At 63.9% G+C, this 46,801-nt stretch carries 39 protein-coding genes, 2 tRNA genes, 1 pseudogene and 1 riboswitch; of the genes and pseudogenes, 26 read left to right on the top strand and 16 right to left on the bottom strand.

Annotated features, from left to right (window positions below):
• The first annotated feature begins 181 nt into the window (after positions 1-181).
• The 3 genes from AC4HIX_RS08355 to AC4HIX_RS08345 all read left to right on the top strand — a co-directional run bounded on the left by AC4HIX_RS08355 (position 182) and on the right by AC4HIX_RS08345 (position 3,279).
• Complete coding sequence (locus AC4HIX_RS08355) at positions 182-505, top strand: 2Fe-2S iron-sulfur cluster-binding protein (protein ID WP_475050891.1); 324 nt, start codon at positions 182-184, stop codon at positions 503-505.
• Positions 505-1,347 (top strand): FG-GAP repeat domain-containing protein, encoded by an 843-nt coding sequence (locus AC4HIX_RS08350; RefSeq protein ID WP_490398633.1) that lies wholly within the window; start codon positions 505-507, stop codon positions 1,345-1,347. Before AC4HIX_RS08355 ends, AC4HIX_RS08350 begins: the two co-directional genes overlap by 1 nt.
• 207 nt (positions 1,348-1,554) lie before the next feature.
• Positions 1,555-3,279, top strand: a complete 1,725-nt coding sequence (locus AC4HIX_RS08345; RefSeq protein WP_490398632.1) for a DUF1217 domain-containing protein — start codon at positions 1,555-1,557, stop codon at positions 3,277-3,279.
• A 101-nt stretch (positions 3,280-3,380) separates the two neighbouring features.
• On the opposite strand, the gene purD is transcribed toward AC4HIX_RS08345, so the two are convergent.
• On the bottom strand, positions 3,381-4,646 hold the full coding sequence (purD, locus tag AC4HIX_RS08340) for a phosphoribosylamine--glycine ligase (protein WP_490398631.1): 1,266 nt from the start codon (positions 4,644-4,646) through the stop codon (positions 3,381-3,383).
• 134 nt (positions 4,647-4,780) lie between these two features.
• Between purD and xseA the strand changes: the two genes are divergently transcribed.
• Positions 4,781-6,295, top strand: coding sequence for an exodeoxyribonuclease VII large subunit (gene xseA, locus AC4HIX_RS08335; protein ID WP_490398630.1), 1,515 nt, complete (start codon positions 4,781-4,783; stop codon positions 6,293-6,295).
• Between the two features lie 41 nt (positions 6,296-6,336).
• On the opposite strand, the gene AC4HIX_RS08330 is transcribed toward xseA, so the two are convergent.
• Positions 6,337-6,732 (bottom strand): hypothetical protein, encoded by a 396-nt coding sequence (locus tag AC4HIX_RS08330; RefSeq protein WP_475050896.1) that lies wholly within the window; start codon positions 6,730-6,732, stop codon positions 6,337-6,339.
• 145 nt (positions 6,733-6,877) lie between these two features.
• Here AC4HIX_RS08330 and AC4HIX_RS08325 point away from each other — a divergent pair, with 145 nt between their 5' ends.
• The 4 genes from AC4HIX_RS08325 (at position 6,878) to AC4HIX_RS08310 (ending at position 10,432) form a co-directional block, all read left to right on the top strand.
• Positions 6,878-7,519 carry a lysoplasmalogenase gene (locus AC4HIX_RS08325; RefSeq protein WP_490398629.1) on the top strand — a complete coding sequence of 214 codons (642 nt, stop codon included), beginning with the start codon at positions 6,878-6,880 and terminating at the stop codon, positions 7,517-7,519.
• A 77-nt stretch (positions 7,520-7,596) separates the two neighbouring features.
• Positions 7,597-8,769 (top strand): signal recognition particle-docking protein FtsY, encoded by a 1,173-nt coding sequence (gene ftsY, locus AC4HIX_RS08320; RefSeq protein ID WP_490398628.1) that lies wholly within the window; start codon positions 7,597-7,599, stop codon positions 8,767-8,769.
• A gap of 119 nt (positions 8,770-8,888) precedes the next feature.
• On the top strand, positions 8,889-9,791 hold the full coding sequence (locus AC4HIX_RS08315) for a DMT family transporter (RefSeq protein ID WP_475050900.1): 903 nt from the start codon (positions 8,889-8,891) through the stop codon (positions 9,789-9,791).
• A 29-nt stretch (positions 9,792-9,820) separates the two neighbouring features.
• A complete protein-coding gene (locus AC4HIX_RS08310; RefSeq protein ID WP_475050901.1) occupies positions 9,821-10,432 on the top strand; it encodes an inner membrane-spanning protein YciB in 612 nt (203 codons plus the stop codon).
• 105 nt (positions 10,433-10,537) lie between these two features.
• Here the strand turns inward: AC4HIX_RS08310 and AC4HIX_RS08305 are convergent, their stop codons facing one another.
• Positions 10,538-11,227 (bottom strand): glutathione S-transferase N-terminal domain-containing protein, encoded by a 690-nt coding sequence (locus tag AC4HIX_RS08305; protein WP_490398627.1) that lies wholly within the window; start codon positions 11,225-11,227, stop codon positions 10,538-10,540.
• A gap of 135 nt (positions 11,228-11,362) precedes the next feature.
• Positions 11,363-11,441: riboswitch (SAM riboswitch) on the top strand.
• A 59-nt stretch (positions 11,442-11,500) separates the two neighbouring features.
• Here AC4HIX_RS08305 and metZ point away from each other — a divergent pair.
• From metZ to AC4HIX_RS08240, 13 genes are all read left to right on the top strand, one after another.
• The gene (gene metZ, locus AC4HIX_RS08300) at positions 11,501-12,691 is read left to right on the top strand and encodes an O-succinylhomoserine sulfhydrylase (RefSeq protein ID WP_490398626.1); all 1,191 of its coding nucleotides are present in this window, start codon (positions 11,501-11,503) and stop codon (positions 12,689-12,691) included.
• An 83-nt stretch (positions 12,692-12,774) separates the two neighbouring features.
• Entirely contained in the window at positions 12,775-14,388 is a 1,614-nt protein-coding gene (locus tag AC4HIX_RS08295; protein ID WP_490398625.1) for a GMC family oxidoreductase, read from the top strand.
• Positions 14,389-14,549: 161 nt separating this feature from the next.
• Complete coding sequence (folE2, locus tag AC4HIX_RS08290; RefSeq protein WP_475050906.1) at positions 14,550-15,653, top strand: GTP cyclohydrolase FolE2; 1,104 nt, start codon at positions 14,550-14,552, stop codon at positions 15,651-15,653.
• Between the two features lie 293 nt (positions 15,654-15,946).
• Complete coding sequence (locus tag AC4HIX_RS08285) at positions 15,947-16,858, top strand: hypothetical protein (protein ID WP_490398624.1); 912 nt, start codon at positions 15,947-15,949, stop codon at positions 16,856-16,858.
• 47 nt (positions 16,859-16,905) lie between these two features.
• Positions 16,906-18,354: a TrkH family potassium uptake protein gene (locus AC4HIX_RS08280; protein ID WP_475050909.1), complete on the top strand. Its 1,449-nt coding sequence runs from the start codon at positions 16,906-16,908 to the stop codon at positions 18,352-18,354.
• Between the two features lie 178 nt (positions 18,355-18,532).
• The gene (locus AC4HIX_RS08275) at positions 18,533-19,771 is read left to right on the top strand and encodes an aspartate kinase (RefSeq protein WP_490398623.1); all 1,239 of its coding nucleotides are present in this window, start codon (positions 18,533-18,535) and stop codon (positions 19,769-19,771) included.
• A 271-nt stretch (positions 19,772-20,042) separates the two neighbouring features.
• Positions 20,043-22,283 carry a phosphoenolpyruvate--protein phosphotransferase gene (gene ptsP / locus AC4HIX_RS08270; RefSeq protein WP_475050912.1) on the top strand — a complete coding sequence of 747 codons (2,241 nt, stop codon included), beginning with the start codon at positions 20,043-20,045 and terminating at the stop codon, positions 22,281-22,283.
• A gap of 193 nt (positions 22,284-22,476) precedes the next feature.
• Positions 22,477-24,771: a bifunctional salicylyl-CoA 5-hydroxylase/oxidoreductase gene (locus AC4HIX_RS08265; protein ID WP_490398622.1), complete on the top strand. Its 2,295-nt coding sequence runs from the start codon at positions 22,477-22,479 to the stop codon at positions 24,769-24,771.
• Positions 24,768-25,523: an SDR family NAD(P)-dependent oxidoreductase gene (locus AC4HIX_RS08260; protein ID WP_490398621.1), complete on the top strand. Its 756-nt coding sequence runs from the start codon at positions 24,768-24,770 to the stop codon at positions 25,521-25,523. The genes AC4HIX_RS08265 and AC4HIX_RS08260 overlap by 4 nt, the downstream gene beginning before the upstream one ends.
• Positions 25,520-25,972 (top strand): MarR family winged helix-turn-helix transcriptional regulator, encoded by a 453-nt coding sequence (locus AC4HIX_RS08255; RefSeq protein WP_490398620.1) that lies wholly within the window; start codon positions 25,520-25,522, stop codon positions 25,970-25,972. Before AC4HIX_RS08260 ends, AC4HIX_RS08255 begins: the two co-directional genes overlap by 4 nt.
• Positions 25,972-26,775: an enoyl-CoA hydratase family protein gene (locus tag AC4HIX_RS08250; RefSeq protein WP_490398637.1), complete on the top strand. Its 804-nt coding sequence runs from the start codon at positions 25,972-25,974 to the stop codon at positions 26,773-26,775. The genes AC4HIX_RS08255 and AC4HIX_RS08250 overlap by 1 nt, the downstream gene beginning before the upstream one ends.
• A gap of 110 nt (positions 26,776-26,885) precedes the next feature.
• Entirely contained in the window at positions 26,886-28,046 is a 1,161-nt protein-coding gene (locus AC4HIX_RS08245) for an acyl-CoA dehydrogenase family protein (RefSeq protein WP_490398619.1), read from the top strand.
• A 1-nt stretch (position 28,047) separates the two neighbouring features.
• Positions 28,048-29,661 (top strand): AMP-binding protein, encoded by a 1,614-nt coding sequence (locus AC4HIX_RS08240; RefSeq protein ID WP_490398618.1) that lies wholly within the window; start codon positions 28,048-28,050, stop codon positions 29,659-29,661.
• 123 nt (positions 29,662-29,784) lie between these two features.
• Here the strand turns inward: AC4HIX_RS08240 and AC4HIX_RS08235 are convergent.
• Positions 29,785-29,858: transfer RNA gene (locus AC4HIX_RS08235), tRNA-Cys, on the bottom strand.
• Positions 29,859-29,996: 138 nt separating this feature from the next.
• On the bottom strand, positions 29,997-30,689 hold the full coding sequence (locus AC4HIX_RS08230) for a CbiX/SirB N-terminal domain-containing protein (RefSeq protein ID WP_490398617.1): 693 nt from the start codon (positions 30,687-30,689) through the stop codon (positions 29,997-29,999).
• Positions 30,690-30,863: 174 nt separating this feature from the next.
• Here AC4HIX_RS08230 and AC4HIX_RS08225 point away from each other — a divergent pair.
• The 4 genes from AC4HIX_RS08225 (at position 30,864) to AC4HIX_RS08210 (ending at position 36,102) form a co-directional block, all read left to right on the top strand.
• Positions 30,864-30,937: transfer RNA gene (locus AC4HIX_RS08225), tRNA-Gly, on the top strand.
• 213 nt (positions 30,938-31,150) lie between these two features.
• Complete coding sequence (locus tag AC4HIX_RS08220; RefSeq protein ID WP_490398616.1) at positions 31,151-32,950, top strand: ABC transporter transmembrane domain-containing protein; 1,800 nt, start codon at positions 31,151-31,153, stop codon at positions 32,948-32,950.
• Positions 32,951-33,160: 210 nt separating this feature from the next.
• A complete protein-coding gene (locus AC4HIX_RS08215) occupies positions 33,161-35,056 on the top strand; it encodes an acyl-CoA synthetase (protein WP_490398615.1) in 1,896 nt (631 codons plus the stop codon).
• A gap of 119 nt (positions 35,057-35,175) precedes the next feature.
• The gene (locus AC4HIX_RS08210; protein ID WP_475050926.1) at positions 35,176-36,102 is read left to right on the top strand and encodes an alpha/beta hydrolase; all 927 of its coding nucleotides are present in this window, start codon (positions 35,176-35,178) and stop codon (positions 36,100-36,102) included.
• A 6-nt stretch (positions 36,103-36,108) separates the two neighbouring features.
• Here the strand turns inward: AC4HIX_RS08210 and AC4HIX_RS08205 are convergent, their stop codons facing one another.
• The 10 genes from AC4HIX_RS08205 to AC4HIX_RS08160 all read right to left on the bottom strand — a co-directional run bounded on the left by AC4HIX_RS08205 (position 36,109) and on the right by AC4HIX_RS08160 (position 45,979).
• On the bottom strand, positions 36,109-36,666 hold the full coding sequence (locus AC4HIX_RS08205) for a DUF4453 domain-containing protein (RefSeq protein ID WP_490398614.1): 558 nt from the start codon (positions 36,664-36,666) through the stop codon (positions 36,109-36,111).
• Positions 36,667-36,734: 68 nt separating this feature from the next.
• Positions 36,735-37,571, bottom strand: coding sequence for an alkaline phosphatase family protein (locus tag AC4HIX_RS08200; protein WP_490398613.1), 837 nt, complete (start codon positions 37,569-37,571; stop codon positions 36,735-36,737).
• 132 nt (positions 37,572-37,703) lie between these two features.
• A complete protein-coding gene (locus AC4HIX_RS08195) occupies positions 37,704-38,522 on the bottom strand; it encodes a DUF2182 domain-containing protein (RefSeq protein ID WP_490398612.1) in 819 nt (272 codons plus the stop codon).
• Between the two features lie 12 nt (positions 38,523-38,534).
• Positions 38,535-39,176: a DUF1326 domain-containing protein gene (locus AC4HIX_RS08190; RefSeq protein WP_490398611.1), complete on the bottom strand. Its 642-nt coding sequence runs from the start codon at positions 39,174-39,176 to the stop codon at positions 38,535-38,537.
• A 215-nt stretch (positions 39,177-39,391) separates the two neighbouring features.
• Positions 39,392-41,029, bottom strand: coding sequence for an ABC transporter ATP-binding protein (locus tag AC4HIX_RS08185; RefSeq protein WP_475050932.1), 1,638 nt, complete (start codon positions 41,027-41,029; stop codon positions 39,392-39,394).
• Positions 41,026-41,841 (bottom strand): ABC transporter permease, encoded by an 816-nt coding sequence (locus tag AC4HIX_RS08180; protein WP_475050933.1) that lies wholly within the window; start codon positions 41,839-41,841, stop codon positions 41,026-41,028. Before AC4HIX_RS08180 ends, AC4HIX_RS08185 begins: the two co-directional genes overlap by 4 nt.
• The gene (locus AC4HIX_RS08175; protein ID WP_475050934.1) at positions 41,838-42,794 is read right to left on the bottom strand and encodes an ABC transporter permease; all 957 of its coding nucleotides are present in this window, start codon (positions 42,792-42,794) and stop codon (positions 41,838-41,840) included. Before AC4HIX_RS08175 ends, AC4HIX_RS08180 begins: the two co-directional genes overlap by 4 nt.
• Entirely contained in the window at positions 42,795-44,378 is a 1,584-nt protein-coding gene (locus AC4HIX_RS08170) for an ABC transporter substrate-binding protein (RefSeq protein WP_490398610.1), read from the bottom strand.
• A gap of 427 nt (positions 44,379-44,805) precedes the next feature.
• Positions 44,806-45,252 (bottom strand): D-aminoacyl-tRNA deacylase, encoded by a 447-nt coding sequence (gene dtd / locus AC4HIX_RS08165; RefSeq protein ID WP_490398609.1) that lies wholly within the window; start codon positions 45,250-45,252, stop codon positions 44,806-44,808.
• Between the two features lie 22 nt (positions 45,253-45,274).
• The gene (locus AC4HIX_RS08160) at positions 45,275-45,979 is read right to left on the bottom strand and encodes a nitroreductase (protein WP_490398608.1); all 705 of its coding nucleotides are present in this window, start codon (positions 45,977-45,979) and stop codon (positions 45,275-45,277) included.
• Positions 45,980-46,085: 106 nt separating this feature from the next.
• Here AC4HIX_RS08160 and AC4HIX_RS08155 point away from each other — a divergent pair, with 106 nt between their 5' ends.
• Positions 46,086-46,505 carry an Hsp20/alpha crystallin family protein gene (locus AC4HIX_RS08155; protein WP_490398607.1) on the top strand — a complete coding sequence of 140 codons (420 nt, stop codon included), beginning with the start codon at positions 46,086-46,088 and terminating at the stop codon, positions 46,503-46,505.
• A gap of 93 nt (positions 46,506-46,598) precedes the next feature.
• Here the strand turns inward: AC4HIX_RS08155 and AC4HIX_RS08150 are convergent.
• Positions 46,599-46,801, bottom strand: a pseudogene (locus AC4HIX_RS08150) (primosomal protein N' (replication factor Y) - superfamily II helicase); the annotation flags it as partial.

Genomic DNA, 46,801 nt, shown 5'->3' with positions numbered 1-46,801 from the left:
AGAAGGGGCTGGCATGAGGCAAACAGGCTCCGCGGTTGAGAAATTTCCGGAGTGAACAAATATAGAACATCCGCCCCGGAAGTCCAGCAGCGGCAGGGCAGGGTCGCAATTGGGGCTGGCACCGGCGCAGGGGCTTGGCTACACAGTCGTCCAAGTACCGGAAAAGGGAAGAGAGCTGACAATGGCAAAGATCACTTACATCGAGCACAACGGCACCGAGCACGTCGTGGATGTCGCCAGCGGGCTGACCGTGATGGAAGGCGCGCGCGACAACAATATTCCGGGCATCGAGGCCGACTGCGGCGGCGCCTGCGCTTGCTCGACCTGCCATGTGTATATCGCGCCGGACTGGGTCGAGAAGCTGCCCGCAAAGGACGACATGGAAGAGGACATGCTGGATTTTGCCTATGAGCCCGATCCGGCCCGCTCGCGCCTGACCTGCCAGATCAAGGTGACCGACGCGCTGGACGGTCTGGTGGTGCATATGCCCGAAAAGCAGATCTGATGATCGCCGGGCCGGCAGCGCGGCGTCTGCGGATGCGCGCCCGGCCCGGTTCCGCCCGCCGCGCATGGGCAGCGCTGTGCCTGGGGCTGGCCCTGGCGGGTTCTGCGGCGCAGGCGGGTGAACGCTGCGGGACCGATCCGTCTGCGCGGCCGGGCATTGCGGAGGGATCCCTGGTCCGGCTGGGCGAAGCCGCCGCCGCCTATGAGGATCTGACAGCCCGTTACGGGCATGGGGTTCTGGGCGATGCGCTGGAGCCGGAGACGCTGCGGGTCTGGTCTCCTGAACTGCCGGACCGCTGCGGAACCGCCGTGACCCTGGACCCGCTGCATGTGTTCGAGGACCTGGCGCCGCGGCTGGCGGATCTCGACGGCGACAACCGCCCTGAAGCCATTACCGTGCGCAGCCACCGCAGCAAGGGGGCTCAGATTGCCGTTTACGGCCTGCGGGCGGGCCGCCTGACGCTGATTGCCCAGACACCCTACATCGGCCGGAGCAATCGCTGGCTCGCCCCGATCGGCGCGGCGGATCTGGACGGCGACGGGCACGTGGAAATCGCCTATATCGACCGGCCGCATCTGGCCAAGACCCTGCGGATCTGGCGGTTCAAGGACGGCAAGCTGAGCGAGGCGGCCAGCGCACCCGGCCTGACCAACCACCGGATCGGCCAGGATTTCCTCACCTCAGGCATCCGCGATTGCGGTCAGGGCCCGGAACTGGTGACAGTCAGCGGCGGCTGGCGCCGGATCATGGCGTCCCGGCTGAAGGACGGCGAAATCTCCACCCGGGACATTGGCCGGTTCCGTCCTGAAACCGGTTTGCAAGACGCGCTGGCCTGCCGCTGAGAGCCGCCCGCGCCGCGCTTGCGCGGCGCCCGGCCCAACTGCGGGGCCCATCCCCGCGGGGATGGGCTGGAGCAGGCGGGAGCGGCTGCGGGCGGTCTGCCAGCCTTGGCGTCCGTTTCCGGTTTATTCACCACCTTCGGTTAATCTTGTGCCGGATGAGCAGATCCGGGCGCGCGGGCCCGGTGCGGATTTACGGGAGACAGCAGCGTGAGCTTTACGCCTTATGTGTTCGGCACGGGCATTGCCGGTTGGACGTTCCTGCAGCGGACCCAGGCGCAGCAGCAGGAGGTTTTCGAGAAATCGCCTGTTCTTGACCGGACGGTGCAGGACTTTACGCAGAGGATCACCAGCATTCAGTCGGCGGACCAGCTGCTGGATGACTATAACCTGCTGAGCGTGACCTTGGGGGCCTTTGGCCTGGATGAGGACATCAACAACCGGGCCTTCCTCAAAGAGGTGCTGGAGTCCGATATGAGCGATCCGCTGGCGATCGTGAACCGGCTCAACGACAGCCGTTACCAGGCTTTGGCGGAAACTTTCGGCTTTGGCAGCTCTGACGGCCCGAAGCTTCCCAGCGCCAGGGCGGAGAATGAATTTGCCGGTATCAGCACTGCCGATGATCTGCTGTCAAACGGCACCATGCTGCGCAAGGCGCTGGGCAACGTTGGGCTGGAAGGCTTGGAAAACAATCAGTTCTTTCTGCAGAAAGTGCTGGAGTCCGACCTGGCGGACCCGGAGTCCTTTGCCAACAAGCTGTCTGATCCGCGCTATGCCGAGTTTTCAAGGCAGTTCAACTTTGGTCAGGCGCCGGAATATGAAAACAGCATCGAGGCGCTGGTCAGTGAATTCAACGAGCACGCCGGTGGCCTCGCCAGCGCCGACGATCTGCTGGCGGATGAAGACCTGCTGCAGGCCGTCATCGAAACGTTCGATCTGGAAAGGACCAACCCGGATTTTCTGCGGCGGGTCCTGGAATCGGATACCACGGATCCCGATTCCTTTGTGAACCAGCTGGAGGACACGCGGTACCTTGCGGTGTCCGAGGCCTTTGGCTTTGGCTGGCCGGACATCAACGCGATGAGCGATCCGGAGGAGCTGCTGTCGAACGCAGCGCTGCTGGAGCATGCGCTGGACACATTCAACGTCAGTAACCGGGGCGAGAGTTTTTTGCGCCAGGTGCTGGAGTCCGACCTGTCCGATCCGAATTCCTTCGTCAATCAGCCGGAGAACCTGGCCTATTACGATTTTGCCGATGCCTTCCAGAACGAGTGGCCGGAACATGTCAGCAAGATGCAGGTGTTTTCGGATGAGATCACGGACAAGCTGGGCACCTTCACCGACCCGCGTGAGCTGGTCTTTGACCTGAGCCTGTTTGAGGCAACGCTGGACCTGTTCGGCCAAAGCAAACGGAGCACGGATTTCGATACGGTGATCCGCGCCTTCGAGTCCGATCTGTCGTCCAGCATCTCCTATGCGAACCTGCACTATGATACCGGGTTGAAGGCGATGACGAATGCCTTTTCCTTCAATAAGGGCGAGACAAGCCGGGAGTATCCGGACGGGTTTGCAGAGGAACTTGCAGAGCTCTACACCACCCGCCAGTTCGAGATTGAAATCGGCAACTCGGATCCGAATATGCGGCTTGCGCTGGCGCTGGAGCGCGAATTGCAGGACGTCGCGGATGCGGGCGGCAGCGAGAACGCCCATTGGTACAACATCATCGGGTCGCCGCCGTTGCGGACTGTATTTGAAACGGCGCTGGGCCTGCCGTCCGGCATCGGGCAGCTGGATATCGAGCGGCAGCTGGTTGAAATGAAGGACCGTGCCTACTCAGCGTTCGGGACAACCCATCCGGCGGACTTTCTGGAACCCGACATGCTGGACCAGTTCCGCAGGCGTTTCCTGCTGATGAGCGACCTCAATGGCTTCTAGAGGCGCGGCCGCCGGGCGCGGCAGCGCCCGGCCGCGCCCAACTGCGAAGGGCAGTCTTTGATTGCCCGCGAGCAGGCGGGAGCCCCTGCCTGCAAGCGGTCCTATTTCAGCGCGCGCCAGCCGATGTCGCGGCGGAAGAAGCCCTGGGGCCAGTCAACTCCGTCCACCATCGCATAGGCCCGGTCGCGCGCCTCCTGCAGCGAGTCGCCGCGGGCGGTCACGTTCAGCACCCGGCCGCCGACGGCCAGCACCTTGCCGTCCTGCTCCTGGGTGCCCGCGTGGAACACCATGTTGCTGCTGTTCTCGGGCAGCGCGTCCAGCCCCTTGATTTCAGAGAACTTCTCGTAGGACCCCGGGTAGCCTTCGGCCGCCATCACCACGGTGATCGCATGGTCATCACCCCAGTTCACCTGCGCCTCGCCCAAGCGCCCCTCAGCCGCGGCGTGCATCAGGTCCAGAGCCTGGGCGCCGAGGCGCATCATCAGCACCTGGCATTCCGGGTCGCCGAAGCGGACGTTGTATTCCACCAGCCGCGGCTGGCCGTCCTTGATCATCAGGCCAGCATAGAGCACCCCCTGATAGGGCATGCCGCGCTCCGCCATCACCCGCATGGTGGGCTTCACGATCTCTTCCATCGCGCGGGCCTCGACCTCTGCCGACAAAACCGGCGCGGGGGAGTAGGCACCCATGCCGCCGGTGTTGAGGCCGGTGTCGCCTTCGCCGACGCGCTTGTGGTCCTGGGCGGAGCCGATCGCCAGAACGTCCTCGCCGTCGACCAGCACAAACAGGGAGGCTTCCTCGCCTTCCATGAATTCCTCGATCACCACCTCGGCGCCGGCCCCGCCGAAGGCGCCGCCGAACATGCCGTCGATGGCGGCGAGGGCTTCCTCTTCGGTCATGGCGATGATCACGCCCTTGCCCGCCGCCAGACCGTCAGCCTTGACCACGGTCGGCGCGCCGTGCTGGCGCACATGCGCCTTGGCGGCGTCCGCATCGGTGAAATGGCCGTAGGCCGCGGTGGGGGCGTTTGCCGCGTCGCAGATTTCCTTGGTGAAGCTCTTGGAGGCTTCCAGCCGGGCCGCCGCCTCGGAGGGGCCGAACACCAGGATGCCCGCCTCGCGCAGCCGGTCGCCGACCCCTGCGGCCAGCGGCGCCTCGGGGCCGATGATCACAAAGTCGATGGCGTTTTCCTCGGCAAAGGCGGCCACGGCGCCGCCATTTTCGATATCCAGGGCGGCACAATCGGCGATCTGCGCGATGCCTGCGTTGCCCGGCGCCACGATCAGCTTGTCGCATTTGGGGTTCTGCATCACCGCCCAGGCCAGGCTGTGTTCGCGCCCGCCGCTGCCGAGGATAAGGATGTTCATCTGCGTGTTCTCCGATCTGCCTGAGCCGAGAGGCATCCCGGCGCTGTCCGGGGCTTGCCTTGCTTGCGGCGCGTTCTATGCTGCGCGCGACTTCAAAACAAGACCGGCCAAAGGCCGCAGGAGAGCAGCCCCCGATGTCTGACCTGTTTGACGACCCAGCCCCATCCGACCGGCCCGGGCAGAACGCCCCGGAATTCACCGTTTCCGAGATCTCCGGCGAGGTGAAGCGCACGCTGGAGGGGACCTTTGGCCGGATCCGGGTGAGGGGCGAAGTGGGGCGGGTGTTCAAGGCGCGCTCGGGCCACTTGTACTATGACATCAAGGACGACCGCTCGGTGCTGGCCTGCACCACCTGGAAGGGGCAGATCAGCGGGTTGTCGGTGGTGCCGGAGGAAGGGCTGGAGGTGGTGGTCACCGGCCGCCTGACCGCGTTCGGTGCGCAGTCGAAATACAACATGAACGTCGACGAGGTGGCGGTTGCCGGCCAAGGCGCGCTGATGGCGCTGCTGGAAAAACGCAAGAAACAGCTCGAGGCGGAGGGGCTGTTTGCGCCGGAACGCAAGAAGCCACTGCCCTACCTGCCGCAGATTATCGGGGTGGTGACTTCGCCCTCCGGGGCGGTGATCCGCGATATCCTGCACCGGCTGCGCGACCGCTTCCCGCGCAAGGTGCTGGTTTGGCCGGTCGCTGTCCAAGGGCAGAACTGCGCGCCCGAAGTGGCCCGCGCGATCGAAGGGTTCAACCGGCTGACGCCGGGCGGTGCGCTGCCACGACCCGATCTGATCATCGTCGCGCGCGGCGGCGGTTCGATCGAGGATTTGTGGGGGTTCAACGAGGAGATCGTGGCGCGGGCTGCCGCCGCCTCGCAGATCCCGCTGATCTCTGCCGTCGGGCATGAGACCGATACCACGCTGATTGATTTCGTCTCCGACCGGCGTGCGCCGACGCCGACTGCGGCGGCAGAGCTTGCAGTGCCGGTGCGGCTGGAGCTGATGGCCTGGTCCGAGAACCAGGGCGCGCGGCTGACCCGTGCCGCGGGGCAGGCGGTGCAGCTCAGGCGTCAGCGGCTGAACGATCTGGCCCGGGCGCTGCCCAAGCCGGACACGCTGCTGGAAACTCCGCGCCAGCGGCTGGACCGGATTTCCGACCGGCTGCCCGGTGCGCTGATTTCAGGCGTGCAGCGCCGCCGGGTGCATCTGAGCGAAACCGCGGCCAGCTTGCGTCCGGCCACACTGAGGCAGCTGGTTGAGGGGCGGCGGAACCGGCTGCAGAACCTGTCGTCGCGGCTGAGCCTGCGGCCGATCCAGCGGGAAATGGCGGCGCAGAAAGACGCGCTGGGACGGCTGGCGCAGCGGCTGGATGCGGCGCAGGCCGCGCGTATCGACCGCCAGCGGCAGGCCCTGACGGCCACCGGGCGCCAGCTGGAGATCCTCAGCTACAAGGCGACTTTGGAACGCGGCTATGCGGTGGTGCGCTCGGGCGAGGAGATCCTGACCACCAAGGCCGCCGCCGCCAAGGCCGGCGCGCTGCAGATCGAGTTTGCCGACGGCACGCTGGATCTGGAGGGCGGTGCGCCTGCGCAGGCTGCAAAGAAAGCGGAGCCGAAACCGCCGGCGGAGGGCGGCGGCAGCCAGGGCTCGCTGTTCTAGCGGCTTACCCGGTCTGAAGACCTGAAACGCTGCATCCGGTTTCAGGTGCCCACCTCAGGGCCGTAACACAGCATCTCCTCCCCGACGTCCTCGGCCTCGTAAAGTTCCGTTGAGGCCGGGTCGTTCTCGAACCGGGCCGTCAGCCCGCCGGGGGTGAGCTCGAAGGTCCAGCATTGCGGATCGTCGCGGTTTTCATAGACGAAACAGATCTGGCCGGCTTCCTCGTACCAGCTGCCTTCCTGGCATTTGCCATCAAGGAAGGACCAGATCACCCTGCGGTTTGGCAGGTAACGCTCGACCCCGTACATGGAGCCGCCAAAGCCGTAAAACAGCGTCCGGCCCTGGGTGTAGCGGTCGAATTCCGCAGCCCCGAGCGGCTCGCCCGCCGCCAGCGGGGCGGGCAGGGCTGCGAGCAGGAGAATCATCAAAGAGCGCATGGGACCACTGTGCCTCAGGACCGGGGCCTGCGCCAAGCGTTGGCTGCGGGCTGACAAGTATCCGGACAGGCTCCCGCGGGGTCACCTTTGACCGCACGCCGGGTCAAAGGACAGAGTGCCCGGAAAAGATGAGGGGAGGCAGAACATGACGGCGGAAATGGCATTGGGTGCTGCGGCGGCGGCCTGCGCGCTAATCTATCTGTTTTTGGCCGCGCAGCCGCCCGGGCTGCTGCGTAGCGTGCTGAAGACCGCTTCGGTTGCTTTGCTGGCACTGGCGGCGCTGCTGGCCGGGGCGCCAGTGCTGCTGGCGGTGGCGCTTGGCTTATGCGCGCTGGGCGATCTGTTCCTGTCGCGTGACGGCGAGGTAGTTTTCATGGCCGGCGTTGGCGCCTTTGCCGCCGGGCATCTGGCCTATGCGGTGCTGTTCCTGACCCGGGCGGACAGCGATCCGGCGCGGCTGGCAGAGATGCCGGGGTCAATGATTGCGACGGGGCTGCTGGTGCTGGGGCTGGTGATGGCACGCGTTCTGGCGCCGCGGGCAGGCGCGCTCAGAGGGGCGGTTCTCGCCTATATCCCGATCATCCTCGGCATGGGGGCGGCGGCGCTGACGCTGCCGTTTGGCAATTGGGTCTTTGCGGCGGCCTGTGCTTTCATGCTGTCGGATATGGTGCTGGCGGCGGAAACCTTTGTCCTGGCGCAGGACCACCCGCTGCGCCGGATCACGCCCTATGCGGTCTGGCCGCTTTACTGGGGGGCGCAAGCGGGCTTTCTGGCGGCATTTTCCTGAGGCGGGCGGCGCCTTGCGCTTTGCACTCCGGTGAATTCCGCATTAGGTGAGGGGCAGACCCTTTTGCGGAGACCAAGATGGCGTTTTTCTCAAAGCTCAAGGAGCGGCTGTTCAAATCCTCCTCCAAGCTCGAGCAAGGGCTCGATGCGATTGTCGAGGAGGGCGCGGAGAGCGGCGCGGCTGAGGCTGTGGAGGCTCTGGCTGACTCCCCTGCGGTGACGCCGGAGCAGCCTGCGCCTGCGCCGGTTCCGCAGCCGGAACCTGTGGCGGAGCCGGAGCCTGCGGCCGAACCCGAGCCCGAGCCTGATCCGCAGCCGGTGGCGGCGCCGGAGCCTGCCCCCGCACCGGTGCCGGAGAAGAAATCGCCTGGCCTGCTGGGCCGCCTGATGGGGCGCAGCGCCGCGGCGGAACCGCGCCGGGCGCTGGATGACGATATGCTGGAGCAGCTGGAGGAGCTGCTGATCGCCGCCGACATGGGGGTGGACACCGCGCTGCGCGTAACCGCCAACCTGGCCGAGGGGCGTATGGGCAAGAAGGTCTCCAGCCGCGAGATCAAGGAACTGCTGGCGCAGGAGGTCGCGCGCATCATGGAGCCGGTGGCGAAACCGCTGCCGATCTATGCCAAGCGCCCGCAGGTGGTGCTGGTTGTTGGCGTGAACGGCTCCGGCAAGACCACCACCATCGGCAAGCTGGCCAGCCAGTTCAAGGGCGCCGGCAAGAAAGTGGTGATTGCCGCAGGCGACACCTTCCGCGCCGCCGCCGTCGAACAGCTGAAGGTCTGGGGCGACCGTGCGGGCGTGCCGGTGCTGACCGCACCGGAAGGCTCCGACCCGGCCTCCTTGGCGTTTGACGCGATGACCAAGGCCCAGGAAGACGGTGCTGACCTCCTGATGATCGACACCGCTGGCCGCTTGCAGAACCGCGCCGACCTGATGGAGGAGCTGGCCAAGATCGTCCGGGTGATCCGCAAGAAGGATGAGACCGCGCCGCACAACACGCTCCTGGTGCTGGACGCCACCACCGGCCAGAACGCGCTAAGCCAGGTGGGGACGTTCCAGCAGCTGGCCGATGTCTCCGGCCTGGTGATGACCAAGCTGGACGGCACCGCCAAGGGCGGTGTGCTGGTCGCGCTCGCGGACAAGTTCGGCCTGCCGATCCACGCCATCGGCGTGGGTGAGCAGATCGACGATCTGGCACCGTTTGATCCGGAGGAGTTCGCGGCAGCCCTCACAGGCTTGGAAAAGACCTGATCCTTCATTCATCTGGCTGAAAATATCCCGGGGGGCGTCCATTGTGGCGCCATTGATTCAAGCCCAATGGGCGTGGGGCAGAGCCCCCGGCGCTCTCCTCCCGCGCAAAGGCATTTGATTTGAGCGATTGGCTGATCTCCCTGGAAGGCACCGAGGCCGGGCATCAAGCCGCGCTGTTTCTGGCCATCTGGGCTGCCTTTCTGCACGCGGTTTTCGGGGCGCTGCAGAAGGGGCGGCATGATCCCTGGCTGTCGCGCGGGGCGATCGACTTTTGCTACTGCGTGATGGCGGCGCCGTTTGCGCTGTTCGTGGTGCCCTGGCCGGAGCCGCATATGTGGCTGATCTTTGCCGTCGCCTGGGGGATCCACGTCTTCTACAAGCTGTTTCAGGCGCTGGCCTATACCAAGGGCAGCTATACGGTGGTCTACCCGGTGGTGCGCGGGACCGGGCCGCTGTTCACGGTGATCGGCTCCTTCTTCCTGTTCGGCGAGGTGTTCACCCCGGTGCAATGGCTGGGGGTGGCGGTGCTTCTGGCCGGGATCTTTGGTCTGGCGGCCTATAACTTTGTCTTTCTGGAAGCGAACCGCGACACCTTTGGGGTTGCACTGCTGTTTGCCTTTATCACCGGCTTGTTTGTGGCCGCCTACACCACATATGACGCCTACGGCATCCGGGCGACGGCGGATCCATTCACCTTCCTGGCGTGGTTCTTCATGATCGACGGGCTGGTGTTTCCGGTGATTGCCTTCACCCGCTGGCGGAACATGCCGGAACCGCCCGCACCCGGACCGCTGATGGTCAAGGGGTTCTTTGGCGGGCTGGTCGCCTTTGCGTCATTTGGCGCGATCATGCTGGCGACGCGGCTGGACAAGGTGGGGGAGGCGGCGGTGCTGCGCGAAACCTCCACCGTGTTTGCCGCCCTGATTGGCTGGCTGGTGCTGAAGGAAACCGTGGGCCCGCGCCGGATCGCGCTGATGGCTTTGATCGCCCTGGGCGCCGTGATAGTGGAAATGGGCGGCTGAGACCGCCGCGAGAGCATTGAGGAGGCCCCATGGCCGCGAAGAAGATCAACCCGACCCTTAAGATGGTGCTGGAACTGGGCCCGATTGTCCTGTTCTTCATCGGCTATCTGAAGCTGAAGGATGAGGTGTTTCTGATCGGCGGCAGCGAGTACAAGGGCTTCATCGTCATTACCGCCGCGTTTATCCCGCTGATGGTGGCGTCCACATTGGCCTTGTGGAAGCTGACCGGGCATTTGTCGCGGATGCAGTTTGCCACGCTGATCCTGGTGGTGCTGTTCGGCGGCATGTCGGTGTGGTTCAACGACGACCGTTTCATCAAGATGAAGCCGACGATGCTGTATGTGCTGTTCGGCGGATTGCTGGGCATCGGCCTGATGCGGGGCCAAAGCTGGCTGAAGGTGGTGATGGAGGAGCTGATGCCGCTGAAGCAGGAGGGCTGGATGATCCTCACCCGGCGGCTGTGTGCATTCTTCTTCGGGCTGGCGGTGGCGAATGAGCTGATCTGGCGCACCCAGAGCACCGAGGCCTGGGTCTATTTCAAGACCTTCGGGCTGCCGGTGGCGATGTTTGCCTTCTTCATGTTCCAGGGGCAGCTGTTCCAGAAATACGGAGACGAGGAAGAAGCCGGCCCGGCGGAATAACCAGCGGCGGCAGGGGCGGGCTCCCGCGCCTTGGCGCATCATCAAAGATGAAGCGCAAAGTCTTGGGCCGGGCAGCGCACCTGCGGTGCGCTGCGGTTGCGCGCGTTACTGGCCTTGCCCGAAAATCACTTCCTGTGCCCTTGTGTCGGACCGGTCCCCGCGCAGATCCGCGTGCAGCGCGCGGCCCGCGATGACGCCGGGGCGGGACCACATGAGATCCAGCCAGCGGGCCAGATGCGGTTTGTCGTCCAGTGTCTGCTGCTGGCCCTCCCACAGCGAGGCCCAGGGCCAGATCGCCATATCGGCAATCGTATAGTCTGCGCCTGCCACATACTCATTTTCCGCCAGCTGCCGGTTTAGCACGCCGTACAGACGTGCGACCTCATTGCGGTAGCGGTCCTTGGCATAGGGCAGATCCTGGGCTGCGTACTTCAGGAAGTGATGCGCCTGGCCCGCCATTGGGCCGAGGCCGCCCATTTGCCACATCAGCCATTGATCCACGATGAGCCGCGCGCGTTCGTCCGCGCCGTAAAACTGCCCGGTCTTGCGGGCGAGGTACTGGAGGATGGCACCGCTTTCGAACAGGGAGACCGGCGCGCCGCCGGGGCCGTCCGAATCCACAATGGCGGGCATCCGGTTGTTGGGGGAGATCTTCAGGAATTCCGGCGCGAACTGGTCGCCCTTGCCGATGTCGATAAGGGTGACCTCGTAAGGAAGCCCCATCTCCGCCAGCGCGATGGAGATTTTCCAGCCGTTCGGGGTAGGCCAGTAGAAAAGCCGGATCGGGTCCTGCATCGCGTGCCTCCGTCTGTTTGCCCGGCCACAGGAGCATGAGGGGTGCGGGCAGGCAAGGGGCAGCGGCACTCACATCGGTGTGACCTGGGGGACGGCGGCGGCTTGACCGAATCCCGCAAGATGCGTAAAGCCCCTGCATCACATCGTGGCGATTTGTTACCGGATTGCGGGCCACGTTAAACAATCCCGCTAAAGAGGTCAGGACGTGAAGGACCCCCTTTCGCTTGGCCGATCGGGGGTTTTTTGTGCGCTATGGGCGCGAGGAGACAGAAGATGAGCGACAACTGGAACAGCCGCACCAAGCTGGTTCACGGAGGCACCCGCCGCAGCCAGTACAACGAGGTGAGCGAGGCGATCTTTCTGACCCAGGGCTTTGTCTACGACAGCGCCGAGCAGGCCGAGGCGCGGTTCATCGAGACCGGCCCGGATGAGTTCATCTATGCCCGCTACGGCAACCCGACCGTCGATATGTTCGAAAAGCGCATCGCGGCGCTGGAAGGGGCCGAGGATGCCTTTGCCACCGCCTCCGGCATGGCGGCTGTGAATGGCGCGCTGACTTCGCTGGTGAAGGCGGGCGATCACATCGTGTCCGCCAAGGCGCTGTTCGGCTCCTGCAACTATATCCTGGCGGATGTGCTGGGCCGCTTCGGGGTGGAGGTCACATTCATCGACGGCACGGACCTGGAGGCCTGGCGGGCGGCGGTGCGCCCGGACACCAAGGCGGTGTTTTTCGAGAGCATGTCGAACCCGACGCTGGAGGTGATCGACATAGCCGCGGTTGCGGAGATCGCGCATTCGGTTGGCGCCACCGTAGTGGTGGACAACGTGTTCTCGACCCCGGTGTTCTCCAACGCCATCGCGCAGGGCGCCGATGTGGTGATCTATTCCGCAACCAAGCACATCGACGGCCAGGGCCGGGCGCTGGGCGGGGTGGTGCTGGGCACCAAGGAGTATATCCGCGGCACCCTGGAACCCTATATGAAACATACCGGCGGATCGCTCAGCCCGTTCAATGCCTGGGTGATGCTGAAGGGGCTGGAGACACTTGCGCTGCGGGTCAATGCACAGGCGGAGACCGCGTTGGAAATTGCCGAGGCCCTGGACGGCCATCCGGCGCTGGAGCGAACCATCTATCCGGGGCTGAAGGACCACGCGCAAAACGCGCTGGTGCAGACCCAGCTGGGCGGCAAGGGCGGAACGGTGCTGTCGCTGGATTTGAAGGGCGGCAAGGAGGCAGCGTTCAAGTTCCTGAACGCAATGACCATCCCGGTGATCTCCAACAACCTGGGTGACGCCAAATCCATCGCCACCCACCCGGCGACCACCACCCACCAGCGCCTCAGCGATGAGCTGAAGGCGGAGCTGGGCATCACCCCGGGCCTGGTGCGGTTCTCGGTCGGGCTGGAGGATGCCGGTGATCTGATCGCCGACCTGAAGGCGGCACTGGACGCGGCGCAGGCCTGAACGCGGGCTTTCTCCTGCGTGCCCAGCCGCATTCCGCTTGGTAACGGTTGAGTAACCGCTGCCCTTTGTGGTGCGGTGAGCGCATGGAGTTTGATTATGTTATTGCAGGCGGCGGCTCGGCCGGTTCGGTCATGGCGTCTCGCCTGTCGGAAGACCCCGGTGTTTCGGTCTGTCTGATTGAAGCCGGGGGCAACGGGCGCGGGCTCTTTGTCCGCGCGCCTGCGCTGGTTGCCGGGATGATCTCAGGGCGGCCCCGGATCAACAACTGGGCTTTCCACACTGAACCCCAGGCGGCGCTGAACGGGCGGCGGGGGTTCCAGCCGCGGGGCAAGGGCCTGGGGGGATCCTCGGCAATCAACGCCATGCTGTACGTGCGCGGTCATCCCTCCGACTATGATGAGTGGGCGCAGATGGGTTGCGAGGGCTGGGACTGGGATTCCGTACTGCCCTATTTCCGCAAGGCTGAGCGCAACGCGCGCGGCGCCGACGGATTGCATGGCGGGGACGGGCCGTTGCAAGTGGGCGACCAATCCGAGCCGCGCGCCATCACCCATGCCTATGTCGAGGCCTGCGCCCAGTCGCAATTGCCGCTGAGCGATGATTTCAACGGCCCGGTTCAAGAGGGCGCGGGGCTGTATCAGGTCACGCAGTTCCACGACGGGCCGCAGGCCGGGGAGCGCTGTTCCGCCGCTGCAGCCTATCTGCCGCCGCAGGTGCGGCAGCGCAGCAATCTTACGGTTCTGACCCGTACCCATGTGACGCGTATCCTCATGGACGGCAAGCAGGCCGCGGGCGTTGCCTGCAGGCGGCGGGGGCGCGCGCTCAGCATCAAAGCGCGGCGGGAGGTCATTCTGAGCGCCGGCGCTTTCGGCTCTCCCCAGCTGCTGATGCTGTCGGGGGTCGGCCCGGAAGCGGAACTGCGGCAGCACGGTATTACGCCAGTCCATGTATCCGAGGGCGTCGGGCAAAACCTGCAGGATCATCTGGATTATATCATCTCCTACCGGTCCAAGCGGCCGGACACGGTCGGCCTGAACCCGCGCGGGGCCTGGCAGATGGCGCGCGCGGGGATGCAGTGGCGGCGGAACGGATCGGGGCTGTTTGCCTCGCCGATGGCAGAGGGGGGCGGCTTTTTCCGGACGTCGCCGGATCTGGAGCGTCCTGATATCCAGCTGCATTTCGTCGTTGGCATCGTGGATGACCACATGCGGAAGCTTCATTTCTCTCATGGCTATTCCTGCCATGTCTGCGTGCTGCGGCCTGCAAGCCGCGGCCAGGTCGGGCTTCATTCAGCCGATCCGGCTGCGCCGCCGCGCATTGACCCGAGCTACTTGGGCGCGGCGTCAGATCTTGAAACGATGAAACGCGGCGCGCGGCTTATGGAGCGTATTCTGCAGGCGGAGGCGCTGGCGCCGTGGCGGGGCCGCACCCTGTATGAAACGGATGGCAGCGATGCCGCGCTTGAGGCCGATATCCGCAGGCGTGCCGACAGCATCTATCACCCGGTGGGAACCTGCCGGATGGGCAGCGGCGCAGATGCCGTCTGCGACCTGGAAGGGCGCGTCCGGGGGCTGTCCGGGCTGCGCGTCGTTGATGCATCGCTCATGCCGGCACTGGTGGGCGGGAACACGAATGCGCCAACCATAATGATGGCCGAGAAAATCGCCGCGGGGATGAGGCCAGCGGGCGGGGCGTGAAACCGGCCGGCCTGGCCGCCTTGCGGGACGGCCGGAAGGCTGTCCGTGCAGGCGCAAGTTCTGCCGCATTTGGCGGTTCCGTTTTGTAATTTGCCGCGTAACGGTATATGGGAGTAGCCTGCCAGTCCTTATATGGGCCCTATGATTTGGGGGAAACGCCGATGAACATTCACAACCGCGACGCCGCAGAGGCTCCGGACCGCGAGGCAGCCGCTGCCGCGTTGGATGTGCTGCGGGCCTGGGCCGGCATTGCGTCTGAGACCGAAATTGCCGAGCTGGACCCGGCCGTGGCGCGGCTGCTGCCGGGCCGTGAGGTCGGGAATTATCCGGATTTGTCGCGGACTTACCCCGAGGATTTCAAGTCGGACGAGGCCTATCGCGCGACGCTGCCCGACTTGCAGAACGGGCCGACCAGCCTGATCCGCGGCGCCAAGGAGCAGATCCAGCATGTGGGGATTTCGAATTTCCGCCTGCCGATCCGGTTTCATACCCGCGACGACGGCGACCTGACGCTGGAAACCAGCGTGACCGGCACCGTCAGCCTGGATGCGGGCAAGAAGGGCATCAACATGTCCCGGATCATGCGCACCTTTTACAAGCACGCGGAGCGCACCTTCAGTTTCGAGGTGATGGCGAACGCGCTGGATGATTACCTGAGCGATCTGGACAGCCCGGATGCGCGCATCCAGATGCGGTTCTCCTTCCCTGCACGCGTTGAAAGCCTGCGCTCCGGCCTCAGCGGCTATCAGTATTACGACTTTGCGCTGGAACTGGTGGACCATGACGGGGTGCGTGAGAAGATCATGCATCTGGACTACGTTTATTCTTCGACCTGCCCATGCTCGCTGGAATTGTCGGAGCACGCCCGCCAGGCGCGGGGCCAGCTGGCAACGCCGCATTCGCAGCGCTCCGTCGCGCGGATTTCGGTGCAATCGGTGCCCGGCAGCGAGTGCCTTTGGTTCGAGGACCTGATCGAGCTCTGCCGCAAGGCGGTGCCGACCGAGACCCAGGTGATGGTCAAGCGCGAGGATGAGCAGGCCTTTGCCGAGCTGAACGCCGCCAACCCTATCTTTGTCGAGGACGCGGCGCGGCTGTTTTGTGAAGCGCTGCAGGGCGATGCCCGGATCGGTGATTTCCGGGTCGTGGCCAGCCATCAGGAAAGCCTGCACAGCCATGATGCGGTCAGCGTGCTGACCCAAGGCCCGCTGTTCAAGGCGATGAGCCTGGACCCCAAGCTGTTCTCTACTCTGATCCATCACGGCTGATCCAACTGCGGGACTGCCTGGCTTTCGGGCAGGTTTCCGCCGGATATGCGGCATTTTCTGCGTTGCCGCAATTTTTACGCCGCTGCGCAGAAACCCATGCTAGCCTGATCCGCGAATCCCCCGGTTATCCTGCTGGGGGGCAGGGGAGCTTGTGCGCAGGTGTCTGCAATTGACGGCCCGAATTCTGCTGTACCCGGCCCGGGGCTCATCCGGTGTCCGCTCCCCTTTACCCTTGCCCGGACCACACAGAACAGCCCCGGCGCGAGGCCAGTGCAGGACTTGAGGAGTATCAGATGACGAGCTTTCACCATATTGCCGGTTTGACGGCCAGGGCACATGAATGGGCAGGGTTTGCAGCGGGCATGCAGCTGAAGCTGTGGCGCCAGGCGGCAGAGGCCGCGCTGCAGGCGCCCTATGAGCAGATGCGGATGGCGCATTCGATGATGGAAGCGCAACGGCGGCTGATGGGAGCAAACCCGGCAGCGGCAGAGACCGCGCCGGAAGCTAAAGCCGAACCGGCAGCGGAGCCCAAAGCGGAAGCCAAAACAGAACCCAAGGCAGACGCGAAACCTGAAGCAAAGGCGGAATCTGCAGCGGAGCCCAACCCGGCAGCCGCAGAGCAGACGCAGGCGCGGACAAAGCTGGCTGCCAAGGCGGCCGGGAAACCCGCCGCGAAAAAGCCCTCGGTCCGCAAGACCGCGACCCGCAAGCCTGCCGCGCGGAAAGCGCCGGCACGTGCAAAGGCCGCAAACACGGCAGCCAAGCCGGAGCAGGCCAAAACGGCCGCGGCGCAGCCCGCAAAAGAGGCTGTGGATAATCAGGCCGCCAAGCAGGGCGGACCGGCTGCGGGGTCCGGGATGAAAGAGGCGCCTGCGGTGTTCCGCACGTCCTCAGCCCGCAAGGGCGAGCAAGAGCAGTCTGCCAAGTCTGTAGCGCAACCTGCAGCCAAAACCGAAGCGCCAAAAGCCGCAACTCCGGAAGCCAAAGGGGCGGAGGTAAAAGCTGTGGAATCCAAAGCGTCTGAGGCAAAAGCTCGGGCGTCTGAGGCGAAATCGCCGCAGGCAAAACCGCCGGCAGCGGAGGCAAAAGCACCAGCCAAGGCAGAAGCGCCCCAGTCCGCGTCAGCCAAACGCCCGCGCAAACCTTCGACACCACCGCAGATGCCGCAGCGCAACGCTCCTGCCAAGAGCGGCAGCGGCGAATAGTGCCGCGCACTTGACACTTACCGCGCGGGGGGCCAACGCTGCGCCGCATGTTGGATCTCCGCCCGGTTGGATATGTCATCGGCCTGCTGGTCGTCATTTTGGGAGCCATGATGGTGTTCCCGCTGCTGGTCGACCTGCTGGACGGCCGCGGTGAATGGCATGTGTTTCTGGAAAGCTCGGTGTTCTCGATCCTGGTTGGCGGCCTGCTGGCGCTGAGCTGTGCCAACGGGGTCAAGGAGGGGCTGAGCATCCGCCAGACCTTCCTTTTGACCACCACTGTCTGGCTGGCGCTGCCGCTGTTCGGGGCGATCCCGCTGATGCTGGGGGCGACCGAATTGCGGTTTGTCGACGCCTTCTTTGAAGCGATGTCGGGGCTGACCACCACCGGTTCGACGGTGATTTCCGGTCTGGATGACCTGCCGCGCGGATTGCTATTGTGGCGCGGCATCCTGCAGTGGGTCGGCGGGATCGGCATCATTGTTGTGGCGATGGTGTTCCTGCCCGAGCTGCGGGTCGGGGGGATGCAGATCTTTAAATCCGAAAGCTTTGACACCTTCGGTAAAATCCTGCCGCGTGCACAGGCGATCGCCAAGCAGATCTCGCTGATCTACGTGTCGCTGACCATGGCCTGCATGCTGGTCTACATGGTGATGGGCATGGGGCCGTTCGATGCGCTGGTGCATTCGATGACCACCATCGCCACCGGCGGCTTTGCCAATTACGATGCGTCCTTCGGGGCCTTTGCCGGGCCCGTGGAATATGCCGCCTCCGTCTTCATGATCCTGGCTGCACTGCCGTTCGTGCGCTATGTGCAGCTGATCAACGGCCATGGCACGCCGATGCTGCGCGACAGCCAGATCCGCGGGTTTTTGATGACGCTGGGCTTGCTGGTCGCGATTGCCACTGGGGTGCTGTATTACACGCGCCCGCACGGGGGCGAGGAGGCGCTGCGCTCGGCCCTGTTCAACATCACCTCGATCATGTCCGGCACCGGCTATGCCAGCGCCGATTACATGCAGTGGGGCAGCTTCCTGGTGATGATCTTCTTCTTCACCGGGCTGATCGGCGGCTGCGCGGGCTCGACCGCCTGTTCGGTCAAGATCTTCCGCTACCAGCTGCTGTTTGCCTCAATCCGCGGCCAGATCCAGCGCATCCGCTCGCCGCACGGGGTGTTCATCACCCGCTATGAGGGGCGGCCGGTGAACGCTGAAGTGCTGAGTTCGGTGATCTCTTTCTTCATGTTCTTTGTCGTCACTTTGGGTGTGGTGGCCTGGGCGCTGGCGCTGACCGGGCTGGATTTCGTCACCGCGGTATCGGGGGCGGCCACGGCTGTGGCCAATATCGGCCCCGGCCTGGGCGATACAATTGGACCGGCCGGCAATTTCTCCACCCTCAACGATCCGGCGAAATGGATCCTGAGCGCGGCGATGCTGATCGGGCGGCTGGAGCTGATGGCGGTCTACGCCATTCTGACGGTGCGGTTCTGGCGCGGCTGAGCGCCCGCGGATTGGCGAAAATTGCGCAAGCCGGGTGTTGTGGCGCTTTGCCGCGCCGGAGGGGCGGGGTGAACCGCAGCTTCCTTGCCCGCAGGGCCTGCGCGCTCTTGCCCTCAAGGGGCCGCTCGCATATGAGGCACGGGACCGAAACCCGCAAGCGCAGGGAGACCCGTTCCATATGCCCGTACTTGTGATGAAATTCGGCGGCACATCTGTCGCCAACCTGGACCGCATCCGCCGTGCCGCCAAACGCGTCGGCGTAGAAGTGGCCAAGGGCTATGACGTGATCGTCATCGTCTCCGCCATGTCCGGCAAGACCAATGAGCTGGTGGGCTGGGTCGATGAGACCTCGCCGCTTTATGACGCGCGGGAATATGATGCCGTGGTGTCCTCGGGCGAGAATGTGACAGCTGGCCTGATGGCGCTGACGCTGCAGGAAATGGATGTACCCGCGCGCAGCTGGCAGGGATGGCAGGTGCCGCTCAAGACCAACTCGGCGCACAGCCAGGCGCGGATCGAGGAGATCCCGCCGGAAAACATCCACGCCAAGTTTGCCGAGGGCATGAAGGTGGCCGTCGTCGCCGGTTTTCAGGGCATCAGCCCGGAAGGCCGTATCACCACCCTGGGCCGCGGCGGCTCTGACACCACGGCAGTGGCCTTTGCCGCCTCGTTCGGGGCGGAGCGCTGCGATATCTACACCGACGTGGATGGCGTCTATACGACCGATCCGCGGATTTGCGACAAGGCGCGCAAGCTGGATAAAATCGCCTTTGAAGAGATGCTGGAGCTGGCCTCGCTGGGGGCCAAGGTGCTGCAAACCCGCTCGGTCGAACTGGCAATGCGCTATAAGGTGAAGCTGCGCGTTCTGTCGAGCTTTGAGGAACAGTCCGACGAGGCCGGAACCCTGGTCTGCGACGAGGAGGAAATCATGGAATCCAATGTTGTGGCCGGTGTGGCCTATTCCCGTGACGAAGCCAAGCTGACCGTGCAGTCGGTGGCGGACCGCCCTGGCATCGCGGCGACCATCTTTACCACGCTCAGCGACGCAGGCGTGAACGTGGACATGATCGTGCAGGACATCTCCGAAGAGGGCCGCACCGACATGACCTTCTCCTGTCCGACCGATCAGGTGGCCCGCGCCGAGCAGGCACTGCTGGCGATCAAGGAAAAGGGCGAGCTGAACTATGCCGAACTGCTGGCCGACCGTGATGTGGCCAAGGTTTCGGTGGTCGGCATCGGTATGCGCTCGCAGTCCGGTGTTGCGGCTAAGATGTTCAAGGTGCTGTCGGATGAGGGCATCAACATCAAGGTGATCACCACCTCGGAAATCAAGATCTCGGTGCTGATCGACCGCAAGTACATGGAACTGGCCGTGCAGGCGCTGCATGACGCGTTTGAATTGCAGAAAGCCGGCTAAGCGCTGATCTGGCATAAAGATTCGGAATTTTGCAAAGGCGCCGCTCTGGCGCCTTTGTTGTGTCAGGGCTGCCCTGCGCGGTAATTTGCGCAGCGCCTTGGCGGACTGCGCTGATTGCGGGCAATACTGCAAAAACACTTGGACTTTTCATCTTAGGGTGGGACAAGTGGGTGGAGGAGCGCGCGCTGGCGTACTACTCTGGGCGGTGTCCGTTCCAGAGCAGCAATCTGGACGGCAGCGTGCAGGGGGAAGACCTCGGGAGAGGGTGAGAATGTCCGATACGACGGAATCCGAAAGCAGGAAGCTTCTGGGCCGCTTGCGGGAGGCGATGGCGAGTGATGATGCCGGCCAGGCGCGGCTGGACAAGATCACCCATCTGATCGCTGACAGCATGGGAACCGAGGTGTGCTCGGTCTATCTGTTCCGCGATGACGAGACTCTGGAGCTGTGCGCGACTCAGGGTTTGAACCGCGAATCGGTGCACCAGACCCGGATGCGGATCGGCGAGGGCCTGGTCGGCCGGGTGGCGCGCTATGGCAAAGTTGTGAACACGCCGGATGCGCCGAACGCCAAGGGCTTCCGCTATATGCCGGAAACCGGGGAGGAACGGTATTCCTCTTTCCTTGGCGTGCCGATCCAGCGGCTGGGCGAGATGCTGGGCGTCCTGGTGGTGCAGTCCAAGGAGGCGCGCGAGTTTTCGGCGGACGCGGTCTATGCGCTGGAAGTGGTGGCGATGGTGATCGCCGAGATGACCGAGCTGGGCGCCTTTGTCGGCGAGGGCGCGGCGCTGTCGCCCCTGCACCAGCAGGCAGTGCTGATTCACGGAACTTCGGCCCAGGAAGGCGCGGCAGAAGGCAACGTGTGGCTGCATGAGCCGCGCGTGATCGTCACCAACCCGATTGCCGATGATCCCCAGCGTGAGCTGGAGCGGCTGAATGATGCTGTCGAGGAACTGCGGGTCGGTGTCGACAAGATGCTGGAAGTCTCCCGCAACGGCGACAAGGAGCAGTTGCAGGTCCTGGAAGCCTACCGGATGTTTGCCAATTCCAAGGGCTGGATGCGGCGCATGGAAGAAGACATCGCCCGCGGCCTGAGCGCCGAGGCTGCGGTGGAAAAAGAACAGTCGCAGGCCCGGGCCCGGATGTCGCAAGTTCAGGACGCCTATCTGCGTGAGCGGCTGAGTGATCTGGACGATCTGTCGAACCGGCTGCTGCGGATTCTGACCGGGCAGGGGGCCGACACGGGGGCGGATCTGCCGGAGAACCCGATCCTGATTGCGCGCAATATCGGGCCCGGCGACCTGCTGGAATACGGCCGGTCCTTGCGCGGGATCGTGCTGGAGGAGGGCTCCGTCGGCTCCCACGCGGCCATTGTTGCGCGGGCGCTGGCGATTCCGCTGGTGGTGAATGCCAAGCGCGTCACCACCGAGGCGCTGAATGGCGACCACATCATGGTCGATGGCGATCAGGGCGTGGTGCATCTGCGCCCCGACGAAACCGTCGTCGGCGCCTTTCGCGACAAGATCGCGATGCATGCACAGGCGCAGGAGCGATATGCCTCGATCCGCGACAAGCCCGCGATAACCACCGACGGGCAGCGCATCAACATGGTGATGAACGCGGGCCTGATGGCCGACCTCCCGTCGCTGGATGGCTCCGGTGCCGAAGGGGTGGGGCTGTTCCGCACGGAATTGCAGTTCCTGGTCCGCAATCAGATGCCGAAACGCTCGGAACTGGTGGCGCTCTACAAGCGGGTCCTGGACGCGGCTCATGGCAAGCCGGTGGTGTTCCGCACTCTGGATATCGGTTCCGACAAAGTGCTGCCCTACATGAAGCCAACGGATGAGCCGAACCCGGCGCTGGGCTGGCGGGCGATCCGGGTGGGGCTGGACAAACCGGGCGTGATGCGGATGCAGCTGCAGGCGCTGCTGCGTTCTGCCGAAGGCCGCCCGTTGTCGATCATGTTTCCCTTTGTCGCCCAGTTCGAGGAATACCGCGCCGCCAAGGCCGAGGTCGAAAAGACTATCGAGCGCGAGCGTATTCTGGGCCACGTGCTGCCTGCGGATCTGAAGGTGGGCGCGATGCTGGAGACGCCCTCGCTGGCCTATGCGCCGCAAAAGTTCTTTGACGAGGTCGCCTTTATCTCCATTGGCGGAAATGACCTCAAGCAGTTCTTCTTTGCCGCCGACCGTGAAAACGAACGGGTCCGCAAGCGTTATGACACGCTGAATGTGAGCTTTCTGAGCTTCATCGAGCGGATCGTCGAGCGCTGCGCCATCTCAGGCACACCGCTCAGCTTCTGCGGCGAGGATGCGGGCCGTCCGGTGGAGGCCGTGTGCCTGGCCGCGATGGGCATCCGCACGCTGTCGATGCGTCCGGCCTCGATCGGGCCGGTGAAGTCGCTGCTGCTGCGGGTGGATCTGGGCGAGCTGCGCAAGATCATTTCGGACGCGCGCCACCGCGGCGATCAGGCGGTGCGCCCGGCGGTGATGGAGTATCTGCGGGGACTGTGATTTGCGCCGGGCTGCGCGGCTGGCCCCGCCCGGAATATGTGCCTGTGCGTGTTTCTTCCTTACAGCGGCCCGGTATCGGGATGCGGCGGTTTCCTGCGGCCATTTGCTTCAAGCTTAAAACTTTAGGCTTGAAGTTTTTCCCGGCCCGCTTATCCTGATCTCCGTAATCAGCGCTGAGCGGGAGAGGATGGTCATGAAAGTCGTCTGTCTTGGGGGAGGGCCTGCCGGCCTTTACTTTGCGATCTCGATGAAGCTGCGCCAGCCGGACGCCGAGGTCACGGTGATCGAGCGCAACAAGGCAGATGACACCTTTGGCTGGGGCGTGGTGCTGTCGGATGACGCGCTGGAGAACCTGAGCGAAAACGACCCCAAAAGCGCAGCGGCGATCCGGGAGAGTTTTGCCTATTGGGACGACATTGCGGTTGTCCATAACGGGGTACGCACGGTGTCGGGCGGCCACGGCTTTGCCGGTATCGGGCGTAAGCAAATGCTCTTGCTGCTGCAGGACCGGGCGCGCGAGCTAGGGGTGGACCTGCAGTTCGAGACCGTTGCCAAGACCGCTGCTGAGTACCGGAAGGAATATGATCTGGTGGTTGGCTGCGACGGGCTGAATTCCAGTGTGCGCAATGAGTTCGCGGAACACTTTAAACCGGAAATCGATGTGCGCCCCTGCAAGTTCATCTGGCTGGGCACCCATCAGAAATTCGACGACGCCTTCACCTTCATTTTTGAGAAGACCAAGCACGGCTGGATGTGGATCCACGCGTATCAGTTCGACGATGACACCGCGACGGTGATTGTCGAATGCTCGGCTGAGACCTGGGAGAACTGGGGTTTCAAGGGGATGAGCAAGGAGGAGATCATCCGCACCTGCGAGGAGATCTTTGCCGATCACCTGGGCGGGCACGCGCTGATGTCCAATGCGGCGCATCTGCGCGGCGCCGCGGTGTGGATCAATTTCCCGCGGGTGCTGTGCGAGAAATGGCACCACGAGAACGTTGTTCTGCTGGGCGATGCCTCTGCCACGGCGCATTTCTCGATCGGCTCGGGCTCGCGGCTGGCGTTTGACAGCGCCATTGCTCTGGCGGAGCTGCTGACCACGGAACCGTCTATGGAACGCGCTTTCGAGCGCTATCAGGAGGAGCGGCGGCTGGATGTGCTGCGGCTGCAATCGGCGGCGCGCAACTCCTTGGAGTGGTTCGAGGAAGTCGAGCGCTATCTGGACATGGACCCGGTGCAGTTCAATTACTCGCTGCTGACCCGCTCGCAGCGGATTTCCCACGAAAACCTGCGCTTGCGGGATGCGGAGTGGCTGGAAAGCGCAGAGAAGTGGTTCCAGGATAAAGCAGGCGCGCCTGCGGATGCGCCGGTGCGGCCGCCGATGTTTGCCCCGTACAAGCTGCGCGGTATGGAACTGAAGAACCGCATCGTGGTCTCGCCCATGGCGCAGTACAAGGCGGTGGAGGGCAGTCCAACAGACTGGCACCTGATCCATTATGGCGAGCGTGCCAAGGGCGGGGCGGGGCTGGTCTATACCGAGATGACCTGTGTCTCGGCGGAGGGGCGGATCACGCCCGGTTGTCCGGGGCTTTATGCGCCGGAGCATGAAGCGGCGTGGAAGCGGCTGACCGATTTCGTCCATGCAGAAACCAGCGCAAAGATCTGCTGCCAGATCGGCCATTCAGGCCGCAAGGGGTCGACCCAGCTGGGCTGGGAGGAGATGGACGCGCCCTTGCCTGACGGGAACTGGGAGACGGTTTCGGCCTCACCCATCCCGTGGTCGGACAACAACCCGGCACCACGGGAAATCTCACGCGCGGAAATGGATGCGATTAAGGCGGAATTCGTGGCCGCAGCGCAGATGGCAGAGCGCGCCGGGTTTGACATGATCGAACTTCATGCGGCGCACGGATACCTGATTTCGTCCTTTATCTCGCCAAAATCGAACATGCGCGCGGATGAGTACGGCGGCTCCCTGGAAAACCGCCTGCGCTATCCGCTGGAGGTGTTTCAGGCGATGCGCGCGGTCTGGCCGGAAGGGAAGCCGATGTCTGTCCGTATCTCGGCCAACGACTGGGTCGGCGACGAAGGCGTGACGCCGGAGGACGCGGTCGAGATCGCCAAGGCGTTCACCGCAGCCGGTGCGGATATCATTGATGTCTCCGCCGGGCAGACCTCCACTGATGCGCAGCCGGTTTACGGGCGGATGTTCCAGACCCCGTTCTCCGACCGCATCCGCAACGAGGCCGGGATTGCCACCATGGCGGTCGGCAATATCTATGAGGCAGACCATGCAAACTCGATCCTGATGGCGGGCCGGGCGGATCTGGTCTGCGTCGGCCGCCCGCACTTGGCTGACCCCTACTGGAGCCTGCACGAGGCGGCGCGGATCGGTGACCGGCATGGCGAATGGCCGCTGCCTTATCACGCGGGCCGCGATCAGCTGTGGCGGCTGGCCGACCGCGAGGCGGAGGTGATCCGGGCATGAGCGTGGCGGGCAAACATGCGGTGATTTCCGGCGGCGGCTCGGGCGTCGGCGCCGAACTGGCCGCGCGGTTTGCCGCGGGCGGCGCCAAGGTCACCATCCTGGGCCGCCGCATGGAGCCGTTGCAGGAAGTGGCGGACCGTACCGGCGCCTTCGCCGCTGGCTGTGACGTCACGGACAGGGCTGAACTGGATGCAGCGCTGGCCAAGGCGGCTGAGGCCAACGGGCCGGTGGGCATCGCGCTGGCCAATGCCGGTGCGGCGCCGTCCAAGCCTTTTGAGCGGATGACCACCGGGGACTTCGAGGCGGCGCTGTCGGTCAATCTGACCGGTGTCTTCAATCTGTGGCAGGCTTGCCTGCCGGGGATGAAGGGCCAAGGCTGGGGGCGGCTGATTGCCATTGCCTCCACCGCTGGGCTGAAGGGCTACCCCTATGTCTCCGGTTATTGCGCCGCGAAACACGGGGTTGTCGGCCTGACCCGGGCGCTGGCGGTGGAGCTGGCGAAGACCGGGGTGACGGTGAATGCGATCTGTCCGGGTTTCATTGAAACGCCGCTGCTGCAAAGATCGCTGGACAACATCGTGGCAAAGACCGGGATGACAGAGGAACAGGCGGCCAAATCCCTGCGCCGCGGCAATCCCCAGGACCGCTTTATCCAGCCGGGGGAAGTGGCGGATGCGGCGCTGTGGCTGGCCAGCGCAGGCGCGGGGTCAGTCAACGGCAGCGCGCTGCCGATTTCGGGAGGGGAGATTTGAGCACAACTTCGAAAGACCGGCTGCGGCTGTGGCTGAAGGTGCTGAAGGCCACCAAGGCGGTGGAGAGCGAAGTGCGCGAGAACCTGCGCCGTGATTTCGCAACCACGCTGCCGCGGTTCGATGTGATGGCGGCGCTGATGCAGCACGGCAAGGGCCTGAAGATGAGCGAACTGTCGGGGGTTCTGAAAGTCTCCAACGGCAACGTGACCGGCATTGTCGAGCGGCTGGTCGAGGACGGCCATGTGCTGCGCGAGAAGGTCGAGGGCGACCGGCGCGCCAATCTGGTGCGGCTGACCCCTGCGGGCAAGGCGGAGTTTGCCCGGCAGGCGGACGCCCATGAGGGCTGGATCAACGCGGCCTTCGACGGGCTGACCGCCGATGAGGTGCAGAGGATAGCAGAAAGCCTGGACGCGGTGGCCCGGCGTCTGGAAAACGGAGGCAAGGCGTGATGCTGAACACGGACCCGAAACACTTCCTGTGCCGGATCGAGGACGGCATCGCCACCGTCTCGCTGGACCGGCCGGAGCGGAAGAACCCGCTGACCTTCGACAGCTACGCCGAGCTGCGCGACTGGTTCCGGGATCTGCACTATGACGATACGGTCAAGGCGGTGGTCTTTGCCTCCAACGGCGGCAATTTCTGCTCCGGTGGTGATGTGCATGATATCATCGGGCCGCTGACGAAGATGAGCATGAAGGAGCTGCTGGCGTTCACCCGGATGACCGGCGATCTGGTCAAGGCGATCGTGAACTGCGGCAAGCCGGTGATTGCGGCGATTGACGGCATTTGTGTGGGCGCGGGCGCGATCATCGCCATGGCCTCGGACATCCGGATCGCGACGCCGGAGGCGAAGACTGCGTTCCTGTTCACCCGTGTGGGTCTGGCGGGCTGCGACATGGGCGCCTGCGCAATCCTGCCCCGGATCATCGGCCAGGGGCGGGCGGCGGAGCTGCTTTATACCGGGCGGTCGATGAGCGCCGAGGAAGGCCACGCCTGGGGCTTCCACAACAAGCTGGTTGCGGCGGAGGAGCTGGAAGCGGAGGCGCAGAATTGGGCCGCGCGGATCGCGGCGGGGCCGAACTTTGGCCACATGATGACCAAGACCATGCTGGCGCAGGAATGGTCGATGTCGATAGAGCAGGCGATCGAAGCGGAGGCGCAGGCGCAGGCGATCTGTATGCAGACAGCAGATTTCGAGCGCGCCTATCATGCCTTTGTGAAGAAGGAAAAGCCGCTGTTTGAAGGCGACTGAGCCGCGGCACCGCTGGAACTAGCGCCGGAGGAGGGCGCGGGTGCCTCCGGCGGGAGTATTTTGGGTAAGATGAAACGGGCGTGCAGCCTGTTCACCGGGAGGAGACGCGGATGGCGGACAAGAGCTTTCTAACCTGGCCGTTCTTTGAAGACCGGCATCGTGCCTTGGCGGCGGAGCTGGACGAGTGGGCCGGGGCGCATCTGGGCGGGATTGATCATTCCGACACGGATGCGGCCTGCCGCTCGCTGGTGGCGGCGCTTGGCGCAGCGGGCTGGACCCGGCACAGCGGTGCCGAAGCCGGCGAGAGCTTGGATGTGCGCAGCCTGTGCCTGATCCGCGAGACGCTGGCGCGCCATGACGGGCTGGCCGACTTCGCCTTTGCTATGCAGGGGCTGGGCACCGGTGCGATCTCGCTGTTTGGCACGCCGGAGCAGCAGGCGGAATGGCTGCCGCTGACCCGGGCAGGCAAGGCGATTTCGGCCTTTGCGCTAACCGAGCCGCAGTCGGGGTCGGATGTGGCGAGTTCCACCATGACCGCCACGCTGGATGGCGATCATTATGTGCTGAACGGCGAGAAGACCTGGATTTCCAACGGCGGGATTGCCGATGTCTACACGCTTTTTGCCCGCACCGGCGAGGCGCCGGGGGCGAAGGGGCTTTCGGCCTTTGTCGTGCCCGCAGGCTTGCCTGGGTTCGAGGTTGCGGAGCGCCAGGAGGTGATCGCGCCGCATCCGCTGGCGACGCTGCGGTTCACCGATTGCCGAATTCCGAAATCGGCGCTGCTGGGGCAGCCTGGTGCGGGCTTCAAGATCGCCATGTCGGTGCTGGATGTGTTCCGCTCCACCGTGGCGGCGGCGGCGCTGGGCTTTGCCCGCCGGGCGCTGGACGAGGCGCTGCAGCGGGTGACGGAACGCCAAGTGCAGGGCGCGCCGCTGTTCGAACTGCAGATGGTGCAGGGCCATATCGCCGACATGGCGCTGGATGTGGATGCCAGCGCACTGCTGGTCTACCGCGCTGCTTGGGCCAAGGATTCCGGTGCGGCACGCGTCACGCGGGAGGCCGCGATGGCCAAGCTGTTCTCCACCGATCAGGCGCAGCAGGTGATCGACAAGGCCGTGCAGCTGCACGGCGGCGACGGTGTGCGCCGGGGCCAGAAGGTGGAAGAACTTTACCGCGATATCCGCGCCTTGCGGATTTACGAGGGCGCCTCTGACGTGCAGCGGGTGGTGATCGCCCGTCAGGCCCTTGGTGCCTTTCAGGGAGGGAATTGAGATGCTGGGACCATCAGCCCATGCGGATACTTTCACCCGGGACAACCTGCCGTCAGCGGACCAGTGGCCGGAGTTCCTGCTGGAGGGGTTCGACTATCCCGAATACCTGAACGCGGCGGTCGAGTTGACCGATGCGATGGTGGAGAAGGGCTTTGGCGACCATACCGCGCTGATCGGCAACGGCCGCTACCGAACTTACAAGGAACTGGCCGACTGGACCAACCGGCTGGCGCATGTGCTGACCGAGGATCTGGGTGTGAAACCCGGTAACAGGGTGCTGATCCGCTCCGCCAACAATCCGGCGATGGTGGCCTGCTGGCTGGCGGCGACCAAGGCGGGCGCGGTGGTCGTCAACACCATGCCGATGCTGCGCAAGGGGGAGCTGGCCAAGATCGTCGACAAGGCTGAAATCTCCCACGCGCTGTGCGACACCCGGCTGAAGGATGAGCTGGTCGCCTGTGCCAAGGAGTCGAAGTTCCTGAACACGGTTGTGGGTTTCGACGGCACCTCCAACCACGATGCGGAGCTGGACCGGCTGGCTCTGGAGAAACCGGTCACTTATGAGGCGGTTAAGACGGGGCGGGATGATGTGGCGCTGCTGGGCTTTACTTCCGGCACCACCGGGTCGCCCAAGGCGACGATGCATTTCCACCGCGACCTGCTGATCATCGCTGACGGTTATGCCCGCGAAGTGCTGGATGTGCAGCCGGAGGACGTATTTGTCGGCTCGCCGCCGCTGGCCTTCACTTTCGGCCTGGGCGGGCTGGCGATTTTCCCGCTGCGGTTCGGTGCGGCGGCAACACTCTTGGAGAATGCCTCTCCGCCGAACCTCATCGAGATCATCGAGAAGTACAAGGCGACGGTCTGCTTCACCGCCCCGACCGCCTACCGGGTGATGCTGCGGGCGATGGACGAGGGCGCGGATCTGTCATCGCTCAGGGCAGCGGTTTCGGCGGGCGAAACCCTGCCCGCGCCGGTCTACCAGGAGTGGATGGACAAGACCGGAAAGCCGATGCTGGACGGGATCGGCGCGACGGAGATGCTGCATATCTTCATCACCAACCGGTTCAGCGACCACCGGCCCGCCTGCACCGGTAAGCCTGTGGGCGGCTACCAGGTCAAGGTGCTGGATGCAGACGGCAACGAAGCCCCGCACGGTGAGGTCGGGCGGCTGGCGGTGAAAGGGCCGACAGGCTGCCGCTATCTCGCCGACGGCCGCCAAGCGGATTACGTCAAGGACGGCTGGAACATCACTGGAGACAGTTTTATCCAGGACGCGGATGGATATCTGCATTTCGCCGCGCGCAACGACGACATGATCGTCTCGGCCGGCTACAACATTGCCGGACCGGAGGTGGAGGCGGCGCTGCTGGCACATGAGGCGGTGGCGGAATGCGCAGTTGTCGGCGCCCCGGACGAGGCGCGTGGCGAGATCGTGCAGGCGCATGTGGTTCTTGCCGAGGGGCAGGCACCGTCGGAGGATCTTGTCAAACGGTTGCAGGACCACGTGAAGGCGGTGATCGCACCTTACAAGTATCCGCGCTCGGTGGTGTTCGCGGAGGCCTTGCCAAAGACGGAAACCGGCAAGATCCAGCGGTTCCGGCTGACAGGGTAGCTGCGGCGGGCGCCGCCAGCGAAATGCACCTGGCGGCCTTGGCGCCGCTGGGTGAAACGTTTCAAGGCACATGCCGTGCGGCGGCAGTGCTTTGACTTTTTACGGAATTTCGACAGGAGGATGTGGAGGCGAGTACCGGAATCGAACCGGTGTACACGGATTTGCAATCCGCTGCGTCACCACTCCGCCAACTCGCCATCCGTGGTGTAAGCCGTGATTAATCACATGCCCGGCGCTGGTGCAAGAGGCGTTTTGCCTTTGCCTCGGCCAAAATTGTTTTTCTTTCCGGAAGGGTAGTTTCCCGCCTGGCAGGGGGCGGGTCAAGGCCCGCGGGTTCACGCTGCGGTGCGGATCGCCTCGGCGATCAGGCTGGGAACCCCCGGCAGTGCGCCTGTGACCGGCAGCACGGGGCCGTCGAACCGGGCAGCCTGCAGCGCAGCGGGAATGTCGTCTTTCACGTGGTCTCCGGCCTGGGCAAAGAACGGCAGGCAGAGCGCGCGGGCGGGCAGCGGCCCTGCAACCGTTTCGATCCGGGGATCCTGTTCGACATAGCCTGGTGACACGGTGCAGCCGGGTAGCAGCGGGCGCAATCTGGCGGCAAAGGCCTCGGCGGCCTCGGCTGCTTTGGGGCCGCGGGCAGAGCCATGGGCGGCCAGCAGCAGGTGGAACCCGTCCGGTCCCCACCCCTGCGCCCGCGCCGCGTGATGAACTGCCTGGGCCGCCAGCGGGGGCAGGGCGGCGTCCAGGCCGAAAGGCGCCACGATGCGGCAATTGACCCCTTCCAGGCGCGCCGGCAGCACCTTGGCAGTGAAATAGCCCTGCGACATGAAGAACGGGTAGACCACGGCGCCGTCCTCCGTCACCTCCTCCAGCCGTCCCGGCGTTGCGAGAGTGGCGGAGCGGATGTCCCACCCCGGCAGAAACGCAGCAACTTCCGCGGCGAGTTTTGCCAGATCCGCCTCGGCCGGAACAGGCGCGGAGGGCTGGCCGTGGGCGGTGATGACGGCGGTTCGGGGGCTTTGGGCCACAGCGGGTGTCCGGATCCTTTTAGGGGGCTGCAAGGCAGCAGATTTATCCCATCATTTGGGGGGCTTGGGGGTGTTCCGCAAGGGCCGTCCGAAAATTTCCAGCGGTGCCCGGAGAAAGCAAATCAAGACGGTTGACCTTCCCCGGCGCTTCCCATAAATCAGCAAATGTCCTGAGCGGGTATGGTGAAATGGTATCATAAGAGCCTTCCAAGCTTAAGGTGCGGGTTCGATTCCCGCTACCCGCTCCAGACCTTCTCCCTGTCTTGACACCTTGACCCGGCCGCCAGCCCGCCGCGGCCTGCCTGACCGCCGCGCTGATACAGTGTGACGCGGGCTGCCGCTGTTTTCATGCGCTGTTTGAAACTGCTCTGCGCTTGACGTGCGGGGTCTGCGGGGCCATGAACCATTGGCAAATGCGCGGGATCTCAGCCCGCAAGACTGAAAGTGCAGAAGGATCCGGAATGGCGCGGAGACAAGCGGCCCCGAACGCGGAACAGGAGCGGGAGAAGTCCCGGAAGATTGGCGTGCTCTCGGCCCTGTGGCCGTTTATGCGGCCCTACCGGGGACTGATGTTCGCAGCCACCTGCGCGCTGGTGCTGACGGCAGCGCTGTCGCTGACGCTGCCCTTGGCGGTGCGCCGGGTGGTGGACAACTTCCGGGTTTCCGATTCCGAGCTGCTGAACCTCTATTTCAGTGCGGCCCTCGTGATTGCGGCGCTGCTGGCCGTGGGCACGGGCGTGCGCTACGCGCTGGTGACGCGCCTGGGCGAACGGGTCGTCGCCGATATCCGCAAGGCTGTGTTCGACCGGGTGATCGGCATGAGCCCGGAGTTCTACGAACGCATCATGACTGGTGAGGTCCTGAGCCGGATCACCACCGACACCACGTTGATCCAGTCGGTGCTGGGGTCTTCGGTGTCGATTGCGCTGCGCAACCTGCTGATTTTCCTCGGCGGTATGGTTCTGATGCTGCTGACCTCGGCGAAACTCACGATGATGGTGCTGCTGATCGTGCCTGCGGTGATCGTCCCGATTCTGTTTCTGGGCCGCCGCCTGCGCGCCATCAGCAAGGAGAACCAGGACTGGATCGCGGCCTCTTCCGGCAATGCGGGGGAGGCGCTGGGGGCGGTGCAGACAGTGCAGGCCTTCACCCATGAGGACGCCAGCCGCCTGAAGTTCGGCGAGATGACGGAAACCGCCTACGACGTCTCCCGCCGCCGGATCCGGACCCGGGCCCTGCTGACTGTGATCGTGATCTTCCTGGTGTTTTCCGGCATTGTCGGCGTTCTGTGGATGGGCGCCAACGATGTGCGCGCCGGTGTGATGTCCGAGGGCACGCTGATCCAGTTCGTGATCTACGCGGTGCTGGTTGCGGGCTCTGTCGCTGCGCTGTCTGAGATCTGGAGCGAGTTGCAGCGGGCTGCAGGCGCGACCGAACGGCTGGTGGAACTGCTGAACGCTGAGGACACCGTGGTGGATCCGGCAGCGGCGCAGGTTCTGCCCGCGCCAGTGAAGGGCGAGATCGCGTTCGAGAATGTTTCCTTCCGCTATCCGTCGCGCCCGGACGTCTCAGCGCTGGAGGAGGTGTCGCTGACCGTGCAGCCGGGCGAAACAGTTGCCTTTGTCGGCCCGTCCGGTGCGGGGAAGACCACCATTATCCAGTTGCTGCAGCGGTTCTATGATCCCAATCAGGGCGCGGTTAAGCTGGACGGCGTGGCGCTGAAGCATTTGCAGCGGGACGAGTTCCGCCGCCATATTGCGCTGGTGCCGCAGGATCCGGTGATCTTTGCCGCGTCGGCGCGCGAGAACATCCGCTTTGGCCGCCCGGACGCCTCTGACGCGGAAGTTGAAGCTGCTGCCAAGGCTGCCGCGGCGCATGAGTTCATCTCGAAACTGCCGGATGGCTACGACAGCTTTGTCGGCGAGCGCGGGGTGATGCTGTCGGGCGGACAGAAGCAGCGGATCGCCATTGCCCGCGCGATCCTGCGCGATGCGCCGGTGCTGCTGCTGGATGAGGCGACCTCGGCACTTGATGCGGAAAGCGAACGGCTGGTGCAGGCCGCGGTGGATGAATTGAGCCAGGGCCGCACCACTCTGATCGTCGCGCACCGTCTTGCCACTGTGAAAAAGGCTGACCGGATCGTGGTGATGGACCAGGGGCGGATCGTAGCCATGGGCAGCCATGATGAACTGGTGGCGCAGGGCGGTCTGTACGCGCGGCTGGCCAAGCTGCAGTTCACCGAGGGGCTGGCGGCAGAATAACCGAAAGCTTTTGCATGATTCCTGACGCCCCGGACCCTGTCCGGGGCGTTTTTTTCGGCAATCGCCCGTATCTCGGCGGAATTGGCGTCACGTCATGCCGCAACCTGCCTTGACGTGACCCGGTGCCAAAGCTTGCGCAAATGCGTGTTTGCAATAGTCTGTGGCGAACGAGAACACACCCCGAAACACCGGGGCACGGGGAGGAGACGAATGGGTTTTTGCGGGATTACGGACCGTAACGCGCTGCAGAATGAAATGCCGTATGAGGCGCGGGATCTTCCAGCCACGCTGTATGGGCTGCTGTCGCGCACGGCGGACAAATATCCGGACAGCAACGCGGTCAGCTATCAGATCTTCTCTGGCCCCAAGGACAAGGCGGAAACCCTGACCTGGCGCACGCTGAAAGAGCAGGTGTGCCAGGCGGCCAACATGTTCCGGTCGCTGGGCATCGGCGAAAAGGACGTGGTCGCCTATGTGCTTCCGAACTGCAACGAGACGCTGGTGACCATGCTGGGCGGCGCGGTGGCGGGGATCGTGAACCCGATCAACCCGCTCTTGGAGCCGGAGCAGATCGCCTCGATCCTGCGCGAGACCAAGGCCAAGGTGGTGGTGACCCTGCGGCCTTTCCCCAAGACCGACGTGGCGCAGAAAGTGGCCGAGGCAGTGCGCCATGCGCCGGGCGTGAACACAGTGCTGGAAGTGGACCTGAACCGCTATCTCACACCGCCCAAATCCTGGATCGTGCCGCTGGTGCGGCCCAAGCTGGAAAACCAGGCCAAGGCTGCCCATGCCGATTACATGAACTTTGCCAAGGAAATGGCGAAGCATCCCAAGACGCTGAGCTTCGCCGACAGTGACGGCGACCGGGTCGCCTGTTATTTCCACACTGGCGGCACCACGGGCATGCCCAAGGTGGCGCAGCACAAATACTCGGGTCTGGTCTACAACGGCTGGCTGGGCAGTACCCTGCTGTTCAGCGAGGAAGACAACATCATCTGCCCGCTGCCGCTGTTCCACGTCTTTGCGGTGCATGTCATTCTGATGGCAGCGGTGTCTTCTGGCGCGCATGTGGTGTTCCCGACACCGCAGGGCTATCGCGGCGAGGGCGTGTTCGACAACTTCTGGAAGCTGATAGAGCGCTGGAACATCACCTTCATCATCACCGTGCCCACGGCGGTATCGGCGCTGATGCAGCGGGAGGTGAACGCGGATATCTCGTCGGTGAAAACCGCCTTCTCGGGGTCGGCGCCAATGCCGATGGAGCTGTTCAAGCGGTTCGAAAGCGCTTCAGGCGTCACCATTGTCGAAGGCTATGGCCTGACCGAGGCCACTTGTCTGGTGTCTTGCAACCCGCCGGGCGGTGAGAAGAAGGTCGGGTCAGTCGGCATCCCGCTGCCCTACACGGAGGTGCGGATCGTCAAGCACACCAATGGCGGACCGATGGAATGCGGGGTGGATGAGGTTGGCGAGATCTGCGTTTCCAACCCGGGGGTCTTTGCCGGCAACACCTATACCGAGGCCGAAAAAAACGTGGACCTCTACTATCAGGAGAAATTCCTGCGCACAGGGGACTTGGGCCGCATCGACGAGGATGGCTATCTTTGGATCACCGGCCGCGCCAAGGACCTGATCATCCGCGGCGGCCACAACATCGACCCGGCGGAGATCGAAGAAGCGCTCCTGGGCCATGCCGCGGTGGCTTTTGCCGGAGCGATCGGCCAGCCGGACGCCCATTCCGGGGAGCTGCCCTGTGCTTTTGTTGAGCTGGTGGAGGGTGCCACGGCCAGCGAGCAGGAACTGCTGGAATACTGCAAGATCCACGTGCATGAGCGCGCGGCGATCCCCAAGCACCTGACCGTGCTGGACGCTTTGCCGAAAACTGCCGTTGGCAAGGTGTTCAAGCCCGACCTGCGCAAACACGCCATCACCCGCGTCTACAACGGCGCGCTGGAGAAGGCGGGCCTGGCCGCGCGTGTTGTCAGTGTCACAGATGACAAGAAGCGCGGGCTTGTGGCCCAGGTGGAAGCCAATGGCTGCGCCGAGGCGGAGATTTCCGGCGTTTTGAACAGCTTCACCCGCCCGTGGGAGCCCGCACAAGCGGCATGATGCTGCGGGAACACGCAACTTCAGAAGCGCCCTGCGGGGCGCTTTTTCAATCAGGCATTCCATTTGCGGGAATCTCTGCCTAGGCTCGGGAAAACCGGGGCGTGCAGGGAGGCTCGCAGATGGATTACGAACGGCTGATCGACGAGGAGACCTGGGATTTCATCCAGAAGACCGGGGAACTCTACCCTGATGATGCCGTGGAGATGTCCATAGACGAGCAGCGCCGCATCTACGACTCCATGGCGCGGGAATTCCGGGCGCCGCGGCCGGACGTCGTGTCCCTCAAGAACTCCCGGGCCGATGGTGTGCCAGTGCGTATCTATACTGCGGGCGATCCTACCCGCACGGTGCTTTACTGCCATGGCGGCGGATTTGTGGTCGGGGGGCTCGACAGCCACGACGACATATGCGCCGAGATCTGCGTCCAGACCGGCTACCGGGTGGTGGCGGTGGATTACCGCCTGGCGCCGGAGCACAAGCACCCCGCCGCGTTCGAAGACGCCTGGACGGTGCTGAACTGGGTCGAGGAGACCTATGGCAAGGGGGTCGTGCTGGCGGGCGACAGCGCCGGGGCGAACATCTGTGCTGCTGTGGCGCACCACGCGCGGGGGCGGACCGATGCGCTGCTGGGGCAGGTGCTGATCTACGGTGTCTTTGGCGGCGATATGGACCAGGGATCCTATATCGAACACGCGCAGGCGCCGATGCTGACCCGCGAGGATGTTCTGTATTACATGGACATCCGGACGGACAAAGCCGCGGCCAAGGGCGACCCTCTGTTTGCGCCTCTGCGGGACAGCGATTTTTCCGGTTTGCCGCCGACGGTTCTGGTGACCGCAGATTGCGATCCGGTCCGGGACGACTCGCGCGATTACCGGGACCGCATCCTCGCCGACGGCGGCAAAGCGCATTGGATCAACGAGCCTGGGCTGATCCACGGCTATCTGCGTGCCCGCCACAGCGTCAGCCGCGCCCGCGACAGTTTCGAGCGGATCTCGATTGCGATAGAAGCACTGGGGCAGGGGATCTGGGCTTATGACGATTAGACCCGTCTAGCCGGCAAAGTCGCGGCACCGCTCCTCGTACAGCGAGGTGTCCAGCCAGCCTCCGCTGATGAACTGCCAATCCGGGCCCGAGGTGGTGACGTAGGTCCAGTTGCCAACCGGGATATGCGAAAACTTTATGTAGTCGCCGGGATTGATCTGCCCGACCAGAGGGGCGTCCGGCCGGTGCCCGGCCCGAAGGCCCATCACAGGCCCCAGCCAGCCCAGGCAGGCGCCCTCGAATTCATCGTGCACCGGCAAGTCCCACAGCTGATAGCGCAGATGCAAGTCGTCCAGGTTCAGATAGGACTGCTTGTTACTGACCCGGCAGCCTATGCGCCCTTCCAGTTCTCTGATCAGTGCCACCGTCCGCGCGTCTTGCGGCGGCAGGTTGACGAATTTTCCGATGCAACCGGTGTTGTCAAAGATGGCCTGCCCCAGAGGCGAGCCAAAGCAGTAGCCTGCCCGGTCGATGATTGCGTTTCTGGTGAACCACAGGTCGTGGCAGGTATCGCTGGCCAGAACCGGCGCGGCAAACAGGGATAGGGCGGCAACAAGGCATTTCATGGCAATCATTCCTGGCAACTGGAAACGGCGGCTGAAAGCTATCCTAGCACACAGCCGCCGCAGTCGCGTTACTTCAGGAAAGGTTCCGCCTTCATGGTTTCGGCAATGGGTGCCCCCAGCCGTTTAAGGATGGTCGGCGCCAGCTGGCGCTGGTCGATGACATCGCTGTGGTCGGGGCCGTCGGCATCGCCAAAGTAATAGAGCGCGGTTTCCTGCTGCAGCGGGCTGCGGCCGCCGTGGTGGCCGCGCTCGTCCTGGCCGTGGTCTGCGGTGACGATCACCTCGTAGCCCAGATCGCGCCAGCGGGTGATGAAGGGGGCCAGCATCTCGTCCATCACGAAACAGGCGTGGTCCATTTCCTGGCAGTCGTGGAAATAGCGGTGGCCCATGCTGTCCAGCGTGCAGGTGTGCAGCATTCCGTAATCCAGGCCGAAGCGCAGGCAGAGATTGGTCAGCGTGCCGAACAGATCGACATCGGACGGGGTCATCTGGTTGTCCTTGCCATAGCCGGTCATGGTGTGGAAGCGGCCGTGGTTGATTGTCTTGCCTTCAGGCTCGTCGTATTCGATGTCGCGGATGTAATCGAACGGGTGGCGGTTAAAGAACGAGGACCAGTAGCTGTGCGCCACCGCACCGGTCACGCCGCCAGCTTCGCGAACCTGGCTGAACACGTCCTTTTCCTTGAGCCGGAACACATTGGCGTTGCCGGTGCAGCCGTGAATGGCTGGCGCCACGCCGGTATGGATCGAGGCATAGCAGCTGGCCGAAATCGACGGCAGCACGCTGCGCAGCTTCCAGACGCGGGCATCGCCGCTGTCCACCCATCCTTCCAGGTTGCCGAACAGGCGGCGGAAGTTGCGCCAGGGCACGCCGTCCAGAATGATGAGAAGAAGTTTGGTGTCCATGGCCCGAATCCTTTTTGCCTTGCGGTGGCTTCGGTGCCCCATTTTGGTGTCAGATTCTTGAAGCGCCATTCAAAAAGCGAATGGATGGTCTGAAACCGGCATTTTCGGGAGATCCGGCACGTCGATTGCGACTCAGAATGCGGTGGCAATCAGGTAGACGCCGGCCAGCATCAGCAGGATGCCGGCTGCCGGGACGAACAGCCGAACATGCGCCAGTTGCTTTTCCGCAAGCACGTACAATGCAATGCCTGCGATCCAGTAAAGGTTCATGACCCCGCCGGCGAACAGCAGCAGCATCAATGCCCAGCAGCAGCCCAGGCAATACGCCCCGTGGTGGGCGCCCATCAGCACAGCACCAGCCAAACCTGTGCGGTGATGCGCGGTCAGGAAATGTACCGGCATACGGCAATGAAGAAGGCAGGCGTGCTTGTAGGGGGTAAACTGATAGGCGCCCGCCGCCAGCAGCAAAGCACCCGCAAAGGCACGGCTGCTGAGCGACATCATCGGGCCATCCGACAGCCCAACTGTTTCCAGCCCCCACTGCAAGGCGGTGGCTGCCGCCGAAAAGGCGCCCCAGGCCAGCAGGTAGCCGCTCAGGAACAAGAGGCTCAGCAGCGGAGCCTGGGCGGGGCGGGAGCCGGCTTTCTTGATGGCGGTGAACAGCAGCAGGACAGGGGCTGCGCTGGGTGTCATCATGGCAATCATCATGATCCACCACATCAGGAAGATCAGGACTGTGTAGGCTGGTGTCCAGACCGGGTCCGCCCCCATTTGCATAGGCGCACCGACCGGGCCGGCCATGCGGGTCATGTCAACCGCGCTCATGTCCATTCCGATGCCAAAGACGGTGTAGAGCCCGCTCAGCAGCACAACAAACCCGGCCGCGCTGATGACTATTGCCTGGTCGTGGCGGGCCAGCCTTTCGGCAGGCCCCTGCATGTCCTGCTGCACGCCCATCGCTGCTTATGCCGCGCGCTGGACGCCTGAACCGGTCAGGTGCAGTTCTGCGATATGGGCGTGCGTGTTGCTGTTCTTTTGCAGGCTGATGGCAGAGCCTGGGGTGCGGGTGCTGCCCCGTGCCACCGAGGCCTCGGCGTACTCAAACCCGTTCGGCAGTTTGATCTGCACGGAATGCGGGTCTCCGGAAACGATATGCGGTATCGGTTCCACTGAGGTTTCACCGATATCACCGGCCTTGGCATGGCCCTTGCCGGTTTGCTTGTCATAGCTCAGGGAGACCGGCGCGCTCAGGGTGTCGTGCTTGGTCGTGCACATGGCGTTGAAGACAAAGAACATCGTCGCAAAATCGGCGGTGTCCTGGCCGGTCATGATGGCTTCCAGCGCGGCCTTCTGGTCCGCGGTGGCACGCTCATCAATGATCAGCTGCATCTCGCCGTTGCCCTCGTGGATCGGGCCCGGCCACTTGTAGATCGCTGCGGCCAGCAGGCCATCCAGCTTGGTATCCCCGTAGTGCCCGATGTCGATGCGGAAGGTCAGCATTGCCTCGCAGGTGCCGTCGTTAGGCAGCTGCGAAAACTGGCAGGGGCAGCCCGGCAAGCAGTTGCAGTTGGCAATTTCCAGTCCGTGAATGGCCCAATCCGTCATGAGATTCCCTCCTGTTCTGCCTGAAAAGCAAAACTGCCCGGAGGTTTCGGGCTCGGCCTGCAGGAATTCAGCTGCGCTCAGTTATGATGCTATTGTTTGCGGCAGGTTTCGCCGCATTCTCCCTGTGGCGTCAAAGTACCACAAAACGGGAAGGGCTGAAAAAGGAAAAAGCCCCCGCCCGCACTGGGGCAGGGGCTTTGCACCCTGGGGTGGTTTCAGTGGCCGGCGCTTTCCATCTTGCGGTGGGCGATCACTTCCTCCAGCCAGCCGAGCTTCATCTCTGGTACGGAACTCAGCAGCAGGTCGGTGTAGTCATCGAACGGCGGGCTCAGCACTTTGGACTTACCGCCGTAGCGCTGCACCTTGCCCTGATACATCACCGCAATGTTGTCCGAGATGGCGCGTACGGTTGCCAGATCGTGGGTGATGAACAGGTAGGCCACATTCTCGATCTTCTGCAGCTCCAGGAGCAGCTTGAGGATGCCGTCTGCCACCAACGGATCGAGTGCCGAGGTGACCTCGTCGCAGATGATCATCTTGGGCTTGGCCGCCAGCGACCGGGCGATGCAGACGCGCTGCTTCTGGCCGCCGGACAGCTCTGCAGGGTAGCGGTCGATGAACTTCTCGCCCAGCTCGATCTCGTCCAGCAGCTCGACGATCCGCTTGCGCTTCTCCTTGCCCCGCATACCGAAGTAGAACTCCAGCGGGCGACCGATGATGGTGCCGACGGTCTGGCGCGGGTTCATTGCCACGTCTGCCATCTGGTAGATCATCTGAAGCTCGCGCAGGTCCTCGCGGGTGCGCCCCTTGAGGTCGGGCGAGAGGGTGCGGCCGGCAAATTCGATCTCGCCCTCGCGCGGCGGCAGCAAGCCGGTGATCACGCGGGCGAGGGTCGACTTGCCGGAGCCGGACTCGCCCACCACCGCCAGCGTCTGGCCGGGATACAGATCGACGTTCACATTGTGCAGCACGTCGAACTGGGTGCCCTTGTAGCGCGCCGTTATGTTGCGCACGCTTAGCACCGGCTCGGCGGTCGGGGCCTTTTCCTCATGCTCGATGGAGCGGACCGAGACCAGCGCCTTGGTATACTCCTCCTGCGGATCATTGATGATCTGGTCAACGTTGCCGTATTCGACCGTGTTGCCCATTTTAAGCACCATGATGTCGTCGCTCACCTGCGCCACAACCGCCAGGTCGTGGGTGATGTAGAGCGCAGCGACGCCGGTGTCGCGGATCGCTTCCTTGATCGCCATCAGGACGTCGATCTGGGTGGTCACGTCGAGCGCGGTGGTCGGCTCGTCGAACACGACCAGATCGGGCTCCGGGCAGAGCGCCAGCGCAGTCATGCAGCGCTGCAGCTGGCCACCGGACACCTGGTGCGGGTACCGCTCGCCGATGTTGTCTGGATCCGGCAGGCCCAGCTTGGCAAACAGAGTGCGGGCGCGGGCCTCGGCTTCCTTGCGGGAGAACTTCTTCTGCTCCACCGCGGCCTCGACAACCTGGTCCATGATCTTCTTGGCCGGGTTGAAGGAGGCAGCTGCCGATTGCGAAACATAGGTCACTTCGGCACCGCGCAGCTTGCGGATATCCTTGTGGCTGCCCTTCAGGATGTCACGTCCGTTGACCCAGACCTCGCCACCGGTGATCTTCACGCCGCCGCGGCCGTAGGCCATGGAGGCGAGCCCGATGGTCGATTTGCCGGCACCGGATTCACCGATCAGTCCCAGGACCTTGCCGGGCGCGAGGTCAAAACTGACCCCGTGCACGATCTCGATGTCGCGGGGGCGTTCCCCGGGCGGGTAGATGGTCGCGCCGATTTTCAGGTCGCGGACTTTCAACAGGGTATCGCTCATCCGCGGCCTCCTTTCAGCGATGTGGTCCGGTTCAGCACCCAGTCAGCCACCAGGTTGACCGAGATCGCCAGGGTGGCGATGGCAAAGGCCGGGATCAGGGCCGCAGGAATGCCGTAGACGATGCCTTCCTTGTTCTCCTTCACGATGCCGCCCCAGTCAGCCTCTGGCGGCTGCACGCCCAGGCCCAGGAAAGACAGGGTGGAGACAAACAGGACCGCAAAGATGAAGCGCAGGCCCATCTCCGCGATCAGCGGCGACAGCGCGTTGGGCAGGATCTCGCGGAAGATGATCCAGGCGGTCTTCTCACCGCGCAGGCGGGCGGCTTCGACGTAGTCCATCACCTCGATATCGACCGCAACGGCACGGGCCAGACGGTAAACGCGTGTGGCGTCCAGAAGGCCCATCACCAGGATCAGCATCGGAATGGTGACCGGCGCCACCGACAGCACAACCAGGGCGAAGATCAGCGTCGGGATCGACATCACCAGGTCGACGAAACGCGACAGAGCCTGGTCGACCCATCCGCCCATCACCGCAGCAAAGAAGCCGAGGACGGAGCCCAGGGTGAAGGACAGGACAGTTGCAGCCGTTGCGATGAAGATGGTGGTGCGGCCGCCATAGATCATCCGGCTGAGAAGGTCGCGGCCGATGTTGTCGGTGCCCAGCAGGTAATCGCTGCTGGAGGGCTCCCAAACGTCGCCGACGATTTCGCCAACGCCATAGGGCGCCAGCAGCGGCGCAAAGATGGCGCCGAGGAAATAGAGGGCCGTGAAGAACAGCCCGATGAGTGCAGAAATGGGGATATTCTTCATTTCGGATGCCTCAGGCGCGGGTTGCTCAGGATAGCGACGATATCGGCGATCATGTTGAGGCCGATATAGACGGCGGCAAAGATCAGGCCGCAGGCCTGCACAACCGGCACATCGCGCTTGGACACGTGGTCAACCAGGTACTGGCCCATGCCGGGGTAGACAAAGACCACCTCGATCACCACGACGCCAACCACCAGATAGGCGAGGTTCAGCATCACCACGTTGACAATCGGCGCAATCGCGTTCGGGAAGGCATGGCGGTAGATCACCTGAAAAGCGTTGAGGCCCTTCAGCTCAGCGGTTTCGATATAGGCTGACTGCATCACGTTGAGGATCGCGGCGCGGGTCATGCGCATCATGTGCGCCAGCACCACCAGGGTCAGCACCGCAACCGGCAGGGCGATGGCGCTCAGCTTCTCAAACAGGCTCATGCTGTCGTTGACCATTGCAACGGACGGGAACCACTGCAGCTTCACTGCAATGAAGTACATCAGCACATAGCCAATCAGGAATTCGGGGATGGAGATTGAGGCCAGGGTTACGGCCGAGATCATCTTGTCGGGCCAGCGGTCCTTGAAACGGACGGCAAGCAGGCCCAGGAAAATTGCCAGCGGAACGGCGACCACGGCGGCCCAGAAGGCCAGGAACAGGGTGTTCCAGAAACGGCTGCTCAGAGCCTCGGCGATGTCCTGGCCACTGGTCAGCGCAGTGCCAAGATCGCCCTGCATGGCACCGAAGAGCCAGGCGAAATAGCGTTGGACAGGAGGATCGTTGACGCCAAGCTCTGCCCGCAGGTTGGCGAGCGCTTCAGGGGTTGCTGACTGGCCGAGGATGGACTGGGCGACATCTCCGGGCAGCACGATGGTGCCGGCAAAGATCACCACTGAGATAAGCAGCAAAAGAAGCAGGCTCAGCGCAACGCGCTGAGCCAGAAGTTTTACAATCGGCGACATTTAGGCTTTGACCCACAGCTTGCTGGCCGCATAGCCGTTCATCAGAACCTGGCCCGGGATGCCCTCGACCCAGCCGTCCACCTTGTCGGTGGTTGCCTCGACAAAGTCGTTGAACATCGGGCAGATCAGGCCGCCTTCGTCGCGCAGGATCGTCGACATGTCGGCATACATCTGGGTCCGCTTGGCAACGTCCAGCTCGCCGCGCGCTGCGACCAGCATCTGGTCGAATTGCTCGTTGTTGAAGCGGGTGTCGTTCCAGTCCGCAGTCGACAGGTAGGCGGTGGTGAACATCTGGTCCTGGGTCGGACGGCCGCCCCAATAGCTGGTGCAGAACGGCTTGTTGTTCCAGACTTCCGACCAGTAGCCGTCGTTCGGCTCGCGCTTGACGTCCAGCTTGATGCCCGCGCCTGCCAGCGACTGCTGGAACAGGGCAGATGCGTCCGGCGCGCCCGGGAAGGAGTTGTCCGAGGTGCGCAGCAGGATGGAGCCGTCGTGGCCGGACTTCTTCAGGTGGTGCATCGCCTTGTCCGGATCGAACTGGCGCTGTTCCAGCTCGGTGTACATCGGATAGGAGGCGTTGATCGGGGTGTCGTTGCCGACGGTGCCGTAGCCGTTCAGGATCTTGTCGACCATTTCCTGGCGGTTGATGCCGTATTTCAGCGCCAGGCGCACGTCGTTGTTGTCGAACGGCGCGGTGTTGCAGTGCATGATGAACACATAGTGGCCGGCCGCGGAGGTCGAGTGCACGGTGATGTTCGGCGCACGGTCCACCAGTTTCGCGGTGCGCGGCGGCACCCGGTCGATCACGTCCACCTGACCGGACTGCAGCGCGGCGACGCGGGCGGTGTCGTCGTTGATGACGATGATCTCGACGGTGTCCGCGTTGCCCAGATCGCCCCAGTAGTTCGGGTTCTTCTCGGCCACGAAGCGCACGCCCATGTCGGCGGACTTCATGATGTAGGGGCCGGTGCCGATGGCTGCTGCCGGATCGTCATTGCCGCCGTTCGGCTGAATGATCAGGTGGTAGTCTGCCAGCAGATAGGGCAGGTCGGCGTTCGGGCTGTCCAGTTCGAAGACAACGCTGTCGCCGTCCGCGCGCACGTCCTTGATGCCGCGCATGATGCCCAGGGCGCCGGACTTGGTGTCCTCGCCGCTGTGGCGCTCCATGGTCTTGACCACGTCGTCAGCGGTGACGTTCTGGCCGTTCGAGTAGGTCACACCGGAGCGCAGCTTGAAGGTCCAGGTCTTGGCGTCGGCGGAGGCTTCATAGCTTTCCGCGAGCTTGCCTTCGATGCCGCCGTCGTCGGCCAGCTCGACCAGCGTTTCACCCCACAGGCGGGTGACCATCAGGCCAACAGTGTTGGTGACCAGCGCCGGGTCCAGGCTGTCGGTGGTGGAACCGCCCTGCAGGCCGAGACGGATGGTGCCGCCTTTTTGCGGGCCGGCCGCCTTGGCGGCGGTGGACAGCAACAGGTTGGCGGAAACAGCGGTAAAGCCCAGTGCGGCGGCCTTGCCCAGGAAGTCGCGGCGGGACAGTTTGCCTGCCGCAGCCTGACTGGCCAGATACTGCATGTGTCTGTTCATAGAGTTCTCCCGATTGGTTGTGGTGCTTCAGGCACCCGTTTTTTTGATTGGTGGTTCAAGATTTGCGCATTTGCTGCCACCTCGCAAGCGTTATTCGCGAAACGCATGGCGTGGCTTCGGACGCGCCTGCAAGGCCTGCAAAGGTAAGGTCGCCTTTCTCAATCAAGGTGCCGTTTTTGGGTGCCATGCCGGGTGTAAATCAAAAAAACATCCGGAATGCGACAGGAAATTTTTGTGCGCAGAAATGACGAATTTTTTATGAATTGGCCGGATTGAGGGGCAATGCTGGCGGTAACAGGGATAGAATCGATGCTTTCTGGCCTGAAAACGTCGCCCCGCCGCCGCCCGCATGACGTGCGCCACCTGCGTGCGGCCCGCGCCGGAGGCGGTGCAGCTGCAGTCCGCAGCAGCGCTCCGGCGGCGTGGATCAGACCTGTTCCGTGTCCATCCAGATGGTCACCGGGCCGTCGTTCAGAAGCCGAACTTTCATGTCAGCACCGAACCGGCCTTTGGCGGTGCCGAGGCCAAGCCGTATCAGCTGATCCGCGAAGTATTCATACAGCCGCTCCCCATCGGCCGGGGCGGCAGCCGTTGAAAATCCTGGCCGGTTGCCGCGGCGGGTGTCGGCGGCCAGGGTGAACTGGCTGACCACCAAAGCGCTGCCGCCGGTGTCCAGCACTGAGCGGTTCATCTTGCCGCCTTCATCCTTGAAGATCCTGAGCTTGGAGATCTTGGCAGCGAGCTGATCCGCCTGCGCCTCGCTGTCGCCCTGCATCGCGCAGACCAGGATCAGCAGGCCGGGGCCGATCTCTCCCACGGTTTCGCCATCCACCGTGACCGAGGCCTCGCTGACCCGTTGAATCAATGCCCGCATTTGTGTTTGTCCTTGTTCTGTCTCAGCCGCGCCAGTCGGCAAATTCCTCCAGCGCCGCCCGGCTGGTGCGGAACCCGTTGGCCGGGTGGTTCCCGTCGCCGTAGCCGAAGGAAATGGCGCAGAGGATGATCCGGTCGTCCGGTATGTCCAGCAGCTCATGCAGCAGCGGCGCAAAGGAGGCAACCGCTGCCTGCGGGATGCTCGAAACCCCCGCGGCCTGGGCGGCCAGTGTGAAGGCGGCGACAAAGCCGCCGCAATCCATCGCGCCATAAGATCCCAGCTCTGCCGGAGACGACAGGATCGCGCAATGCGGTGCGCCGAACAGCCGGTAATTTTCCATCATCTGCCGTGCTGAACCCGCACGGTCGCCCTTTTGCACGCCGACAGCTTCATAGAGCGCCCAGCCGCAGTCGCGGCGGCGCTGCTGGTACTCAGCTGAGTAGCCATCTGGAAAGGGCAGGTCCGGGCTGTGCCCGCCACCCTCCGCCGCCGTGAGCAGGGCGGCCCGCAAACGTTCCGTCTCGGCACCGCTGCAAATGGTCACCTTCCAGGGCTGCGCATTGCACCAGGAGGGCACCTTCTGCGCCGTTCGCAGAATGTCTTCTATCACCGCACGCGGCACTGGGTCCGGGCGGAAGGCCCGGCAGCTGTGGCGGTCGGCAAACAGGGCGTCCAGGCTTTGCAGATCGGGTTTCACATCCAGTTCCTCCAGGCGGCTGAGGGCCACACTGGCGTCAGAAATTCCTTTGCGCAAGCGCCCCGATTGCGCGGGATCAAAGCAGTGCCGCAGCGTCAGAGGTACAATGGGCCGGAACACGAAAGGAGGTTGGACTATGGTGGAAAAAACCGAACATGGCGGCTTCTGGCCGTCGCTTTACGATCCTTTCCGCAGCTTCGGAACCCGTCTCGCCGATTGGCTGAATCCCGCAACGGAGGCGTCGTCGGGCAAAGAAGCTTACGATATTGCGATGGAGCTTCCGGGTGTTGCCTTGGGGGATGTCGAGCTGACCGTGGACAACGGCGTGCTGACGATCCGCGGCGAGAAGAAGACCCAATCCGAGAAGTCAGGCGACACCTGGTACTTCAGCGAACGCCAGTATGGTGCCTTCCGCCGCTCTTTCCGCCTGCCGGAGGATGCCGACGGACAGGCGGCTTCTGCCAAAATGGAGGATGGTGTTCTGCATATTTCGGTGCCGAAAAAGGCGCTGGAGCAGCCTGAAACCGCACGCAAGATCGAGATCAGCAAAGGCTGACAGGGGGGCGGCCACGGTTCCGGCTCAGCGCCGGGGAAAGGAACCGGCCGCATCAGGAAGGGGGAGGCTGCTCCCCCTTCCGCTTTCCAGGGGCTACTGCTGGTTGGCCAGCAGGGCAATGCCCGCTGCGACCGCCAGGGCCGCAATAACCGCAGCGGCAATCTTCCAGGCCGAATAGGGCCGTTCGCCCTGCACCCGGCCCGATTGCCCGTTCACCACAAAGCGGTAGGTCTTGCCACGGTACTTATAGGCCGCCAGCCAGACCGGCAGCAGGATGTGCTTGAAGGTCACATCGG

This window comes from Leisingera sp. (assembly GCF_982940295.1).
This window is presented reverse-complemented; position numbering and strand designations above follow the sequence as displayed.

Bases quoted from the DNA above. Each gene is read 5' to 3' on its own strand.
- AC4HIX_RS08355 (WP_475050891.1), top strand. From the start codon at position 182: ATGGCAAAGATCACTTACATCGAGCACAACGGCACCGAGCACGTCGTG.
- AC4HIX_RS08350 (WP_490398633.1), top strand. From the start codon at position 505: ATGATCGCCGGGCCGGCAGCGCGGCGTCTGCGGATGCGCGCCCGGCCC.
- purD (WP_490398631.1), bottom strand. From the start codon at position 4,646: ATGAACATCCTTATCCTCGGCAGCGGCGGGCGCGAACACAGCCTGGCC.
- xseA (WP_490398630.1), top strand. From the start codon at position 4,781: ATGTCTGACCTGTTTGACGACCCAGCCCCATCCGACCGGCCCGGGCAG.
- AC4HIX_RS08330 (WP_475050896.1), bottom strand. From the start codon at position 6,732: ATGCGCTCTTTGATGATTCTCCTGCTCGCAGCCCTGCCCGCCCCGCTG.
- AC4HIX_RS08325 (WP_490398629.1), top strand. From the start codon at position 6,878: ATGACGGCGGAAATGGCATTGGGTGCTGCGGCGGCGGCCTGCGCGCTA.
- ftsY (WP_490398628.1), top strand. From the start codon at position 7,597: ATGGCGTTTTTCTCAAAGCTCAAGGAGCGGCTGTTCAAATCCTCCTCC.
- AC4HIX_RS08310 (WP_475050901.1), top strand. From the start codon at position 9,821: ATGGCCGCGAAGAAGATCAACCCGACCCTTAAGATGGTGCTGGAACTG.
- AC4HIX_RS08305 (WP_490398627.1), bottom strand. From the start codon at position 11,227: ATGCAGGACCCGATCCGGCTTTTCTACTGGCCTACCCCGAACGGCTGG.
- metZ (WP_490398626.1), top strand. From the start codon at position 11,501: ATGAGCGACAACTGGAACAGCCGCACCAAGCTGGTTCACGGAGGCACC.
- AC4HIX_RS08295 (WP_490398625.1), top strand. From the start codon at position 12,775: ATGGAGTTTGATTATGTTATTGCAGGCGGCGGCTCGGCCGGTTCGGTC.
- folE2 (WP_475050906.1), top strand. From the start codon at position 14,550: ATGAACATTCACAACCGCGACGCCGCAGAGGCTCCGGACCGCGAGGCA.
- AC4HIX_RS08285 (WP_490398624.1), top strand. From the start codon at position 15,947: ATGACGAGCTTTCACCATATTGCCGGTTTGACGGCCAGGGCACATGAA.
- AC4HIX_RS08280 (WP_475050909.1), top strand. From the start codon at position 16,906: ATGTTGGATCTCCGCCCGGTTGGATATGTCATCGGCCTGCTGGTCGTC.
- AC4HIX_RS08275 (WP_490398623.1), top strand. From the start codon at position 18,533: ATGCCCGTACTTGTGATGAAATTCGGCGGCACATCTGTCGCCAACCTG.
- ptsP (WP_475050912.1), top strand. From the start codon at position 20,043: ATGTCCGATACGACGGAATCCGAAAGCAGGAAGCTTCTGGGCCGCTTG.
- AC4HIX_RS08265 (WP_490398622.1), top strand. From the start codon at position 22,477: ATGAAAGTCGTCTGTCTTGGGGGAGGGCCTGCCGGCCTTTACTTTGCG.
- AC4HIX_RS08260 (WP_490398621.1), top strand. From the start codon at position 24,768: ATGAGCGTGGCGGGCAAACATGCGGTGATTTCCGGCGGCGGCTCGGGC.
- AC4HIX_RS08250 (WP_490398637.1), top strand. From the start codon at position 25,972: ATGCTGAACACGGACCCGAAACACTTCCTGTGCCGGATCGAGGACGGC.
- AC4HIX_RS08245 (WP_490398619.1), top strand. From the start codon at position 26,886: ATGGCGGACAAGAGCTTTCTAACCTGGCCGTTCTTTGAAGACCGGCAT.
- AC4HIX_RS08240 (WP_490398618.1), top strand. From the start codon at position 28,048: ATGCTGGGACCATCAGCCCATGCGGATACTTTCACCCGGGACAACCTG.
- AC4HIX_RS08220 (WP_490398616.1), top strand. From the start codon at position 31,151: ATGGCGCGGAGACAAGCGGCCCCGAACGCGGAACAGGAGCGGGAGAAG.
- AC4HIX_RS08215 (WP_490398615.1), top strand. From the start codon at position 33,161: ATGGGTTTTTGCGGGATTACGGACCGTAACGCGCTGCAGAATGAAATG.
- AC4HIX_RS08210 (WP_475050926.1), top strand. From the start codon at position 35,176: ATGGATTACGAACGGCTGATCGACGAGGAGACCTGGGATTTCATCCAG.
- AC4HIX_RS08205 (WP_490398614.1), bottom strand. From the start codon at position 36,666: ATGAAATGCCTTGTTGCCGCCCTATCCCTGTTTGCCGCGCCGGTTCTG.
- AC4HIX_RS08200 (WP_490398613.1), bottom strand. From the start codon at position 37,571: ATGGACACCAAACTTCTTCTCATCATTCTGGACGGCGTGCCCTGGCGC.
- AC4HIX_RS08190 (WP_490398611.1), bottom strand. From the start codon at position 39,176: ATGACGGATTGGGCCATTCACGGACTGGAAATTGCCAACTGCAACTGC.
- AC4HIX_RS08185 (WP_475050932.1), bottom strand. From the start codon at position 41,029: ATGAGCGATACCCTGTTGAAAGTCCGCGACCTGAAAATCGGCGCGACC.
- AC4HIX_RS08180 (WP_475050933.1), bottom strand. From the start codon at position 41,841: ATGAAGAATATCCCCATTTCTGCACTCATCGGGCTGTTCTTCACGGCC.
- AC4HIX_RS08175 (WP_475050934.1), bottom strand. From the start codon at position 42,794: ATGTCGCCGATTGTAAAACTTCTGGCTCAGCGCGTTGCGCTGAGCCTG.
- AC4HIX_RS08170 (WP_490398610.1), bottom strand. From the start codon at position 44,378: ATGAACAGACACATGCAGTATCTGGCCAGTCAGGCTGCGGCAGGCAAA.
- dtd (WP_490398609.1), bottom strand. From the start codon at position 45,252: ATGCGGGCATTGATTCAACGGGTCAGCGAGGCCTCGGTCACGGTGGAT.
- AC4HIX_RS08155 (WP_490398607.1), top strand. From the start codon at position 46,086: ATGGTGGAAAAAACCGAACATGGCGGCTTCTGGCCGTCGCTTTACGAT.